Genomic DNA, 56,847 nt, shown 5'->3' with positions numbered 1-56,847 from the left:
CAGGGCGTGTGGATAAAGTCGAAAAAGCGCTGTGGATGAAGGGGCCGCCGGGCCTGCCAGGTGGTGGCGGCAATGCCGTACTCTTCGGTTTCCGGCACATGCTCGCCACGCAACTCCTGCAGCCAGCCCGGTGCCTGGGCAGCCTGGTCGAAGTCGAACAGGCCGGTATCGAGGATGCGCTCCAGCGGTACCCGGCCCATGACCATGGGCACGATCTGTGCCCGGGCATTGAGGCTGCGCAGAATGGCCATGAGTTCTTCGCGCTCGTGCTGGCTGATCAGATCGATCTTGCTCAGCAACAGTACATCGGCGAACTCGACCTGTTCGATCAGCAAGTCACTGATCGAGCGCTCGTCCTCCTCACCCAGGGTTTCGCCGCGGCTGGCCAAGCTGTCTGCTGCCTGGTAATCACGTAGGAAGTTCAGCCCATCGACCACGGTGACCATGGTGTCCAGGCGCGCCATGTCGGACAAGCTGCGGCCCTGTTCGTCCCGGAAGGTGAAGGTCTCGGCCACCGGCAGTGGTTCCGAGATCCCCGTGGACTCGATAAGCAGATAATCAAAGCGCCCTTCTTCGGCCAGCCTCGCGACTTCCTCAAGCAGGTCTTCACGCAGCGTGCAGCAGATGCAGCCATTGCTCATCTCCACCAACTTCTCCTCGGCACGGTTGAGGCTCACGTTGCGCTGCACCTCGCTGGCATCGATGTTGATTTCGCTCATGTCATTGACGATGACCGCAACCCGCAGGTTGTCGCGGTTACGCAGTACATGGTTGAGCAAGGTGCTCTTGCCGGCGCCAAGGAAGCCGGACAGCACGGTGACAGGGAGACGGTTGGACATGGCGAAACCTCTTCAGGCGAGCGCATTCGAAACGATGCATTGCACAATGTTATAAAGTAACAATACAATTTCGCCAAGCCGTTCTCGATGGACGCGTGCTCCTCCTCTGTTTGGAATGCCAAATGACCCAGCTCAAGCTCCCCGACATTGCCGCACAAACCCAGGAATACGCCTTGCCTTTGAACTGGGTGGGCATGTGCGGGATCGCCCAACCTGTGCAATTCGAAGGGCGCACAGCAGCTGCTACTGTCGACGCAGGCGTTAGCCTGGTAGACGGAAGCTCACGCGGCATCCATATGTCACGGCTTTATCTCGCCCTGGAGTCTTTGGAGCACCAACCCCTGTCGCCGCTCACAATACGCAAACTGCTGGCTGACTTCCTGAGCAGCCACGAAGGCCTTTCTTCCGCAGCCTATTTGCGTCTGCGCTTCGAGCATCTGCTGAAAAGACCTGCTTTGATCAGCCCATTGGAAGGTTGGAAAAGCTATGCCGTCGCAGTCGACGCAAAAATCGAAAATGAAATGTTCCACGTGGAACTATCCGTTTCCGTCCCTTACTCCTCGACCTGCCCGTGCTCGGCCGCACTTGCACGTCAGCTGATTCAGCAGCAGTTCCAAGCGCATTTCAGCGCCGAGCTGGTCGATAAATCAGCGGTTCTACAATGGCTTGGCAGCGCCGAAGGCATCGTAGCGACGCCCCATAGCCAACGTAGTTACGCGCAAATTCAGGTAAGGCTGCGCAGCAATCAGCAGGTTCTGCCAATCACCGAGCTGATCGACCGCATAGAAGCAAGCCTTGGGACAGCGGTGCAGACCGCAGTCAAGCGCGCAGACGAACAAGCCTTTGCCTTGGCCAACGGCCAGAACCTGATGTTCTGCGAAGACGCCGCGCGTCGCCTGTACAAGGCGCTACGGCAAATAGAATGGAGCACGGCTTTCAAGCTGCGCGTGGAACATGCAGAAAGCCTGCATGCCCACGACGCTGTCGCGGCCAGCCAGTGGCAATGGGACGTCAGCTGCGCGGCTTGACCGAGCCGCAGTCATTGCCCAACCACACGGCACGGGTGTTCATGCTGCCTTGCTGCTGTACACCCGACGCGTTGAACGTACCGTTGACCTGGGTAGTGAATTCCCGGTCACTGAGGAAAGTCGCCTGACCGCTGCCCTGCGCTTTGGGGCAGCTGAATTGAAACTTCCACACATTGCCGGTGCGATCGGTGATCTTCTGGGTACAGCCTGACTTCGGATCCTGCAGCGGGATATCGTTGGTTGCCACCTGTTCTGGCGTGAGGCACGAGCGCACCCCCTTACCCCCAACAGTCACCCCCTGTTTGGCCAGCACCCCTTCCATCATCGCGCGCTGCTCCGGCGGCAGGTTCTTCAACTGGCCGAGCATGAACTCCATGTCAGGTAACGGCTTGCCATCGACCTGCATGTTGCTGGTGGTCAGCTCCCACAAGCCAGGCTGCAACATCTGAGCATGCACCAGCGGGCTGCTCACACCTAGGGCCAACGCCAACAGTGGCAGACGAATCTTCATGGACGAACGCTCCTGAAAAAAAGCCGGCCAAGCGGGCCGGACTGAGCCTTAGACGCCAAATCAACCTGCAGGTTGCAAGGCGGACCGGGAACGTGTTCTGTTACTCAAGTGTACTCGGCAAGCAGGATGCATATGGACTACCACAGCCCCTACTTCTTCGGTTATCTACTCGGCCTGGTTCACCTGCTGGGTATTGTCGCCGCACTGCACGCATTGTTCACCGTGCGCACAGCCCAAGGCGCCATCGCCTGGGCAATGCCGTTGTTTTTCATCCCCTACCTAACCCTGATCCCTTACCTGATCTTCGGTGCGCGCTCGTTCTATGCCTACATCAAGGCCCGGCGCCAAGCTAACCAGGAAATGCATGTGGCCATGGCCAACCTCAACTGGCGGCCTTGGGTAGAAGAAGCACTTACCGCCCGTGAGTCGGAGAGCTATGCGGCGTTGCGTGCCATGCCCAAGCTCGGGCGCATGCCCTGTCTTGCCAATAACGAGGTGAAGCTGCTGATCGATGGCAGGGCCACATTCGACGCAATATTCGCAGCCATCGAAAAAGCCCGCGAAGTGGTGCTGGTACAGTTCTTCATCATCCATGACGACAGCGTTGGCAAAGCGCTGCAACAACTGCTGCTGCGCAAGGCCGCCGAGGGGGTGCAGGTGTTCGTGCTGTATGATCGCGTCGGCAGCCATGCCTTGCCGGCAAGCTACAGCCAACTGCTGCGCGACGGCGGTGTACAGATTCATGCCTTCGCAACCCGTCGTGGCTGGTTCAACCGCTTCCAGGTGAACTTCCGTAACCACCGCAAGATCGTGGTGGTGGATGGCCTGCTCGGTTTCATCGGCGGGCACAACGTGGGCGATGAGTACCTCGGTGGCCACCCGCAGCTCTCACCCTGGCGCGACACCCATGTGCAGATCAGCGGGCCGGTGCTGGCCTGCCTGCAGGAGTCGTTTGCCGAGGACTGGTACTGGGCCACACGCCAGCTACCGCCCCTGATTCTGCCGGACGCCTACCCGGACAACGGCGTGCTGTGCCAAGCCTTGGCCAGCGGCCCGGCCGACCCACAGGAAACCTGCTCGCTTTTCTTCCTTGAGGCGATCCATTCAGCCACCCGCCGCGTGTGGATCACCAGCCCGTACTTCATCCCCGACGAGGCAGTGTTCGCCGCGTTGCGTTTGGCGGTACTGCGTGGGGTCGATGTGCGAGTGCTGATTCCGTCACGCCCAGACCATCGCATCGTCTATGCCGCGTCCAGCCTTTTCGCCTTCGAAGCGGTACGTGCAGGTGTACGCATGTTCCGCTACCAACCGGGCTTCCTGCATCAGAAAGTGGTTCTGGTGGATGACGATGTCAGCGCGATCGGCAGTGCCAACCTGGACAACCGCTCTTTCCGCCTCAACTTCGAAATTACCCTGCTGACGGTTGACCGCGGCTTTGCAGACCAGGTCGAAAACATGCTGAACAATGACTTTGAACAGGCACGGGAAATTACCGCGGAGGACAGCCGTGATACTCATCGGCTGCAGCAACTGGGGATGCGGATTGCTCGGCTGATTTCGCCGATTCTGTGAAGCGTACGCGACCTCGCAAGATATCGCCGCCCTTGTGAGAGCGGGTTTACCCGCGAAGACGTCAGTAGCTGTACCGACGCATTCGCGGGTAAACCTGCTCCCACAGGGTATGGTGCCGCGCTTGCGCGCTCTTGAGCAATTCAGCGATACAAGTCTTCACGCGTCCAGGGCAGATCATGGTGGCCATCGGCGTAAGGCTTCACGGCCAGAATCTGATGCAGGTTGATCCACCCCTTCTGGAAGGCATAGGCACACCCGGCCAGATACAGGCGCCAGATGCGCAAGGTCTTCTCGGGCACCAGCGCCGCCGCCTTGTGCAACTGGTTCTCCAGGTTCTCGCTCCAGTGGTGCAAGGTCTTGGCGTAGTGCAAACGCAGGCTTTCCACGTCTACCACCTCCAGCCCCGCCTCACAGATGCTGGCACTGATCATCGACAGGTGCGGCAGCTCGCCATGGGGGAACACGTAGCGATCGATGAACTCACCAGCTCCACGCCCGACCGGGCGGCCATCGACGTGCTTGGCGGTGATACCGTGATTCATCACCAGGCCGCCTTCCCTCACGGCACCGAACAGCTTCTGGCTATACAGCGCCAGGTTGGCATGCCCGACATGCTCGAACATGCCGACGCTGACAACCTTGTCGAAGCGGCCATCCTGAGGCAGGTCGCGGTAGTCGAGAATCTGCAGGTCGACCTTCTCAGCCAGCCCCTCGGCCTTAACCCGCTCACGGCCGAGCTTGAGCTGCTCCTTGCTCAAGGTGATACCAAACACCTTGGCGCCATACTCACGAGCAGCGAAACGCGCCAGCCCGCCCCAGCCGCAGCCTACGTCGAGCAGGTATTCACCCGCTTCCAGGCGCAGCTTGCGACACAAATGATCGAATTTGTCCTGCTGTGCCTGATCCAGCGTATTGTCCGGCTCGCGGAAGTAGGCGCAAGAGTAGGCCATGTCCTGATCCAGCCATAGCTGATAGAACGCATTGGAAACATCGTAATGGTAGGAAATGGCTTCGGCGTCGGTGCTCTTGTCATGGGCCAGGCGCTGCGGTGGGGTTTCGTCCTCATCGGTCAGCAGCGCTTCGCTGAGCTCATCGCATACGCGGATGGCTTCACCAATATCGCCCTCCAGCTCCAGCTTGCCCTCGACGAATGCCGTGCCCAGCTGGTCCATGCTCGGGTGGCTCAACTGGCTGATCAGCTGTGGCTCCTTGACCAGGATAGTGACCTGCGGGCTAGGCCCCAGATCGAACTGGTTACCGTCCCACAGTTTCAGCCGCAGCGGCAGGTGCAGGCTCTGCAGTGCCGGTGGAAGTTGCGCAAGCATGAACGACCCTCCTGTCCGTATTTGGCCACGACGCCTGATATTTCGAACGTCGCCGGATCAGAGTAGTTCATTCGTGGGATGTTTCCTCTAAACGAGACCATGGTCTAGAGCCAACTGATCTTATCCCCATATCAGATTGTATACAATTTTTGCATCTCAGCTTAACCTTGTGCCCCCTCTTGTGCTTCTTCATCCTGGAGTTGAACCCATGAAATCCTATGACGTGGTGATCATCGGCGGTGGCCCTGGCGGTTATAACGCAGCCATCCGTGCCGGCCAGCTGGGCCTGAGCGTAGCCTGCGTGGAGGGCCGCTCCACCTTGGGCGGCACCTGCCTTAACGTGGGTTGTATGCCCTCCAAGGCGTTGTTGCATGCTTCCGAGCTGTACGAAGCCGCCATTGGTGACGAGTTCGCCCACCTCGGTATCGAAGTCAAACCTACCCTCAACCTCGCCCAGATGATGAAACAGAAGGACGAGAGCGTGACCGGCCTGACCAAGGGCATCGAGTACCTGTTCCGCAAGAACAAGGTCGACTGGGTCAAGGGCTGGGGTCGCCTGGACGGCGTCGGCAAGGTGGTGGTGAAGGCTGAGGACGGTAGCGAAACCACACTACAAGCCAAGGATGTGGTCATTGCCACCGGCTCCGAACCTACGCCCCTGCCGGGCGTGATCATCGACAACCAGCGCATCATCGACTCGACTGGCGCGTTATCGTTGCCGCAGGTGCCCAAGCATCTGGTCGTCATCGGCGCCGGCGTGATCGGCCTCGAGCTGGGTTCGGTATGGCGCCGCCTGGGCAGCCAGGTCACGGTCATCGAATACCTCGACCGCATCTGCCCGGGCACTGACGAAGAAACCGCCAAGACCCTGCAGAAGGCCTTGGCCAAGCAAGGCATGGTGTTCAAGCTGGGCAGCAAGGTGACACAGGCCAGCGCCGGCGCCGATGGCGTTAGCCTGACCCTGGAGCCGGCCGCCGGCGGCACCGCAGAAACGCTGCAGGCTGACTATGTACTGGTCGCCATCGGCCGCCGCCCCTATACCAAAGGGCTGAACCTGGAAAGCGTGGGCCTGGAGACCGACAAGCGCGGCATGCTCGGCAACAATCACCACCGCACTTCCGTGCCGGGTATCTGGGTGATTGGCGACGTCACCTCCGGCCCGATGCTGGCGCACAAAGCCGAAGACGAAGCGGTTGCCTGCATCGAACGCATCGCCGGCAAGCCTCACGAGGTCAACTACAACCTTATCCCTGGTGTGATCTACACCCGCCCGGAGCTGGCTACCGTGGGCAAGACCGAAGAGCAGCTCAAGGCCGAAGGGCGTGCCTATAAAGTCGGCAAGTTCCCGTTCACGGCCAACAGCCGCGCCAAGATAAACCATGAGACCGAAGGCTTCGCCAAGGTCATCGCCGATGCCGAGACCGATGAAGTGCTGGGTGTGCACCTGGTAGGCCCAAGTGTCAGCGAGATGATCGGCGAGTTCTGCGTAGCCATGGAGTTCTCGGCCTCGGCGGAAGACATCGCCCTTACTTGCCACCCCCACCCGACCCGCTCCGAGGCCTTGCGCCAGGCAGCGATGAATGTGGACGGGATGGCGATGCAGATCTGATGCGAGATAGCCGGGGGCTTCCTTACTGCCCATCGCGACAAGGCCGCTACAGGAAAACGAGATTCCGTAGCGGCCTTTCGCGATGGGGCGCGGAAAGCGCCCCTGGCTTCTGGCTTACTCGACCGTAACCGACTTGGCGAGGTTACGTGGCTGGTCCACGTCGGTGCCCTTGAGCACCGCCACGTAGTAAGACAGCAACTGCAGCGGGATGGTGTACAGGATCGGCGCCAGGGCGTCGGCGATGTGCGGCACCTTGATCACGTGGGTACCTTCGCCATTGGTCATGCCGGCCTGCTCATCGGCAAACACTACCAGCTCGCCACCACGGGCGCGTACTTCCTGCAGGTTGGATTTCAGCTTCTCCAACAGTTCGTTGTTCGGCGCAACGGTTACCACTGGCATGTCGCTGTCCACCAGCGCCAGCGGGCCGTGCTTCAGCTCGCCTGCCGGATAGGCTTCGGCGTGGATGTAGGAGATTTCCTTGAGCTTGAGTGCACCTTCCATCGCCACCGGGTACTGCGCACCACGGCCGAGGAACAGGGTGTGGTGCTTGTCGGCGAACAGTTCGGCGATCTTTTCGACGGTAGCGTCCATGGCCAGGGCTTCGCCCAGGCGGGCCGGCAGACGGCGCAGTTCTTCGACCAATTCGGCCTCTACACCGGCTTCCAGGGTACCGCGCACTTGGCCCAGAGCCAGGGTCAGCAGCATCAACGAAACCAGCTGGGTGGTGAAAGCCTTGGTCGAGGCCACGCCGATTTCCGGGCCGGCCAGGGTCAGCAGGGTCAGGTCCGACTCACGCACCAGCGAGCTGATACCGACGTTGCAGATCGCCAGGCTGCCGAGGAAGCCCAGCTCCTTGGCGTTGCGCAGCGCGGCCAGGGTGTCGGCGGTTTCGCCAGACTGCGAGATGGAGACGAACAGGGTGTCCGGCTGCACTACCACCTTGCGGTAACGGAACTCGCTGGCCACCTCGACCTGGCACGGGATGCCAGCCAGGCTTTCCAGCCAGTAACGGGCGACCATGCCGGCGTGGTAGCTGGTACCGCAGGCAACGATCTGCACGTTGCGCACCTTTGCGAACAGTTCGGCAGCCTGCGGGCCGAAGGCCTGGACCATCACGTTGTCCTTGCCCAGGCGGCCTTCCAGGGTGCGCTGCACCACGCTTGGCTGCTCGTGGATTTCCTTGAGCATGAAGTGGCGGTAGGCACCCTTGTCGGCAGCTTCGGCACCTTCGTGGTACTGCACGGTTTCGCGCTGGACCTTTTGGCCATCCTGGTCCCAGATGGAGACCTGGTCACGGCGAATTTCAGCGATGTCGCCTTCTTCCAGGTACATGAAGCGGTCAGTGACCTGGCGCAGGGCCAGTTGGTCGGACGCCAGGAAGTTCTCGCCCAGGCCCAGGCCGATGACCAGAGGGCTACCACTGCGTGCGGCTACCAGGCGGTCAGGCTGCTTGGCACTGATCAGAGCCAGGCCGTAAGCACCATGCAGGCGCTTTACCGCGGCCTTCAGGGCATCAGCCAAGTCCGGAATGCTTTTCAGGGTGTGGTGGATCAGGTGGACGATGACTTCGGTATCGGTCTGTGAAGTGAAGACATAGCCAAGGCCCTTCAGCTCTTCGCGCAGTTCTTCGTGGTTCTCGATGATGCCATTGTGCACCACGGCCACTTCATTGCCCGAAAAGTGCGGGTGGGCGTTGCCCTCGGTCGGCGCACCGTGGGTGGCCCAGCGGGTGTGGGCAATGCCCAGCTGGCCGGCCAGTGGCTCGGCGGCAACAGCGGCCTCCAGTTCACTGACCTTGCCGATACGACGACGGCGCTGCAGTTCACCGTTCTGGGTGAGGACAGCCAGGCCGGCGCTGTCGTAGCCGCGGTACTCAAGGCGCTTGAGACCTTCGATCAGGATGGCTGTGATGTTGCGCTCGGCGACGGCACCAACGATTCCACACATGGTTTATTGCTCCTGGCTGATCGCGGCGCAGATCAGGTTGATGCCGCGGGCTTGAATTTGTTCGCGTGCCGCTGCGGGCAGGCGTTCGTCAGTAATGAGAGTGTGTACGCTGCCCCAGGGCAGCTCGAGGTTGGGGATTTTGCGCCCTACCTTGTCCGATTCGACCATCACGATCACTTCACGAGCGACTTCGGCCATGACCCGGCTCAACCCAAGGAGTTCGTTGAAGGTGGTGGTACCGCGGCCGAGGTCGATGCCGTCGGCACCGATGAACAGTTGGTCGAAATCGTAGGAGCGCAACACCTGCTCGGCCACCTGGCCCTGGAACGACTCGGAATGCGGGTCCCAGGTGCCACCGGTCATCAGCAGCACCGGCTCGTGTTCGAGGTCGCAGATGGCGCGGGCCACGTTCATCGAATTGGTCATCACCACCAGACCAGGGTGGCGCCCCAGTTCGGGGATCATGGCTGCCGTGGTGCTGCCACTGTCGATGATGATGCGCGCATGTTCGCGGATACGTGCCACCGCAGCGCGGGCGATAGCCTTTTTATAGGAAGACACCGGTTGGGCAGGTTCACCGAGCAGCTCTTGTGGCACCGGGACCGCGCCACCGTAGCGCCGTAGCAACAGGCCGTTGGTTTCGAGGGCAGCAAGGTCCTTGCGGATGGTGACTTCCGAGGTAGCGAAACGCTTGGCCAACGCGTCCACACTGACCTCGCCCTGCTCGCTGAGCAAAGCCAGGATGTTGTGCCGCCGCTGTGGGGTGTTTCGTTTCGACATGAGCGCTTAAGTTTCGATTCGAAAGATAATGATGGCAATCAAAACCTAAGATGAGCGATTCGTCAAGTTGTGGATAAACCCCAACGGAAAATGGGCACCCTGTGGGAGCGGGTTCACCCGCGAAGAAACCAACGCAATGATATGGCACCGGCTTCGCCGGTGTTCGCGGCTGAAGCCGCTCCCGCAGAGATCGTGCCAGCCCTTAGAGACGATTCGCCAAAAAAAGCCGACTTATTCACATAAGTCGGCTTTCGATCGAAACAGCTGTGTATAACTCAGCTCTTCTTTATCTTTTCCGGCCGCTTCCAGCCCGAGATGTTGCGCTGGCGCGCACGAGCCACTGCGAGGTCGCCTGCTTCCACAGTCTGGGTAATGGTCGAACCGGCAGCAGTGGTCGCACCAGCCTTGATTTCCACAGGCGCTACCAATGAGTTGTTCGAGCCGATGAAGACGTCCTCGCCCATCACTGTCTTGAACTTGTTGGCGCCATCGTAGTTGCAGGTGATGGTGCCGGCGCCGATGTTGGTCCGTGCACCGATTTCGGCATCGCCCAGGTAGGTCAGGTGACCGGCCTTGGCGCCTTCCCCGAGGTGGGCGTTTTTCAGTTCGACGAAATTACCCACATGGGCCTTGGCGTCCAGCACACTGCCCGGGCGCAGGCGGGCGAACGGGCCGGCATCGCTGCCCTCGCCCATCACGGCGCCTTCGAGGTGGCTGTTGGCCTTGACCACTGCGCCTTTGCGCAGGGTGGTGTTCTTGATCACGCAGTTAGGGCCGATCTGCACATCGTCCTCGATGACCACCTTGCCTTCGAGAATCACGTTGATGTCGATCAGCACGTCGCGGCCAACGGTCACTTCACCGCGGAGATCGAAGCGCGCCGGGTCGCGCAGGGTCACACCCAGGGCCATCAGGCGACGGCCTTCGCGCATCTGGTAGTGGCGCTCCAGTTCGGACAGCTGGCGACGGTCGTTGGCGCCTTGCACTTCCATCGGGTCGTGCGGCTGTTCGGTAGCCACCACCAGGCCATCGGCCACAGCCATGGCGATGACGTCGGTCAGGTAATACTCGCCCTGGGCGTTGTTGTTCGACAGGCGGCCCATCCAGTCGGCCAGGCGCGCGGCTGGCAGTGCCAGGATACCGGTGTTGCCTTCCTTGATCGCTCTCTGCGCATCGTCGGCGTCCTTGTGCTCAACGATGGCCGTCACCTTGCCCTGCTCATCACGCACGATGCGGCCATAGCCGGTCGGGTCGTCGAGGGTCACCGTGAGCAGGCCCAGCTGCTGCTCGTTGGCCTTGGCCAGCAGACGCTGCAGGGTTTCCACTTCGATCAACGGAACATCACCGTACAGCACCAGTACGGTTTCGGCGGTCAAGGCCGGTAGTGCCTGGGCAACAGCATGGCCGGTACCCAGCTGCCTGTCCTGCATGACAAAGTTCAGGTCGTCGGCGGCCAGGCGCTCGCGAACCAGCTCGGCACCATGGCCAATGACCACATGAATACCTTGCGGCTGCAGCTGGCGCGCGCTGTGGATAACATGGCCGAGCATGGAGTTGCCGGCCACCGGGTGCAGCACCTTGGGCAGCGCCGAGCGCATTCGGGTGCCTTGGCCGGCGGCGAGAATAACGATATCGAGTGACATTACTGGCTACCAATCCTGGGTGGTCAGTGAAATGACCGGGAGGGAGAAATCAGAAAAAGAAAAAGGGTAGCCGAGGCTACCCTTTTACTCAATCGCAACAGAAGTTATCAGCCGAGGGCCGATTACTTGCCTCTGCGCATTTGCTGGACGGTACGCAGCTGAGCTGCGGCTTCGGCCAGACGTGCGGCGGCGGCGCCGTAGTCGAAGTCCGCGCCTTTCAGATTCAGGGCGTTCTCGGCAGCCTTGAGGGCTTCCTGAGCCTGAGCTTCATCCAGGTCTGCAGCACGTTGCACGGTATCGGCAAGCACCTTGACCATGTTCGGCTGAACCTCGAGGAAACCACCAGAGATGTAGAACACCTCTTGGGCGCCACCCTGCTTGGTCAGCGTGATCGGACCAGGCTTGAGATTGGTGATCAGCGGCGCGTGGCCCGGAGCGATACCAAGATCACCCAGGTTACCGTGCGCAACTACCATCTCGACCAGGCCGGAGAAGATCTCTCCTTCCGCGCTGACGATATCGCAATGGACTGTCATAGCCATCTGCTTGCCTCAACCTGATAGCGCCCCTCGCGGGGCGCAGGAATTACAGTTTCTTGGCTTTCTCGATCGCTTCGTCGATGCTGCCGACCATGTAGAACGCTTGTTCTGGCAGGTGGTCGTAGTCACCTTTGAGGATGCCGCTGAAGCCAGCGATGGTGTCTTTCAGGGAAACGTACTTGCCTGGCGAACCGGTGAAGACTTCGGCCACGAAGAACGGCTGCGACAGGAAGCGCTGGATCTTACGAGCACGGGCTACCAGTTGCTTGTCGGCTTCGGACAGTTCGTCCATACCCAGGATCGCGATGATGTCCTTCAGCTCTTTGTAGCGCTGCAGAACATACTGAACCTGACGGGCAGTTTCGTAGTGTTCGTTGCCGATCACGTTCGGGTCCAGCTGGCGCGAAGTCGAGTCCAGTGGATCGACCGCTGGGTAGATACCCAGGGAGGCGATGTCACGGGACAGAACGACGGTGGCGTCCAAGTGGGCGAAGGTAGTGGCTGGCGACGGGTCGGTCAGGTCGTCCGCAGGTACGTATACGGCCTGGATCGAGGTGATCGAACCTTCTTTGGTCGAAGTAATACGCTCTTGCAGAACGCCCATCTCTTCGGCCAGGGTTGGCTGGTAGCCTACTGCGGAAGGCATACGGCCCAGCAGTGCGGATACTTCGGTACCGGCCAGGGTGTAACGATAGATGTTGTCGACGAACAGCAGAACGTCGTTACCTTCGTCACGGAACTTCTCAGCCATGGTCAGGCCGGTCAGCGCTACGCGCAGACGGTTTCCTGGTGGCTCGTTCATCTGACCGTAGACCAGCGCTACCTTGTCGAGAACGTTGGAGTCCTTCATCTCGTGGTAGAAGTCGTTACCCTCACGAGTACGCTCACCCACACCGGCGAACACGGAGTAACCGCTGTGCTCGATGGCGATGTTACGGATCAGTTCCATCATGTTAACGGTCTTGCCAACGCCGGCACCACCGAACAGACCAACCTTACCACCCTTGGCGAACGGGCAAACCAGGTCGATAACCTTGATGCCGGTTTCCAGCAGGTCGTTGCCGCCTGCCTGGTCAGCGAAGGAAGGAGCCTTCTGGTGGATACCACGACGCTCTTCTTCGCCGATCGGGCCAGCTTCGTCGATCGGGTTGCCCAGAACGTCCATGATACGGCCCAGAGTGGCCTTACCAACAGGAACGGAAATGGCAGCGCCGGTGTCGACGACATCCAGACCGCGCTTCAGGCCTTCGGTAGAGCCCATCGCAATGGTACGAACCACGCCGTCGCCCAGCTGCTGCTGAACTTCCAGGGTGGTTTCCGCGCCTTGTACTTTCAGCGCGTTGTAAACACTCGGCACGACGTCGCGTGGGAATTCCACGTCGATGACGGCGCCGATGATTTGAACGATACGTCCGCTACTCATAGCTGGATCCTCTGAATTTTTGAACCGTTAAACCGCGGCAGCGCCGCCGACGATTTCCGAGATCTCCTGGGTGATCGCAGCCTGACGCGCCTTGTTGTAGATCAGCTGGAGTTCGCTGATCAAATCACCGGCGTTGTCTGTGGCGTTCTTCATGGCGATCATCCGGGCCGCTTGTTCAGCAGCGTTGTTCTCGACCACCGCCTGGTACACCTGCGACTCCACGTAACGCACCATCAAGCCGTCCAGCAGCTCTTTTGCGTCGGGTTCGTACAGGTAGTCCCAGTGATGCTTGAGATCCTGATCCGGGGTTGCCACCAACGGTACCAATTGCTCGACCGTCGGTTTTTGGGTCATGGTGTTGATGAACTTGTTCGAAACCACCGAGAGGCGATCGATGCGGCCATCCAGGTAGGCGTCCAGCATCACTTTGACGGAGCCGATCAGATCGTTGATCGATGGCTCTTCGCCCAGGTGGCTGATCGCGGCTACGACGTTGCCGCCAAAGATGCGGAAGAAAGTCGCACCCTTGCTGCCGATCACGCACAGGTCGATTTCCACGCCCTGTTCGCGGTTTTCGTTCATGTCCTTGACCAGGGCCTTGAACAGGTTGGTGTTCAAGCCACCGCACAGACCACGGTCACTGCTCACCACGATATAACCGGCGCGCTTTACAGGGCGCTCGATCATGAACGGGTGGCGGTATTCCGGGTTGGCGTTGGCCAGATGACCGATCACCTGGCGGATACGCTCCGCGTAAGGACGGCTAGCAGCCATGCGCAGTTGTGCCTTGCGCATCTTGCTGACCGCCACTTTCTCCATGGCGCTGGTAATTTTTTGCGTGCTTTTGATGCTCGCAATCTTACTGCGAATCTCTTTTGCGCCTGCCATGTATCACCTATCAGGTTAGCAAGCGGGGGCCGCAGCCCCCGCTGCGGCTTACCAGGTCTGGGTGGCCTTGAACTTCTCGATACCGGCTTTCATGCCAGCGTCGATTTCGTCGTTGAAGTCACCCTTCACGTTGATCTTCGCCATCAGTTCGGCGTGATCACGGTTGAAGTAGGCGATCAGAGCTTGCTCGAAGCTACCGACCTTGTTGACTTCTACGTCGGTCAGGAAACCACGCTCAGCGGCGTACAGCGACAGAGCCATGTCCGCGATGGACATTGGCGCGTACTGCTTCTGCTTCATCAGCTCGGTAACGCGCTGACCATGCTCCAACTGCTTGCGGGTCGCTTCGTCCAGATCGGAAGCGAACTGGGCGAATGCAGCCAGTTCACGGTACTGAGCCAGAGCGGTACGGATACCACCGGACAGCTTCTTGATGATCTTGGTCTGAGCGGCACCACCTACGCGGGATACCGAAACACCGGCGTTCACTGCAGGGCGGATGCCCGAGTTGAACATGGCCGATTCCAGGAAGATCTGACCGTCGGTGATGGAAATCACGTTGGTCGGAACGAACGCGGAAACGTCGCCAGCCTGGGTTTCGATGATCGGCAGGGCGGTCAGGGAACCGGTCTTGCCAGTGACTGCGCCGTTGGTGAACTTCTCGACGTACTCTTCCGAAACGCGCGATGCACGCTCCAGCAGACGGGAGTGGAGATAGAACACGTCACCTGGGTACGCTTCGCGTCCTGGTGGACGACGCAGCAGCAGGGAGATCTGACGGTAGGCAACGGCCTGCTTGGACAGGTCATCGTAAACGATCAGGGCGTCTTCGCCGCGGTCACGGAAGTACTCGCCCATGGTGCAGCCGGCATAAGGAGCCAGGAACTGCAGCGCGGCCGATTCCGAGGCGCTGGCAGCAACAACGATGGTGTTGGCCAGGGCGCCGGCTTCTTCCAGCTTGCGCACAACGTTGGCGATGGTCGACTGCTTCTGGCCTACGGCCACGTATACGCAGAAGATACCGCTGTTTTTCTGGTTGATGATCGCGTCGACCGCCATGGCGGTCTTACCGATCTGACGGTCACCGATGATCAGCTCGCGCTGGCCACGGCCAACCGGGATCATGGCGTCAACCGACTTGTAGCCAGTCTGTACAGGCTGGTCTACCGATTTACGCCAGATAACACCCGGAGCGACCTTTTCGACCGCGTCGGTTTCGGTGGTGGCCAGAGGACCTTTGCCATCGATCGGGTTACCCAGAGCGTCGACGACGCGGCCCAGCAGGCCTTTGCCGACCGGAACTTCCAGGATGCGACCGGTGCACTTGGCGCTCATGCCCTCGGCGAGGGAGGTGTACGCACCCAGTACCACCGCACCTACGGAGTCTTGCTCCAGGTTCAGTGCCATACCGTATACGCCGCCCGGGAACTCGATCATTTCGCCGTACATAGCGTCGGCCAGACCGTGGATCCGTACGATACCGTCGGAAACGCTTACGACGGTACCTTCGTTACGGGCTTGGGAGCCGACATCGAGCTTCTCGATGCGACCCTTGATGATTTCACTAATTTCGGAAGGATTGAGTTGCTGCATTGCTCTGCTGCCCCTTCAAACTCAAGATTTCAATGCTTCGGCCAGTTTCGCGATCTTGCCGCGAACCGAGCCATCGATTACCAGGTCGCCGGCGCGGATGACGACGCCGCCGATCAGGCTGGCATCCTCCGACGCGTGCAGGCGCACTTCCCGGCTGAGCCGTGCACTGAGAACCTTGGCGAGTTTGTCTTGCTGTTCTTGGTTCAACGCAAAAGCACTGGTGACTTCCACGTCCACGGATTTCTCTTGCTCGGCCTTGTACAGGTCGAACAGGGCGGCAATCTCCGGCAGAAGCAGGAGACGGTCGTTTTCCGCGGCAACATGAATGAAATTCTGTGCCTGTGCATCGAACTTGTCACCGCACACTTCAATGAATGCGGCGGCCTTTTCTGCGCTTGTCAGTCGCGGGGCCTTGAGCAGGCGCTGCATGGTGTCGTCTTCCGACACCGCAGCAGCCAGGCCGAGCATGGCTGACCAATTGGCCAGTTGCTGATGGGCCTGGGCATGCTCAAAGGCAGCCTTAGCGTAAGGTCGGGCCAACGTGGTCAGTTCTGCCATGATCGCCCTCGCTTAAATTTCAGCGGCCAGTTTGTTAACCAGCTCCGCATGCGCGTTTTGATCGATTGTGGCGCCAAGGATCTTTTCAGCACCGCCAACAGCCAGGGCACCCACTTGGGCACGCAGGGCGTCTTTGACGCTGTTCAGTTCCTGTTCGATCTCGGCTTGAGCCTGAGCCTTCACACGGTCAGCTTCGACGCGAGCCTGTTCACGGGCTTCCTCGACAAGCTGAGCAGCGCGTTTCTTGCTTTGCTCAATGATTTCGGCTGCCTGTGCCTTCGCTTCACGCAGTTGCTGACCCGCTTTCTCTTGGGCCAGCTCCAGGTCGCGAGCTGCGCGGTTGGCAGCGTCCAAGCCGTCGGCAATCTTCTTTTGGCGCTCTTGCAGGGCAGTGATGACCGGAGGCCATACATACTTCATGCAGAAGAGTACAAAAATCAGAAAAGCAACGGATTGGCCAATCAGGGTTGCATTAATGTTCACGCCAACACCTCGCTCGGTCTTTGTCCATCACACCAATCAACTCGTAGAAACGAGTGATTAGCCGGCGATCTGACCAACGAAGGGGTTCGCGAAGGTGAAGAACAGAGCGATACCAACACCGATCATGGTTACGGCGTCGAGCAGACCGGCAACGATGAACATTTTGACCTGCAGCATCGGAACCATCTCAGGCTGACGAGCAGCGCCTTCCAGGAACTTGCCGCCCAGCAGGCCGAAGCCAATGGCGGTACCCAGAGCACCCAGGCCGATCAGCAGAGCAACAGCGATAGCGGTCAGACCAACTACAGTTTCCATCTTTCCTCCCGACTTTTACGTCGTATTGGTTAGGTTTTTAGTTTGAAGCGGTAAAACAAATCGTTTGGTACAGCATGCCCTTGCGGACTTTTTAAGCCCTCCCCCCAAACGAGCGGGGAAGGCTATCAGACACGCCAGGCGGTCTTAATGGTTATCTTCGTGAGCCATCGACAGGTAGACGATGGTAAGCATCATGAAGATGAAGGCTTGCAGGGTGATGATCAGGATGTGGAACACAGCCCACGCCCACTGCAGCACCACACCCAGGCCGCTGAGCCAGAGGATACCGGCGCCGAACATCACGGCGATCAGGATGAACACCAGCTCGCCGGCGTACATGTTGCCGAACAGACGCAGTGCCAGCGAGATCGGCTTGGCGATCAGGGTGACGAATTCCAGCAGGAAGTTGACCGGGATCAGCAGGATCTGAACGAAGATGTTCTTGCTGCCGAACGGGTGCAGGGTCAGCTCGCCGATGAAGCCGCCCAGGCCCTTGACCTTGATGCTGTAGAAGATGATCAGGGCGAACACACAGAAGGCCATGGCCAGGGTCGCGTTCGGGTCGGTGGTAGACACGGCGCGGAACGGAATGTGCGGATCACCGGAGATCAGGATGGCCAGCTGAGGAATCCAGTCGACCGGTACCAGGTCGATGGCGTTCATCAGGAACACCCAGACGAAAATGGTCAGCGCCAGCGGAGCGATTACCGGGCTACGGCCGTGGAAGGAGTCCTTCACGCTGCCGTTGACGAAGTCTACCAGCACTTCAACGAAGTTCTGCAGGCCGCCAGGTTGGCCCGAAGTCGCCTTCTTGGCCGCCATGCGGAAGATGAACAGGAAGATCAGACCCAGCGCGACGGACCAACCCAGGGTGTCCAGGTGGAACGCCCAGAAGCCCATTGCCTTGGCTTCTGCAGCCGAATGGGCGAAGCCCCAGCTGCCGTCTGGTAGTTGACCGTAGGTCAGGTTCTGCAAGTGGTGCTGGATATAGCCCGAAGCGGTTTCTGCTGCCATGGTTGCCTCAAACGCCCTAAGGTCTCGAAAGTCTTTTATTCATCAGCAGGGGCGCGAACCAGCTGACCAAAAGGGTCAACACGAAGACGCCGAATACTGCTAACGGCGCCAGTGGCTTCACTCCTGCGAAGGTCAGTGCAAAAAGCACTGCCGTCAAAATCATCTTGCCTGCCTCGCCAGCGTAGAACGACTTGACGATGGCTTGTGCCGCCCGGGCCCCGCTGAAGCGAAAAGCCTTCCAGGCGAAATACACATTGGGTAGCCAGGCAATCAAACCTCCGCAAAGGCCTGAATATCCACTGACCGCCCCTTTCCACTGCCACAACACCAACGTTGCCAGCAGCAGTACGACGAATTGAGCCAGCAGTACCGGGAAAACCGCCCAGCGATGGAAAGGCAGGCGGTTTGGCGTGCGGATTTCCATCACAACTGCTCCTCGGAAGTCGACCAGCAAGTCAGTTATGACTTGGCATAATTTGTGCCGACAAAATGCGCGCAGAGTATAGGGGTGGATTAACCCCTATTCAACTATTCGGTAGTGATTTCCGACTGCGCGCTACAACGGGAATTGTTTCAGCGGATGTGAGCAAGCACGCCTTGCAACTCGTCAAGCGAGTTGTAGCGAATAACCAATTGGCCTTTGCCCTTGTTGCCATGGCGGATCTGCACGGCCGAGCCCAGGCGCTCTGCGAGCCGCTGTTCAAGGCGTGCGATATCCGGATCAGGTTTGCTCGGTTCGACCGGATCAGGTTTGTCGCTGAGCCATTGACGAACCAGTGCCTCGGTTTGGCGCACGGTGAGGCCACGTGCGACAACATGACGCGCCCCCTCTTCCTGACGGTGTTCTTCCAGCCCGAGCAGTGCACGGGCATGGCCCATCTCCAGGTCACCATGGGCGAGCATGGTCTTGATCGCATCGGGCAGGGTGATCAGGCGCAGCAGGTTCGCCACGGTCACCCGCGACTTGCCGACGGCATCGGCCACCTGTTGCTGGGTGAGCTCGAACTCTTGCTGCAGGCGCTGCAAGGCCAGCGCCTCTTCCAGCGGGTTGAGGTCTTCGCGCTGGATGTTCTCGATCAGCGCCATGGCTATGGCGGCTTCGTCGGGCACTTCGCGGACCATCGCCGGGATCTTGTCCAGGCCAGCCTGCTGGGTGGCGCGCCAGCGGCGCTCACCGGCGATGATCTCGTAGCGGTTGCCGTCGATCGGGCGCACCACGATCGGTTGCATCACGCCATGGTTGCGAATCGAGTGCGCGAGCTCTTCCAGCGCCTCCGGGTCCATGTCCCGGCGCGGCTGGTACTTGCCACGCTGGATCACATCGACCGGCAGGTGTTGCAGTTCTTTCTGGTCGATCTTCACAGCCTGCTCTTCGAGCGCGCTGACGGAAGGACCACTGAGCAGTGCATCCAACCCACGTCCGAGACCCCGTTTCTTGACGGCCATACGGATTCCTTAAGTTGTTTGTGCAGTGCGGGATTGACGGCGTTGACGGCGTACCAGTTCCCCGGCCAGGGCCAGATAAGCCAGCGCGCCTCGCGATTGCTTGTCGTAGGCCAGGGCCGGCATGCCGAAGCTCGGGGCCTCGGCCAGGCGAATGTTGCGCGGAATGACCGTGTCGTACAGCTGCGGACCAAAGTGCTCCTTCAACTGCGCCGATACGTCGTTGTTCAGGCTCAGGCGCGGATCGTACATGGTCCGCAGCAGGCCCTCGATCTTCAGCTCCGGGTTAAGCCGGGCGGCGATGCGTTTGATGTTATCCACAAGGTCGCTGAGACCTTCCAGTGCGTAGTACTCACACTGCATCGGGATGATCACCCCATCGGAGGCGACCAGGGCATTGAGCGTGAGCATCGACAAAGACGGAGGGCAGTCGATGAGGATGTAGTCGTAGTTCTCGCGGATCGGCGCCAGGGCGTTGCGCAGGCGGCTCTCCTTGACCTGCATTTCCAGCAGCACCACTTCGGCGGCGGTCAGGTCACGGTTGGCTGGCAGCAACTGGAAACCCCCGTGCTCGGAGTAATGCATGGCCTGAGCCAGGTCGCATTCCCCGATCAACAGGTCGTAGACCGAGTGCTCGAGCTCGTGCTTGTCCACACCGCTGCCCATGGTGGCGTTGCCCTGCGGATCGAGGTCGATCAGCAGCACACGACGCTTGGTCGCGGCCAGCGAAGCAGCGAGATTGATACAGGTGGTTGTCTTGCCCACACCACCTTTCTGGTTCGCGATTGCGAATACCTTAGCCATTGTTGCGTGTGTTCCCAGTCATGCCTTGCGGCGCAGTATCAGCAGATGACGCTGGCCCTGGCAACCTGGAACGGTCAGGGCCTGCTCGCTTTCCACTGTGAAGTCTGCGGGCAATGCTACCAGTTCATCGGCAGGATGCAGCCCCTTCATTGCAAGCCATTGCGTCCCGGTGTCGCCAAGGTGGCGGGTCCAGTTGGTGAAGTTCTCCATGCTGCTGAAGGCGCGGGAGATGATTCCGCTGAACGGTTGTGTAGGCTGGAAGGCTTCGACCCGGCTGTGGATAACCGTGAGGTTGTCCAGCTTGAGTTCCATTTTCACCTGGGTCAGGAAACGGGTCTTCTTGCCATTGGCGTCCAGCACCGTCACGCGCTTGTGAGGATGCAGGATAGCCAACGGGATACCGGGCATGCCACCGCCACTTCCGACATCCAGCCAGTTGTCACGCTCGCTGTGGATAAACGGCATGACACTGAGGCTGTCGAGCAGGTGACGCGACACCATCTCGTCGGGGTCGCGCACGGCAGTGAGGTTGTAGGCTTTGTTCCATTTGATCAACAGGGCCAGGTAGCCGAGCAGCTTTTCATGATGCTCGGCGTTCAGCTCGACACCGAGCTGGCGCGCACCTGTGGACAACTCTTCAGCGTGTTGCGGGGTGACCAGGGAACTCAAGCGCTTTGCTCCAATTCGCGGCCAGCGCCGCGTTTTTTCAAGTGAATCAGCAACAAGGAAATCGCTGCCGGGGTCACGCCCGGGATGCGCGAAGCCTGGCCCAGAGTTTCCGGACGGGTCTGGCCCAGCTTGCCCTGGATTTCCTTGGACAGGCCGGAAATCGTCGAGTAATCGATATCCACAGGCAGGCGAGTGTCTTCACTGGCGCGCAGACGTGCGATTTCATCCTGCTGGCGGTCGATGTAACCGGCGTACTTGGTGCGGATCTCGACCTGCTCGGCGACCTGTGGATCGATCGCTTCGCCACCGGTTGCCTCGATCAGCCCGGCGTAGTCGATTTCCGGGCGGGCAAGCAGGTTCAGCAGGCTGTACTCGTGGCTGAGCGGGGTACCGAACTTATCCACAATGGCCTGACCTTGCTCGGTGTTCGGGCGTACCCAGGTCGACTTCAGGCGCTGCTCCTCGCGTTCGATGCCGTCGCGCTTGGCGCAATAGGCAGACCAACGCTGGTCGTCGATCAGGCCGAGCTCGCGGCCCTTTTCGGTCAGGCGCAGATCGGCGTTGTCTTCGCGCAGGATCAGGCGGTACTCGGCACGCGAAGTGAACATGCGGTACGGCTCCTGGGTACCCAGGGTAATCAGGTCGTCGACCAGTACGCCGATGTACGCCTCGTCGCGGCGCGGGCACCAGCTGTCTCGGCCCAGCGCCCGCAGGGCTGCGTTGGTCCCGGCCAGCAAACCCTGAGCGCCGGCTTCTTCGTAACCGGTGGTGCCGTTGATCTGGCCGGCGAAGAACAGGCCGCCGATGACTTTGGTCTCGAGGCTGTACTTGAGGTCACGCGGGTCGAAGTAGTCGTATTCGATGGCATAGCCCGGGCGAACGATGTGGGCGTTCTCCATGCCGCGGATCGACCGTACCAACTCCAGCTGCACGTCGAACGGTAGCGAAGTGGAAATACCGTTGGGGTACAGCTCATGGGTGGTCAGGCCTTCCGGCTCGATGAACACCTGGTGGCTTTCCTTGTCGGCGAAGCGGTGGATCTTGTCCTCGATCGACGGGCAGTAGCGCGGGCCGACACCTTCGATCACACCCGAGTACATCGGCGAACGGTCGAGGTTCGAGGCGATGATCTCGTGGGTGCGCGCATTTGTGTGGGTAATCCAGCAGCTCACCTGGCGCGGGTGCATCTGGGCATTGCCCATGAAGGACATCACAGGAATCGGCGTATCGCCTGGCTGCTCGGTCATCACCGAGAAGTCCACCGAACGGCCGTCGATACGCGGCGGAGTACCGGTTTTCAGGCGGCCGACGCGCAACGGCAATTCACGCATGCGGTGGGCCAGGGCGATCGAAGGTGGATCGCCGGCGCGACCGCCGGAATGGTTTTGCAGACCAATGTGGATAAGGCCGCCGAGGAAGGTACCGGTGGTCAGTACCACCGATTCGGCGAAGAAACGCAGGCCCATCTGGGTCACCACGCCTTTGACCTGGTCCTGCTCGACGATCAGGTCGTCGCAGGACTGCTGGAATATCCACAGGTTCGGCTGGTTTTCCAGGATTTCACGCACCACTGCCTTGTAGATAGCGCGGTCGGCCTGTGCACGGGTGGCGCGTACGGCCGGGCCCTTGCGGTTGTTCAAAACGCGGAACTGGATGCCGCTCTTGTCGGTGGCCAGCGCCATGGCGCCGCCGAGGGCATCGATCTCTTTGACCAGATGGCTTTTGCCAATACCGCCAATGGCGGGGTTGCAGCTCATGTGACCGAGGGTTTCCACGTTATGGGTCAGCAGCAGGGTTTTCACACCCATGCGTGCAGACGCAAGCGCAGCCTCGGTACCGGCATGGCCGCCGCCGATGACGATCACTTCAAAACGGGAAGGGAAATCCACCACGCACCTCGTGCCTGTTTTTGCGAATAGAGAAGGTAAGCGGACAAGTATAGGGACTTCACACCCTTTAAAGAAACCGTCTGAGCAAATTTTGACCAGTCTGTGGATGAGTGGCAGCCAACAGAAATCAAAAAGGAGAAATTTAAAAAAGCTTTGTTTTTATGTTTATTCTTATGCACAAGCTTTTCTGTGGATAAGCTCGTGCAGGCCTTTACCCATGCTGTGTAGAGCAAAATTAAACCCTGTGGCTGGAGTACCATGAGGGCTCTGGATAAGACGATTTAGCCTGTGGATTAAATGGCTTGTTACCCACAGGCGGGTTTGTCCTCAGAAAAAAAGCCTGCTTATCAACGGAGCTGAAGGCGAGTTTTCCACAGGGCTCCTGAGAGAAGATTGGGGTAGGTGAATGAAAAAATGTGAACCTGCACCGGCCTCTTCGCGGGTGAACCCGCTCCCACAGGGTTCTGCACAGCCTTCAGGTGCGGCGCGATTTCCGTAGAAGCTGCGAAATTTGAGGTAAAAAAAAGCCGCTCACGAAGGAGCGGCTCTTGGTTTTGCCTGGCTGTGAATTACTTACCAATGCAGAAGCTGGAGAAAATCCGCCCCAGCAGGTCGTCAGAGCTGAATGCCCCGGTAATCTCCCCCAGGGCCTGCTGCGCCTGGCGCAGGTCTTCCGCCAACAGCTCACCCGCGCCAGCCAAGGTCAGTTGTGCACGGCCATGTTCCAGGTGCTCACTGGCCTGGCGCAGGGCATCCAGATGGCGCCGGCGAGCGCTGAAACCACTCTCGGCCGTCTGTTCATAACCCATGCAGGCTTTCAGGTGGTCACGCAACAACTGCAGCCCTGCATCGTCCCCTTTGGCACTGAGGGTGATCGTTACATGGCCGTCATCGCACTGTTCCAGCGCTACCTGCTCACCACTAAGATCGGCCTTGTTCCGAATCAGCGTCACCTTGGCCGGGTCTGGCCGCTGGTCGAGAAATTCTGGCCACAGGGCGAACGGGTCGCTGGCCTCGGGCGCGGTGGAATCCACCACCAACAACACCCGGTCTGCCTCGCCAATGGCCTTCAGCGCACGTTCCACGCCAATCTTTTCCACATGGTCATCGGTGTCGCGCAAACCGGCAGTATCGACCACGTGCAGCGGCATGCCGTCGATGTGGATATGTTCGCGCAGGATGTCCCGCGTGGTGCCGGCAATATCGGTTACGATGGCCGCTTCCCGCCCAGCCAGCTGGTTCAGCAGGCTCGACTTGCCAGCATTCGGCCGACCGGCGATGACCACGGTCATGCCGTCACGCAGCAAAGCGCCCTGCCCGGCTTCCCGCTGCACTGTGGACAACTCGCCGCGAACGTTATCGAGCATCGAAAGTACATGGCCATCAGCGAGGAAGTCGATTTCTTCCTCGGGGAAGTCGATCGCCGCCTCGACGTAGATGCGCAGGGCTATCAGTGCTTCGGTCAGGCTGTGCACACGCTTGGAGAACTCGCCCTGCAGCGAACGCAGTGCGTTGCGCGCAGCCTGGCTGGAACTGGCTTCGATCAGGTCGGCAATGGCTTCGGCCTGGGCCAGGTCGAGCTTGTCATTGAGGAATGCACGTTCGCTGAACTCACCCGGGCGAGCCAGCCGGCAACCAACCTGTACACAGCGCTGCAGAAGCATATCCAGCACCACCGGGCCACCGTGGCCCTGCAGTTCCAGCACGTCCTCGCCGGTGAACGAATTCGGCCCGGGGAAGAACAGCGCGATCCCTTCGTCCAGCACCAGGCCTTCCTCGTCGCGGAACGGGCCGTAATGGGCGTGGCGCGGGGTAAGCGTACGGCCGGTGATCAACTGGCCGGCCTTGGCAGCCAGAGGGCCGGACAACCTGACAATACCCACACCGCCGCGGCCTTGGGCGGTGGCGATGGCGGCGATGGTTTCACGCACAGTGTTCATGCTCGAAAGCCTCTACGACAAAAACGACAGATAGCAAAAACGCCCCACTAGGGGGCGTTTTTTATTCACAGGCTAGCGCAGTAGCCTGTCAAGCAGCAGCTTTTTTGCTGGCTGCTTCGATGCTGCGGGTGATGTACCACTGCTGTGCGATCGACAGGCAGTTGTTCACAACCCAGTACAGCACCAGACCAGCCGGGAACCACAGGAAGAAGAAGGTGAAGATGATCGGCATCATTTTCATCACCTTGGCCTGCATTGGATCCGGCGGCGTCGGGTTCAGGCGCTGCTGGATGAACATGGTGGCGCCCATGATGATCGGCAGGATGAAGAACGGATCCTTGATCGACAGGTCGGTAATCCACAGCATCCATGGAGCCTGGCGCATTTCCACGCTTTCCAGCAGTACCCAGTACAGGGCCAGGAACACTGGCATCTGCACCAGGATCGGCAGGCAGCCGCCCAGCGGGTTGATCTTCTCCTTCTTGTACAGCTCCATCATCGCCTGGGACATCTTCTGGCGATCGTCACCGAAGCGTTCCTTCAGTGCAGCGAGCTTCGGCGCAACGGCACGCATGCGCGCCATCGAACGGTAGCTGGCAGCCGACAGCGGGAAGAACAGGCCTTTGATCAGCATGGTCAGCACGATGATCGACCAGCCCCAGTTACCCAGCAGGCTGTGGATATGTTGCAGCAGCCAGAAGATCGGCTGGGCGATGAACCACAGGAAGCCATAGTCGACGGTCAGTTCCAGGCCTGGGGACAACTCTTTCAGCTTGGACTGGATTTTCGGGCCGGCGTACAGCATGGCGCTGGTTTCGACCTTGCCGCCAGCAGGCACGCTGATGGCCGGGCCGGTGTAGCCGATGATGTAGTTGCCCTGGCTGTCCTTGCGGGTCTGGACAACGTTGTTGTCCGACTTGGCCGGAATCCAGGCGGTCACGAAGTAGTGCTGCAGCCAGGCAACCCAGCCGCCGGACACATTTTCTTTCAAACTACCTTTGTCGATGTCCTTCATCGAGACCTTTTTGTAAGGCTCGGAAGCAGTCCACAGGGCAGCGCCCAGGTAGGTGGCGGTACCGGTGGCGGTGCTCGAAGACGGATCGGAGCTGGCGTCACGCTTGAGCTGGGCAAACATGTTGCCGCTCCAAGCCTGGCCGCTCTGGTTGTCGATCAGGTAGCTGACGGTCAGGTCATATTCGCCGCGCTTAAAGGTGAAGCGCTTGATGTAGTTGACGCCGTTGTCGCTGAACTTCAGGTCGACCACCAGTTGTTCCTGGCCATCGGCCAGCTGGTAACCCTTCTTGTCGGTAGCGTATAGAGGGCGACCGGCAGGACGGGCATCCGGACCGTTTACGCCGGTCAGGCCGCTTTGTGCCAGGTAGACACGCTCGCCACCGTTGTCGAACAGCTGGAACGGAATGTCCGGGTGATCCTGGCGACGTGGGTATTGTGGCAGGTTCAGCTGGATGATGTCACCGCCAACCGGATCGATAGCCAGCTCCAGGACATCGGTCTTGACCCGGATCAGGTCCTTGCTGACCGCAACCGGTGCCAGTTCGGCTGCGCTGGTTTCGGCGTTGGCGCTTGGCACATCGGCGCTGGCGCCGGCATTACCGGCCGGTACGCCATCCGGCAAACCCGGGGCAACGGTGCTGGCAGCAGTATTCTGAGTCGGCAGGGCAGCCTGGCCGTAGTCCTGGTTCCACTTGAGGACCATGACGTAGGACACGATTGCCAGGGCGACGATCAGGATCGTGCGTTTAATATCCATGATTACTCGGCTATCGAAGAAGTTCGGGAGGAAGGAGCGGGAGGAACGGGATCGAAACCGCCGTCGTTCCACGGATGACAACGCCCCAGGCGACGAACGGCTAGCCACCCACCACGCCAGAGGCCGTGGTTTTCGATGGCTTCATAGGCATAACAGGAGCAACTGGGGAAGAAACGACAGTGGTTGGCCATCAGAGGACTAATGGCGTAACGGTAAAACTGGATCGGAACGAGCGCCAGTTTACGCATCTTGGCTGTCTACCCCTGCGGAATTGGCGGTCACTGCTGGAGTGGGCCGGCTGCGCGCCAGGCGTTTCCAGAGTTTGCCAAAGTGTTGGTGCAATTCCGGGTTTTCTATCTCACCCAATCCCTTGCGCGCGACGATCACAATGTCCAAACCGGCAAGCAAATGCTGGTTCAGGCGAAAGGAATCGCGCATCAAGCGCTTGAGGCGGTTGCGTTGAACGGCGAGCTTGACGCTCTTCTTGCCGATCACCAGGCCGAGGCGTGGGTGATCGAGGCCGTTCTCGCGAGCAAGGATCAGCAGGTTTTTCCCTGGAACCTTGCCGGTTGGGGAGTCGAAGACCGCTTTGAAATGTCGGGGTGTAAGCAGTCGCTTTTCCCGACTGAAGTCCTGACTCACCACCTGTGCCGAAAAATCAAATGGCCAGACGCTTACGGCCTTTGGCACGACGACGCGACAGAACAGCGCGGCCGTTCTTGGTAGCCATACGGGCACGGAAGCCGTGGGTGCGCGCGCGCTTGATGGTGCTTGGTTGGAAAGTACGTTTCATGGCGTGTTACCTGGTTTGTCGACGACGGGCCGGGATGGCCCCCTTTTTAAGAGACCGGCGATTCTAGAGAAAGCAAGCCCGTAGGTCAATTTCCAACCAGACTTTCCATATAGAGCACGTGATGGACGGTGCGTGCCTGCCCTCCCCCAGGGGGTGCTTGATCGGACACACGAATTGGGGACAACATGAAAAAAAAGAAGAGACATATAAAAAGCTTTTCTGAAGAATCTATAAATCTTAAGTGGATAACCTTCTGTGGATAACCTGATTTAGGCCAGAAAATACGGGCTGTACAGAGTTTTACAACTGTGTTCTCAACCGGTGCTGCGCTTGTTTTCTTCGTGGGCAGAAGCTGTGGATTAAAAGGCTACTTACCCACAGGTGAGTTATCAACAGGCCTGACCTCAGGGTTGTGCATAGCGCTCATGACTACTTATCCACAGAGCTTATTCACAGTGCGATGAAGCTGTTTTGGTCGATAAATGGCTGTTTTGTCATGGTTCCTAACGTGTCCACATGTGGATAACTGAACGCTCGACCGGTACAATGGCGGTTTGTTTTTGCCTCATCCGGCTTTCAAACTCAGGGGATATCCGTGTCAGTGGAACTTTGGCAGCAGTGCGTGGAGCTTCTGCGCGATGAACTGCCTGCCCAGCAATTCAACACCTGGATCCGTCCGCTACAGGTCGAAGCCGAAGGCGACGAGTTGCGCGTCTATGCGCCTAACCGTTTCGTTCTCGATTGGGTCAATGAAAAGTACCTTGGTCGTTTGCTCGAGCTGTTGGGCGAAAACGGCAGCGGCATTGCGCCTGCCCTTTCCTTGTTGATCGGCAGCCGTCGCAGCTCTGCGCCACGTGCCGCACCCAACGCGCCAGTAAGTGCTGCGGTGGCCGCCTCGCTGGCCCAGAGCCAGACACCGAAGGCAGTGCCGGCAGCGGTCGAACCCGTCGCCGTCGCGGCGGCCGAGCCTGTGCTTGTCGATGAACTGGCCGAGCCATCCTCGCGTGATAGCTTCGATGCCATGGCCGAACCGGCTTCTGCGTCGGCTGGTAGTGCACGGACCGAACAGCGCACCGTGCAGGTTGAAGGTGCGCTCAAGCACACCAGTTACCTGAACCGCACCTTCACGTTCGATACCTTCGTCGAAGGTAAGTCGAACCAGCTGGCGCGCGCGGCTGCCTGGCAGGTGGCAGACAACCCCAAGCATGGCTATAACCCGCTCTTCCTTTATGGTGGTGTGGGCCTGGGTAAAACCCACCTCATGCATGCTGTGGGTAACCACCTGCTGAAGAAGAACCCGAATGCCAAGGTCGTGTACCTGCATTCGGAGCGCTTCGTCGCGGACATGGTCAAGGCGCTGCAACTCAATGCCATCAACGAATTCAAGCGTTTCTACCGCTCGGTGGATGCGCTGCTGATCGACGACATCCAGTTCTTTGCCCGTAAAGAGCGCTCGCAGGAAGAGTTTTTCCACACCTTCAACGCCCTGCTCGAGGGTGGCCAGCAGGTGATCCTTACCTCTGATCGCTACCCAAAGGAAATCGAAGGCCTGGAAGAGCGCTTGAAGTCGCGCTTTGGTTGGGGTCTGACGGTGGCCGTCGAGCCGCCAGAACTGGAAACCCGCGTGGCTATCCTCATGAAGAAGGCCGACCAAGCCAAGGTCGAACTACCGCATGACGCGGCCTTCTTCATTGCCCAGCGTATCCGCTCCAACGTCCGTGAACTGGAAGGTGCATTGAAGCGGGTGATCGCTCACTCGCACTTCATGGGCCGCGACATCACTATCGAACTGATTCGTGAGTCGCTCAAGGATCTGCTGGCGCTGCAGGACAAGCTGGTTAGTGTGGATAACATTCAGCGTACCGTCGCCGAGTACTACAAGATCAAGATCTCCGATCTGTTGTCCAAGCGTCGTTCGCGTTCCGTGGCGCGTCCACGACAGGTGGCCATGGCCCTGTCCAAGGAACTGACCAACCACAGTCTGCCGGAAATCGGCGACATGTTCGGTGGTCGGGACCATACGACCGTGCTACACGCCTGCCGCAAGATCAACGAACTGAAGGAATCCGACGCGGACATCCGCGAGGACTACAAGAACCTGCTGCGGACGCTGACGACCTGATGGCCGTCTGCGCAGCTAATTGAAGGCAAGGGACTAGACCATGCATTTCACCATTCAACGCGAAGCCCTGTTGAAACCCCTGCAACTGGTCGCCGGTGTCGTCGAGCGCCGCCAGACCTTGCCGGTCCTGTCCAACGTATTGCTGGTCGTGCAAGGCCAGCAACTGTCGTTGACTGGTACCGACCTGGAAGTCGAACTGGTAGGCCGCGTGCAACTGGAAGAGCCGGCCGAGCCTGGCGAAATCACTGTTCCGGCACGCAAGCTGATGGACATTTGCAAAAGCCTGCCGAACGACGCCCTGATCGATATCAAGGTCGACGAGCAGAAACTGTTGGTCAAGGCCGGCCGCAGCCGTTTTACCCTGTCGACCCTGCCAGCCAATGACTTCCCGACAGTGGAAGAAGGCCCGGGCTCGCTGACCTGTAACCTGGAGCAAAGCAAGCTGCGCCGCCTGATCGAGCGGACCAGTTTCGCCATGGCCCAGCAGGATGTGCGCTACTACCTCAACGGCATGCTGCTGGAGGTTTCCCGCAACACCCTGCGAGCTGTGTCCACTGACGGTCACCGTCTGGCGCTGTGCTCCATGAGCGCACCGATCGAGCAGGATGATCGCCACCAGGTCATCGTGCCACGCAAAGGTATCCTTGAACTGGCACGCCTGCTGACCGACCCGGAAGGCATGGTCAGCATCGTTCTGGGCCAGCACCACATTCGCGCCACCACCGGTGAATTCACCTTCACTTCCAAGCTGGTCGACGGTAAGTTCCCGGACTACGAGCGCGTACTGCCCAAGGGCGGTGACAAGCTGGTGGTCGGCGACCGTCAGGCGTTGCGTGAAGCTTTTAGCCGTACTGCGATTCTTTCCAACGAAAAGTACCGCGGTATCCGCCTGCAACTGGCCGCTGGCCAACTGAAGATCCAGGCCAACAACCCTGAGCAGGAAGAAGCTGAAGAAGAAATCAGCGTGGACTACGAAGGTAGCTCACTGGAAATCGGCTTCAACGTCAGCTACCTGCTGGACGTCCTGGGCGTAATGACTACCGAGCAAGTTCGTCTGATCCTGTCCGACTCCAACAGCAGTGCCCTGCTGCAGGAAGCTGGCAATGACGATTCTTCCTACGTTGTCATGCCGATGCGTCTGTAACCCGTAGCAGGCGAAATGTCTCTTCGACGTATCATGGTCACCGCGGTGCGCAATTTGCACCCGGTGACACTCTCACCGTCCCCCCGCATCAACATCCTTTACGGCGCCAACGGCAGCGGCAAAACCAGCGTGCTTGAGGCCGTGCACCTGCTCGGGCTGGCGCGCTCGTTCCGCAGCACCCGCCTGAACCCGGTTATCCAGTATGAACAACCGGCCTGTACCGTGTTCGGTGAAGTGCAATTGGCCGAGGGTGGCAGCAGTAACCTGGGGGTTTCCCGGGAGCGGCAGGGAGAATTCACTATTCGCATCGATGGGCAGAATGCGCGGAGTGCGGCGCAACTGGCTGAGTTGCTACCGCTTCAGCTCATCAATCCGGACAGTTTCCGCTTGTTGGAAGGCGCTCCGAAAATACGCCGCCAGTTTCTAGATTGGGGAGTGTTCCACGTGGAACCTCGTTTTCTGCCAGCCTGGCAACGGCTACAGAAGGCACTGCGGCAGCGGAACTCATGGTTGCGGCATGGTACACTTGACCCAGCTTCGCAAGCCGCCTGGGACCGGGAATTGTGCCTGGCCAGTGCGGAAATAGATGAATACCGTCGCAACTACATCAAGGCCTTGAAGCCCGTCTTCGAGCGAACCCTGAGCGAACTGGTCGAGCTGGACGGGTTGACCCTTAGCTACTACCGAGGCTGGGACAAGGACCGGGAACTGCAAGAAGTACTTGGTTCCTCTCTCCTTCGCGATCAGCAGATGGGCCACACCCAGGCCGGTCCGCAGCGTGCTGATCTGCGTCTTCGTCTGGCTGCCAACAACGCAGCCGACATCCTGTCGCGTGGTCAGCAAAAGCTGGTGGTGTGCGCATTGCGCATTGCCCAAGGCCATCTCGTTAGTCAGGCTCGCCGCGGTCACTGTATTTATCTCGTGGATGACTTGCCGTCCGAACTGGACGACCAGCATCGCCGCGCGCTGTGTCGCTTGCTTGAAGAATTACGCTGCCAGGTGTTCATCACCTGTGTAGATCACGAATTACTGAGGGAAGGCTGGCAGACGGAAACGCCAGTTGCTTTGTTCCACGTGGAACAAGGCCGTATCACCCAGACCCACGACCATCGGGAGTGAATGCATGAGCGAAAATCAAACGTACGACTCCTCCAGCATCAAAGTGCTGAAAGGTTTGGATGCCGTGCGCAAGCGCCCCGGCATGTACATTGGCGACACCGATGATGGTAGCGGCCTGCACCACATGGTCTTCGAGGTGGTCGACAACTCGATCGACGAAGCCCTCGCCGGTCACTGCGATGACATCACCGTCATCATCCACCCGGACGAGTCCATCAGTGTGCGCGACAACGGTCGCGGCATTCCGGTCGACGTGCATAAAGAAGAAGGCGTTTCCGCAGCAGAGGTCATCATGACTGTGCTGCACGCTGGCGGTAAGTTCGACGACAACTCCTACAAGGTATCCGGCGGGCTGCACGGCGTAGGTGTCTCTGTTGTAAACGCCCTGTCAGAAAAACTGGTACTGACCGTTCGCCGTAGCGGCAAAATCTGGGAACAGACCTACGTTCACGGTGTTCCACAGGCGCCGATGGCGGTTGTCGGTGACAGCGAAACCACCGGTACCCACATCCACTTCAAGCCTTCGGCTGAAACCTTCAAGAACATTCACTTCAGCTGGGACATCCTGGCCAAGCGTATCCGAGAGCTGTCGTTCCTCAACTCCGGCGTTGGCATTCTGCTGAAGGATGAACGTAGTGGTAAGGAAGAGTTCTTCAAGTACGAAGGCGGCCTGCGCGCGTTCGTCGAATACCTGAACACCAACAAGACCCCGGTCAACTCCCAGGTATTCCACTTCAACGTCCAGCGTGACGATGGCGTGGGTGTTGAAGTCGCCCTGCAGTGGAACGACAGCTTCAACGAAAACCTGTTGTGTTTCACCAACAACATTCCGCAGCGTGATGGCGGTACTCACTTGGTGGGCTTCCGTTCCTCGTTGACCCGTAGCCTGAACAGCTACATCGAACAGGAAGGCCTGGCCAAGAAGAACAAAGTGGCGACCACTGGCGACGACGCCCGCGAAGGCCTGACCGCGATTATCTCGGTGAAAGTACCGGACCCTAAGTTCAGCTCGCAGACCAAGGACAAGCTGGTCTCCTCGGAGGTGAAAACCGCCGTGGAGCAGGAGATGAACAAGTACTTCGCCGACTTCCTGCTGGAGAACCCGAACGAGGCCAAGGCCGTCGTTGGCAAGATGATCGACGCTGCCCGAGCCCGTGAAGCGGCACGTAAAGCTCGTGAAATGACTCGCCGTAAAGGCGCGCTGGATATTGCCGGCCTGCCAGGAAAACTGGCCGACTGCCAGGAAAAGGACCCTGCCCTTTCCGAACTGTACCTGGTGGAGGGCGACTCCGCGGGTGGCTCGGCGAAGCAAGGCCGCAACCGTCGTACCCAGGCAATCCTGCCGTTGAAGGGTAAAATCCTCAACGTCGAGAAAGCGCGCTTCGACAAGATGATCTCTTCCCAGGAAGTGGGCACGCTGATCACTGCACTGGGCTGCGGTATCGGCCGTGAAGAGTACAACATCGACAAGCTGCGTTATCACAACATCATCATCATGACCGATGCTGACGTTGACGGTTCGCACATCCGTACCCTGCTGCTGACCTTCTTCTTCCGGCAGCTGCCGGAGCTGGTCGAGCGCGGCTACATCTACATTGCCCAGCCACCGCTGTACAAGGTGAAGAAAGGCAAGCAGGAGCAGTACATCAAGGACGACGAGGCCATGGAAGAGTACATGACCCAGTCGGCCCTGGAAGATGCCAGCCTGCACCTGGACGAGTCGGCACCAGCGGTTTCCGGCGTGCAGCTGGAAGCATTGGTGAATGAATTCCGTAGTGTCATGAAGACCCTCAAGCGTCTGTCGCGCTTGTATCCAGAAGAGCTGACCGAGCATTTCATCTACCTGCCGGAGGTGAGCCTGGAACAGCTGGGTGACCACGCTGTGATGCAAGCCTGGCTGGCCCAGTTCCAGGAACGTCTGAACAACAGCCAGAAGTCCGGCCTGGTTTATAAAGCCAGCCTGCGCGAAGACAAAGAACGCAACGTATGGTTGCCAGAAGTGGAGATCACTTCCCATGGCCTGGCCAGCTACGTCACCTTCAACCGGGACTTCTTCGGCAGCAATGACTACCGTACCGTAGTCAACATTGGTGCCAAGCTGTCCAGCTTGTTGGGCGAAGGTGCTTACGTACAGCGCGGTGAGCGACGCAAGGCAATCGTCGAGTTCAAGGAAGGCCTGGATTGGCTGATGAACGAGACCACCAAGCGGCACACCATCCAGCGATACAAAGGGTTGGGTGAGATGAACCCGGACCAGCTGTGGGAAACCACCATGGACCCGACCGTCCGCCGTATGCTCAAGGTCACTATCGAGGATGCGATCGCTGCCGACCAGATCTTCAACACCCTGATGGGTGATGCGGTCGAGCCGCGTCGTGACTTCATCGAAAGCAACGCGCTGTCGGTATCGAACCTGGACTTCTGATTCGCCTAGATCTACAGGCACTAAAAAGCCCGCGAAAGCGGGCTTTTTAGTGCCTGTAGAAAATCAGTAACCGCTGATGACGTTGACGATCACACCACTGGCAATAGCAACCAGCACATAGTCTCCGTTCACATACAACCAGCGGTGATCACGGGGTGGTGCATACAGGTGGCGTGCTTTCCAGTCGGTCACCCAGTAACGGTCGCCACGGTAATGCGGGTCAACCACATGACCGCGATGCCACTGTTGATGCGGAACAGGCATGTCCGGTTGTGGGCGGAAGTTCGGGTCGCGGTAGGCGGGACCGTGGTCATTGTCATGGCGGCCTTGGTGCTGCGGCTGCCCATGCGGTGGGTTGCCCTGGTGCGATGGACCGCCATCATGCCGGTCAGGTGGGCCTGGCTGCGCGAAACTGGCCAAAGGGGCGCTGAGCATGAGCGCGGCGCAGATCACGGTCAGGGTTTTCTTCATTTTGCGGTCCTCTGGATGTTGATGCCTGGCGAGAGCTGACGGGCTGCCAGGTTCGGTTAACTAATCAGACCACAATCATTCCCGCTTAATGTCAGGACAGAGGTAAAGGTCCGGTAAAGGTCTGAGGAGGCGCGGTGGATGGCACCGGCTTTGCCGGTGTTCGCGGGTGAACCCGCTCCCACAGGATGTGTGTTGCCGTCGGGTATACGCGGGCCCTTCTAGACCGCGTTAACCGAACGCCTCAATTCAGGCCAAGCTCCTTCAACCGGCGATATAGGGTTCGCTCGCTCAGGCCAAGGTGACGGGCCAGTTCACTGCGCGAGCCCTTGAACTGTTCCAGTGCCTGCGCCAGCTCACCCAGGTGATTGCGCCGGCCACCAGTCTTGATCGCCCCCGCTGGTCCAATATCCTCCGGCAAATGCTCGGGCCGGATCAGCCCGTCATCGGCAAACAAGCGCGCCCTTTCCAGAATGTTGCGCAGTTCGCGAATGTTGCCCGGGAATGGATGCAACCCAAGCTGCTGCAAGGCATCGTCGCTCAGCCTGGGTGTCGGCTTGCCTGCCATGCGCTGCAGCAGGCTCTGGGCGAGCAAGGGAAGGTCTTCTACCCGCTCGCGCAATGCCGGCAGACGGATCGGGAAGCCGCTGATGCGGTAGTACAGGTCTTCGCGGAAGGTACCGTCCGCGACCATTTGCCTGAGGGGTTTATGGGTTGCCGACACCAGGCGAAAATCCGAATGCACCGTGCGCAGGCTACCCACCGGGCGGAAGCTGCCGGACTCGATCAGGCGCAGCAGCTTCACCTGCATCGCCAGCGGTACCTCCCCAATTTCATCGAGGAACAGGGTGCCGCCATGCGCCGCTTCAGCCAGGCCGATCTTGCGCTGGTTGGCGCCAGTGAACGCACCCTTCTCGTAGCCGAACAACTCGCTCTCGAACAGCGACTCGGTCAGGCCGGTACAGTCGACCACCACCAACGGGCCGTTAGCCCTGGGGCTTCCCATGTGCAGCGCACGGGCGAACAGTTCCTTGCCAGTACCTGACTCACCCTGTAGCAAAACCGGGATCTGCGCCGGTGCCGCACGTTGCAGGCTGGCCAGGGCCGCCTTGAACGCTGGCGCCCGGCCGACCAGCCCCTGTTCCTGAGGCTGCGCCGACGCGAGGGTAATGCTGGTCAGGCGCTCGACAAAGGCCACCACCCTGTCCTGTTCATCCAGGATCGGCCGCAGCTCGACATCCACATGCTCGGGGCCGCGTGGCGTGTGATGAATGTGCAACACCCGCTCCGGAACCTTGCTTTGCCACGCTTTGCGCATCGGGCAATGCTCGCCGGCCTGGTCGCAAGGCACGGCGTAGTGGTGCGAGACCTTGTGGCATTTCTCACCGAGCGGCGCTTGCTCATGGCGACCAAACTGGCGGCGATAGGCAGCGTTGGCCGCCAGGATGTTGTAGTCGGTATCCAGCACGATGGTTGGCAGGGCATCGTGCTCAAGATAGGAAACCAAAGCTAGGATGAGGGGATGGGCTTCAGGCATGACGGCACCGATTGGATGACCGGCGCAGGGTAACAAGGACTGCCAAACACTGCCATTGGCTGACAGTCGACTGCCATCTGCGCTGTCACTGTCATCGGCAACTGAGAGCAACGGGCCGGTTTCATTGGCCCAGGCGCAGGAAAATGCCTGGCATGCATCTTGATAAACCTCCTGGCACTGCCTACGCGCGTACAAGGCTGGGCGGATAAATTGGAGAACGCGATGATCATCGGCAACAACCTGCACGTGGACGCCTTTTACGATAAGGCGACCTCGACCATCAGCTACCTGGTCATGGACTGCGAAACCCGCAAATGCGCATTGATCGACAGTGTGCTGGATTACGACCCCAAGTCCGGGTGCACTTGCACGGCATCGGCGGACCGCCTGGTCCAGCGCGTGACCGAGCTTGAAGCCAGCGTGCAGTGGGTGCTGGAAACCCATGTGCATGCAGACCATCTTTCGGCAGCGGCCTATTTGAAGGAAAAGCTCGGCGGCCATACCGCCATCGGCGCACACATCACCCAGGTACAGAAAGTTTTTGGTGCCTTGTTCAACGCCGAACCTGGCTTCGCCCGCGATGGCAGCCAGTTCGATGTGCTGTTCGAGGACGAGGAAGGTTTCCGCATTGGCAATCTGCATGCCCGCGCGTTGCACACCCCGGGGCACACGCCTGCGTGCATGAGCTTCATGATCGAGGACGCCGGCGAGACCGCGGTGTTCGTCGGCGACACCCTGTTCATGCCCGACTACGGTACCGCCCGTTGCGACTTCCCAGGGGCCGATGCCCGCACCTTGTACCGCTCGATCCGTCGCCTGTTGGCCTTCCCCGACCAGACCCGGCTCTTCATGTGCCACGACTACCTGCCGGGTGGCCGTGACATGCAGTACGTCACCACCGTGGCCGAGCAGCGCGCCAACAATATTCATATCCACCAGGGCATCGATGAGGACAGCTTCGTCGCCATGCGTGAAGCTCGCGACAAGACCCTCGAGATGCCCGTGCTGATCCTGCCTTCGGTGCAGGTAAACATGCGCAGCGGCCAGTTCCCCGCGCCGGAAGATAACGGTGTGAGCTACCTGAAGATTCCGCTGAACAAGCTGTGACCGCCCTGCCCCATAACCAGATTTACAGGATTTACCTCCATGCCTGCCTTGTTGTCCCCCGCCAATACCGACCACCACAAAGTGGTCATCGTCGGTGCTGGCGCCGCCGGAATCGCCACCGCTTCCAGCCTGATCAGCCGTGACCCGTCGCTGGACGTTACCTTGATCGACCCCGCCGACGTGCATTACTACCAGCCCGGCTGGACCATGGTCGGTGCGGGTGTGTTCAAGGCGCCAAGCACTGCTCGCACCATGGCCTCGACCATTCCGCGCGGCGTGCGCTGGATAAAGGCACGGGTGCAGAGGTTCGACCCGCTGGGCCAACTGGTCCTGCTCGAGGGCGGCCGCGCCATCAGTTATGAACAGCTGGTGGTCTGCCCGGGCCTCAAGCTGGATTGGGCAGCCATAGATGGCCTCAGCGAGACCTTGGGCCGCAACGGCGTCACCTCCAACTACCGCTACGATCTGGCACCCTACACCTGGGATCTGGTGCAGCAGCTCAAGCAAGGCCGAGCCCTGTTTTGCCAGCCGCCCATGCCGATCAAGTGCGCAGGCGCGCCGCAGAAGGCGTTGTACCTGTCTTGCGACCACTGGCTGCGGCACGGTCATCTGGGGGCTGTGAAAGCCAGCTTCTTCAATGCCGGCGCAGTGTTGTTCGGAGTGGCGGACTACGTGCCTGCACTGATGAAGTACATCGACAAGTACGCCGTGGACCTCAATTTTTCCCACCGCCTGGTCGCCGTGGACGGCCCGAACAAGCGCGCCACCTTCGTGCGCACCTTGGCCGATGGCAGCAGCGAAACCCGTATCGAGGCCTTCGACATGCTGCACGTGGTACCGCCGCAGGTGGCACCGGACTTCATTCGTGAAAGTCCGCTGGCCGATTGCGCCGGCTGGGTCGATGTCGACCCGCACACCCTGCGCCATCGCCACTTCACCAATGTCCATGCCCTTGGGGACGTGATCAACACCAGCAATGCCAAGACCGCCGCCGCTGCACGCAAGCAGGCTCCGGTCGTGGCCAACAACGTGCTGGTGGCCCTGGGAAGGTTGCCTACCCTCGCCCAGTACGATGGTTATGGCTCGTGCCCGCTCACCGTCGAGCGCGGCAAGATCGTCCTGGCTGAATTCACCTATGGCGGCAAGCTGGCTCCAAGTTTCCCCAACTGGTTGCTGGATGGTCGCAAGCCGACACGTCTGGCCTGGTTGCTCAAGGCGCAGGTGCTGCCACCCCTGTACTGGAAAGGCATGCTCAAGGGCCGCGAGTGGCTGGCACGGCCACAGCCGTTGGTAGCCGAGGGTCGGCAGTGATCGAACATCAATTACTGGGAGCGGGTCTGGGCGCGCTCATCGGTGCCGTGCTGGCGTTGACCGGTGCCGGCGGTGGCATTCTCGCAGTGCCTTTGCTGGTGTTCGGCCTGGGGTTGTCGATGGTCGAGGCAGCACCGGTCGGCCTGCTGGCAGTAGGCATGGCGGCGGCGGTGGGAGCAATGCTGGGCTTGCGGCAGGGCCTGGTGCGCTACCGGGCAGCGCTGTTCATCGCATTGATCGGTGTGGCAGCGGCGCCATTCGGGCTGATGCTGGCGCACCGCTTGCCGAACACGCCACTGCAGTTGGTGTTCGCTGTGGTGTTGGTGTATGCCTGCCTGCGTATCTGGCGCAAAGCGGCCAAGGAACTGCGCGGCGAAGCCAATGATGCCCATCGCTACATCGAACCCTGCGTGCTGAACCCGCTGCAGGGCCGTTTGCGCTGGACCCTGCCGTGCGCGCGCGCCCTGGCCTTCACGGGCGCATTGTCCGGGCTGCTGTCCGGCCTGCTCGGCGTGGGCGGTGGCTTTGTCATCATTCCGGCCCTTAACCGCTACACCAACCTGCGGATGGCCAGCATCGTCTCCACCTCGCTGGCGGTGATCGCGCTGGTGTCCACAGGCAGCGTGGTCAGCGCCAGCCTGGCAGGGGTCATGCACTGGCAGGTTGGCGCCCCGTTCGCTGTCGGCGCAGTGCTTGGCCTGCTGCTGGCGCGGCCGTTGGCGAACAGGCTGGCCGGGCCGCGCTTGCAGCAGATGTTTGCCGTGGCCGGTTGGGCCGCGGCTCTGCTGCTGGCCGGCAAGGCGCTATTGGGCTAGCAGCTCGCTCTGTTCCGCCGCGCACAGCGCCAGCAGGTAGTCCCACACCACCCGCAGTCGCACCGACTTGTGCAGTTCGCGGCGGGTGCAGATCCAGTAGCTGCGCTGGATGGTTTCGCCAGGTAGCACGCGCACTAGCGTCGGGTCGTGGCGGGCCATGTAGTTGGGCAGCACGGCGATGCCCAGCCCGGCGCGGGCGGCGGTTTGCTGGGCGATCACGCTGGTGCTGCGAAACACTACGCTGGGGGCCCGGCAGAAGCTGTTGAGAAACAGCAGCTCCTGGCTGAACAGCAAGTCGTCGACATAACCAATCCAGCTGTGCCGGGCCAGGTCCTCGCGGTTGCGCAGCGGGGGCGCACGGTCCAGGTAGTCCTGGCTGGCATACAGGGCCAGGCGGTAGTCGGTGAGCTTGCGGGTGATCAGCAGGTCGGCGCTGGGCCGTTCCAGGTGGATGCTGATCTCTGCCTCACGATTGAGGATGCTGACGAAGCGCGGCACCGCCACCAGTTCCACTTCCAGGCCGGGGTAGCGCTCGAACAGCGCATTCATGCGCGGTGTGAAGAACATGATGCCGATGCCTTCGGTCACCCCCAGGCGAATCTTGCCGAGCGGCGTGATGGCTTGGGTGATTTCTTCCTGTGCCAGCAGGGCGACGTTTTCCATGGCTTCTGCGTGCTTGAGAAGAGCTTGGCCCGAGGGCGTCAGTTCATAGCCCTGGGCATGCTGCACGAACAGTGCGGTACCCAGGCTTTGCTCGATGCTCTCGATGTGCCGGGCAACGGTGCTGTGAGTGGTGTTGAGGCGCTTGGCGGCGGTAAGCAGGCGCCCGCTGCGCTGCAACTCGAGGAAAAAACGCAGATCGTTCCAGTCGAACATGCTGATCCTTTTTGGCAGTTCGTTCCGGCCTCTTCGCGGACATGCCCGCGAAGAGGCCGTTACAGACTTGCCACTGTGCTAAAACGCACAGCGGCTGCGCGAAATCTCGTGTTTCCTCCACGAAATTACTCACTAAGATGGATCGGGACAAGAATAATAATCAGGCCCGAGGTTGCACATGCCATCAGCCGATTCTGTCTTCGACTACGTGGTCGTGGGGGCCGGGCCCGCCGGTTGCCTGCTGGCCAATCGTTTGTCCGCCGACCCTTCCTGCCGCGTGCTGCTGCTGGAGGCGGGTGGCCGCGACAACTATCCCTGGATCCATATCCCCGTCGGTTACCTCTATTGCATCGGCAACCCACGCACCGATTGGTGCTTCAAGACCGAGGCGCAGCCCGGCCTGGGCGGTCGCGCGCTGGGCTATCCACGCGGCAAGGTTTTGGGTGGCTGCTCCTCGATCAACGGCATGATCTACATGCGCGGCCAGGCCGCCGACTACGACCTTTGGGCCGAGCAAGGCAACGACGGCTGGGCCTGGAAGGACGTACTTCCGCTGTTCAAGGCCAGCGAAAGCCACTATGCCGGCGCCAGCGAGCACCACGGTGGTGATGGCGAATGGCGGGTCGAGCGACAGCGCTACAGCTGGCCGATCCTCGATGCCTTCCGTGATGCCGCCGAGCAGAGCGGCATCGGCAAGGTCGATGACTTCAATACCGGCGACAACCAGGGGTGTGGATATTTCCAGGTCAACCAGCGCAGCGGTGTGCGCTGGAACGCTTCCAAGGCTTTCCTGCGGCCGATCAAGGACCGCCCAAACCTCACCGTGCTGACTGGCGTTCAGGTTGACCAGGTGCTGCTCAACAACACCCGTGCGCGGGCGGTAAAGGCATTCTGGCAGGGTGCCTGGCACGAGTTTGCGGCACGTCGCGAGATCATCCTCTGCGCGGGCGCTGTGGGCTCTCCCGGTATCCTGCAACGCTCCGGCATCGGTCCACGGCAGCTACTGGAAAGTCTGGGTATTGGCGTGCGTCATGACATGCCAGGCGTTGGCGGCAACCTGCAGGATCACCTGCAGCTGCGCCTGATCTACCAGATCCGCAATACCCGTACCCTGAACCAGATGGCCAACAGCCTGTGGGGCAAGATGGGCATGGGCTTGCGCTACCTCTATGATCGCAGTGGCCCGCTGGCCATGGCGCCGAGTCAGTTGGGCGCATTCGTGCGTTCAAGCTCGGAGCAGGCCACCGCCAACCTGCAGTACCACGTGCAGCCGCTGTCACTTGAGCGCTTCGGCGAGCCGCTGCACAGGTTCCCGGCCTTTACCGCCTCGGTATGCAACCTGCGCCCGGCCAGCCGCGGGCGTATCGATATCCGCAGCAGCGACATGAACAGCACTCCGCTGATCGACCCCAACTATCTCAGCGACCCCCAGGACCTACGCGTCGCCGCCGACTCCATTCGCCTTACCCGACGTATCGTCCAGGCCCCTGCCCTCGCTGCGTTCGACCCGAAGGAATACCTGCCGGGCCCAGCCCTGCAAACCGAAGAAGAGCTGTTCGAAGCCGCCGGCAAGATCGGCACCACCATCTTCCACCCGGTAGGCACCTGCCGCATGGGCAATGGCGAACTGGACGTTGTGGATAACCAGTTGCGCGTACACGGCATCCCTGGCCTGCGCGTGGCGGACGCATCGATCATGCCGCAGATCACCTCTGGCAATACCTGTTCACCCACCCTGATGATCGCCGAGAAGGCGGCGCAACTGATTCTCAAAGGAGCTGCGACCCAGACCTATCTGAACGAAGACGCGATACCGACGCCCTGAACGAGGGTGCGTGCAGTACCGGCAGCTGGCGGTCAGAAGCTGCCGACAGTGGAACAACAAGAATAATCACTGTGGCCTGCGGGCCGAGGACAGCAACGATGTCGGATTACATCCAAGAGCAGGGTGCGGCGGCCAGCAGCTCCAACCGTCGTGAAGAACGCAAGATCATTTTCGCGTCATCCCTCGGGACAGTTTTCGAGTGGTATGACTTTTTTCTCTATGGGGCGCTGGCAGCGGTCATCAGCAAGCAGTTCTTCGCTGGCGTGAACGACACCACTGCCTTCATCTTTGCCCTCATGGCCTTTGCCGCTGGCTTCCTGGTGCGGCCGTTTGGTGCGCTGGTGTTCGGCCGCCTGGGCGACATGATCGGGCGCAAGTACACTTTTCTGGTCACTATCGTGCTGATGGGCCTATCCACCTTTGCGGTGGGGCTGTTGCCCACCTATGCCAGCATTGGCATCGCGGCACCGATCATCCTGGTGGTCCTGCGCATGCTGCAAGGGCTGGCGCTGGGCGGTGAATACGGCGGTGCGGCCACCTATGTTGCCGAGCATGCGCCACCCGGCAAACGCGGCTTCCACACTGGTTTCATCCAGTCCACCGCTACCCTCGGTCTGTTGTTGTCGCTGGTGGTGGTGCTGGGCAGCCGTTATGTAAGCGGCGACCAATTCGAAACCTGGGGCTGGCGCCTGCCGTTCCTGCTGTCGATCGTGCTGCTGGCGATATCTACCTGGATCCGCATGAGCATGCATGAGTCGCCGGCGTTCGTGAAAATGAAGGCCCAAGGCAAGGTCAGCAAGTCGCCGATCCGGGAGTCGTTCACGTCCTGGCCGAACCTGAAAGTGGTGCTCACCGCGCTGTTCAGCATCAACGCCGGGCAGGCCGTGACCTTTTACACGGCGCAATTCTATGTGCTGTTCTTCATGACCCAGATGCTGAAGATGGACCCGGCGCAGGCCAACACCCTGCTGATCATCAGCGTGGTGATTGGTGCGCCGTTCTTCGTGTTCTTTGGCTGGTTGTCCGACCGTATTGGTCGCAAGCCGATCCTGATGCTCGGCCTGCTGCTGGCCACGGTGCTTTATTTCCCGATGTTCAAAGCGCTGAGCCACTACGCCAACCCACAGATCGACGCGGCCAGCCGCCAGGCGCCGATCGTGGTCACTGCCGACCCGCAAGGCTGCACCTTCCAGTTCGACCCGGTGGGCAAGGCGCGTTTCGACAGCCCGTGCGACAGGGTCAAGACCTTCCTGGTCAAGCAGGGCCTGCCTTACAGCTCGGTCGATGTGGCCGGCAGCGATGTAGTGGTGAACATCGGCGACAAGACCATCAACGGCTTCGACGAAGCGGCCATGCGTGCGGCGGTGGAACAGGCTGGCTACCCGGCCAAGGCCGACCCTGGGCAGGTCAATCAAGTGATGGTGGTGGTGTTGATCGTGGCGATGATACTGATCGCGACCATGACCTATGGGCCGCTGGCGGCGGTGATGGTCGAGCTGTTCCCGACTCGTATCCGCTACACCTCGATGTCACTGCCCTATCACATTGGCAACGGCTGGTTCGGTGGCTTCCTGCCAACGGTGTCGTTCGCGCTGGTGGTGTATACCGGGGATATCTTCTACGGGCTGTGGTACCCGGTGCTGGTGACCGGGGTCAGCCTGGTGGTGGGGATCTTCTGCCTGAAAGAAACCAAGGATGTGGATATCGACAAGATCTGACGGTTGGCACGGGCTTCTTGTAGGAGCGGCCTTGTGTCGCGAAAGGGCCGCAAAGCGGCCCCGGGGCATCAGCAGTGATGCACAAATTGCTGGGGCTGCCTTGCAGCCCTTTCGCGACACAAGGCCGCTCCTACACCGATCACCAACACCCGCATGAGCCCATAAAAAAACCGGCTGTAAAAGCCGGTTTTCTTATGCCCAGAAAAAACTTATGCACGATTTTCAGAAAAATGTCATACGCAGAAATAAATAGCTAATTCAAAGACTTAGCGATCACTTCAGGGTTTTAATCCAAAAACAGTTCACAAGTTATCCACAGATGATCAAGCCATCTGCTCCTGGGGCTTTTCCTCTGCCGGCGGCAGTGAACCCATGGCCCGCTGGGTCGCTTCGTTCCACGCCGCGGCGCGGTCGTTGAGCTCGGCGATGGCCCGTGGTCCGGTACCGTTGGCGTACATCGGTTCGCCAATCACCACCTCGATCGTGCCAGCGCGCTTGCCCCAGCCGGTCTTCGGCCAGAACTTGCCGGCATTATGGGCAATCGGCAGCACCGGCAACCCGGCATTCACTGCCAGCGCGGTACCGCCACGCGAGAACTTGCCCATGGTGCCAAATGGCACGCGGGTGCCTTCCGGGAAGATCAACACCCAGGTCTTCTGCTTGAGCAGCTCGTCACCCTTGCTGGCTACCTGGCGCAGGGCTTCCTTGGGGTTATCGCGGTTGATCGCGATAGGCCGCAGCATGGCCATGGCCCAACCGAAGAACGGCACGTACAGCAACTCGCGCTTGAGCACCTGGCTTAGCGGCGAGAAATACTGGGAAATGAAGAAGGTCTCCCAGGTGCTCTGGTGGTTGGACAGAATCACGCAAGGTTCAGCAGGCACGTTCTCGGCGCCAGTGATCCTGTAGTCGATACCCAGGATGGTGCGCACAAGGAACAACGCGCAACGGCACCAGTACACGTTGATGAACTTGTAGCGCTTGGGGAATGACAGGAAAGGCGCGACGAAGAAGCTCAGCGAGCACCACAGTAGCGAACTGGTGCCCAGCAGCAGGTAAAAAAGAAAGATTCTGATCGCCTGCAGGATCGACATAGTGGCTTGTACCATTGCGGGGCATGCCCGCCTGAGAAAAATGCGCCCGAAGGCGCACTGTTTAAATTAGTTCTCTGGCGATAGCTGCCAGATCGTCGAAAATCAGTGTAGTTTCCGGGACGCCTTTTTCCAGGGTCCGCTCGCCCTTGCCGGTTTTTACCAGCACGGGTTGTGCACCGACGGCCAGGGCGGCCTCCAGGTCACCTTTGCTGTCGCCAACGAACCAGACGCCTTCCAGGCCGACCTGGTAATGCTCGGCAATCGCCCGCAGCATGCCAGGCTTGGGCTTGCGGCAATCGCAGCCTTCGTCCGGCCCGTGCGGGCAATACACGATGTGGCCAACTTCGCCACCCTGCTCGGCCACCAGCGCGCGCAGGCGCGCGTGCATGGCCTCGAGGGTGGCCAGCGCATAGTAGCCACGGGCAATGCCGGACTGGTTGGTGGCTACGGCCACCGTCCAGCCCGCCTTGCTCAACTGCGCGATCGCTTCGACCGAGCCAGGGATCGGCACCCACTCGTCCAGCGTCTTGATGTAGGCGTCGGAGTCATGGTTGATTACTCCGTCACGGTCGAGAATCAGCAGTTTCAAGGCTTACCCCAGCAGCGAAATATCGGCCACGCCCAGGAACAGGCCGCGCAGGCGGCTGAGCAGGGCATAACGGTTGGCGCGTACCTTGGCATCCTCGGCGTTGACCATTACCGCCTCGAAGAAGGCGTCGACCGGGTCACGCAGGGCCGCCAGGCGGGCCAGCGACTCGCTGTACTGGCGTGCAGCAGCCATGGGTTGCACGGCCTGGTCGGCCTGCTGGATGGCCGAGTACAGGGAGAACTCGTTGGCGTTGTCGAAGTATTTCGGCTCGACATGATCGGCGATGGCGCCTTCGGCCTTGCTCAGCAGGTTCGACACGCGCTTGTTCACTGCGGCCAGAGCCTCGGCTTCCGGCAGCTTGCGGAAGGCTTGTACAGCCTGCACGCGCTGGTCGAAGTCCAGGGCAGAACCTGGCTGCAGGGCACGTACCGACAGGTAGGTGGCCACATCGATGCCTTCGTCTTCGTAACGCGCACGCAGGCGGTCGAAGATGAACTCCAGCACCTGTTCGGCCAGGCCGGCGGCCTTGACCTTGGCGCCGAACTGCTTGACCGCGAACTCGACCGCACCGGTCAGGTCCAGGTCCAGCTGCTTCTCGATCAAGATACGCAGCACGCCCAGTGCGGCACGGCGCAGGGCGTACGGGTCTTTGCTGCCGGTAGGCAGCATGCCGATGCCGAAGATGCCGACCAAGGTGTCGAGCTTGTCGGCGATGGCCACGGCAGCACCGGTGAGGGTCTGCGGCAGCTCGGCGCCAGCACCGCGCGGCATGTACTGCTCGTTCAGGGCAAGGGCAACGTCTTCCGGCTCACCGTCGTTGAGCGCGTAGTAGTAACCGGCAACACCCTGCATTTCAGGGAATTCGCCGACCATCTCGGTGGCCAGGTCGCACTTCGACAGCAGGCCCGCACGGCCTGCGCGCTGGGCGTCGCCGCCGATCAGCGGGGCGATGAAGGCGGCCAGCCTGGAAACGCGCTCGGCCTTGTCGTACACGGTACCCAGTTGAGCCTGGAACACCACGTTCTTCAGGCGCTCGTTGAAGGTTTCCAGCGGCTGCTTCTTGTCCTGCTTGAAGAAGAACTCGGCATCGGTCAGGCGTGGGCGCACGACCTTCTCGTTGCCTTGCACGATCTGCTTCGGGTCGCGGCTCTCGACGTTGGCCACGGTGATGAAGCGCGGCAGCAGCTTGCCTTCGCTGTCCAGCAGGCAGAAGTACTTCTGGTTGTCCTGCATGGTGGTGATTAGGGCTTCCTGTGGCACTTCGAGGAAACGCTCCTCGAACGAGCACACCAGCGGCACCGGCCATTCGACCAGGGCGGTCACTTCGTCCAGCAGCGCCGGCGGCACGATGGCGCTGCCTTCCTGCTGCATGGCCAGTTCGGCGGTACGCTTGCTGATCAGCTCGCGGCGCTCTGCGAAGTCGGCCAGCACGTAGGCTTTGCGCAGGTCTTCGACGTAGTTGGCCGGGGTGGTGATGACCACGTTTTCCGGGTGGTGGAAGCGGTGGCCACGGGATTCACGGCCGGCCTTCTGCGACAGGATGGTGCAGTCGACCACCTGGTCGCCCAGCAGCATCACCAGCCATTGGGTCGGGCGCACGAACTCTTCACGGCTGGCCGCCCAGCGCATGCGCTTGGGGATCGGCAGGTCGTTGAGCGAATCTTCGACGATGGTCGGCAGCAGGCCAGCGGTGGCCTTGCCCGGGATGTGCTGGGAGAAGCGCAGCTTGGGGCCGCTCTGGTCGATTTCCGACAGCTCCACACCGCATTTCTTGGCAAAGCCCAAGGCAGCCTGGGTCGGCTCGCCGTCTTTGAAAGCAGCCTGCAGGGGCGGGCCGTCGATGTTGATGCTGCGATCAGGCTGCTGCACGTCCAGCTGGCGAATCAGCACGGCCAGGCGACGCGGCGCGGCGTAAACTTGCTTGCCGGTGTAGTTCAGGCCAGCGGCCTGCAGGCCTTTCTCGATACCAGCCAGGAAGGCTTCGCCGAGGCTGGCGAGGGCCTTCGGTGGCAGCTCTTCGGTGCCCAGTTCTACCAGGAAATCTTGAGCACTCATTGTGCAGCCTCCAGCTTAGCCAACACTTCGTCACGCAGTTCAGGGGTGGCCATCGGGAAGCCCAGGCGTGCGCGGGCTTGCAGATAGCTTTGCGCCACGTCCCGGGCCAGGGTACGTACACGCAGGATGTAGCGCTGGCGCTCGGTTACCGAGATGGCACGGCGGGCGTCCAGCAGGTTGAAGGTGTGCGAGGCCTTCAGCACCATTTCATAGGTCGGCAGCGGCAGCTCAAGCTTGATCAGGCGGTTGGCTTCGCTTTCGTAGAAGTCGAACAGCTCGAACAGCTTCTCGACGTTGGCGTGCTCGAAGTTGTAGGTCGACTGCTCCACCTCGTTCTGGTGGAACACGTCGCCATAGGTGACCTTGCCGAACGGGCCGTCGGCCCACACCAGGTCGTACACCGAGTCGACACCCTGGATGTACATGGCCAGGCGCTCCAGGCCGTAGGTGATTTCACCGGTAACCGGGTAGCACTCGATGCCGCCTACCTGCTGGAAGTAGGTGAACTGAGTGACTTCCATGCCGTTGAGCCAGATTTCCCAGCCCAGGCCCCAGGCGCCGAGGGTCGGCGATTCCCAGTTGTCTTCGACGAAGCGAATGTCGTGGACCAGCGGGTCCAGGCCGATGGCTTTCAGCGAGCCGAGGTACAGCTCCTGGAAGTTGGCCGGGTTGGGCTTCAGTACCACCTGGAACTGGTAGTAGTGCTGCAGGCGGTTGGGGTTTTCGCCATACCGCCCGTCGGCAGGGCGACGGCTAGGCTGCACATAGGCGGCGTTCCAGGTTTCTGGACCCACGGCGCGCAGGAATGTAGCGGTGTGGAAAGTGCCGGCGCCTACTTCCATATCGTAGGGCTGAAGCACCACACAACCTTGCTCGGCCCAGTAGTTCTGCAGGGCGAGGATCAGGTCTTGGAAGGTACGCACGGCTGGCGTAGGCTGGCTCACGAAATTCACCTGTATCTGGGGATGCGGATGTAAAGAGCGGGAGTATAACCTGATTCGCCTCGCCCTCTACTCATTGGAGCCTTATGCCACGCTGCTTTTGGTGTACCGACGATCCGTTGTACCAGGCCTACCATGACCAGGAATGGGGAACGCCCCAGCGTGACCCGGCGTTGCTGTTCGAGATGCTTTTGCTCGAAGGGTTCCAGGCAGGGCTGTCGTGGATCACCGTATTGCGTAAACGCGAGCGTTATCGCGAGGTGATGCACGGCTTCGATCCGGTGAAACTCGCCGTCATGAGTGACGAACGCATCGAGGAGCTGATGCAGGATGCCGGCATCATCCGCAACCGCCTCAAGCTCAAGGCTGCCAGGCGCAATGCTCAGGCGTGGCTGGCTGTGGACAACCCGGCCGACTGGCTCTGGTCATTCGTCGGTGGTGCGCCGAAGATCAACCACTTCAGGGGCCGCGGCGAGGTGCCAGCGGTTACCGATGAAGCCAAGGCGATGAGCAAAGCCCTGCAGAAAGCCGGCTTCACGTTCGTTGGCCCGACCATCTGCTATGCCTTCATGCAGGCGACCGGCATGGTCATGGACCACACCACCGATTGCGATCGCTACGCCGCCTTGTTGCGCTGAGGGGTTACAATGCGCGCCTTGTTGAAATAAGGAATTCGCCTGTGGAAAAGTTCAAGGGCGCCCTGATGGTCGGGGTGCTGCGTCTGTTTGCCAAGCTGCCCTGGGGCGCTGTGCAGCGCGTTGGCGCCGGTATCGGCTGGCTGATGTGGAAGATCCCCAACGGCTCGCGCAATGTCGTGCGCATCAACCTGGCCAAGTGCTTCCCGGAGATGAACCCTGCCGAGCGCGAGCAGCTGGTTGGCCGCGCGTTGAAGGATATCGGTAAATCCTTCGTCGAAAGTGCCTGTGCCTGGATCTGGCCGCCGCAGCGCTCGCTGGAGCTGGTCAAGGAAGTGCACGGCCTGGAAGTGCTGGAGCAGGCCTTGGCCTCGGGCAAGGGCGTGGTCGGCATCACCAGCCACCTGGGCAACTGGGAAGTGCTGAACCACTTCTACTGCAACCAGTGCAAACCGATCATCTTCTACCGCCCGCCGAAGCTGAAGGCGGTGGATGACCTGCTGCGCGAGCAGCGGGTGCAGATGGGCAACCGCGTGGCGCCTTCGACCAAGGAAGGCATCCTCAGTGTGATCAAGGAAGTGCGCCGTGGTGGCCAGGTGGGTATTCCAGCCGACCCGGAGCCGGCGGAGTCGGCGGGGGTATTCGTGCCGTTCCTGGGAACCCAGGCGCTGACCAGCAAGTTCGTGCCGAACATGCTGGCAGGGGGCAAAGCGGTGGGGGTGTTCCTGCATGCCCTGCGGCTGCCGGATGGCTCGGGCTTCAAGGTGTTTCTGGAGGCGGCGCCGGAAGAGATGTACAGCACCGACGTGACCGTGTCGGCAGCGGCGATGAGCAAAGTGGTCGAGCGCTATGTGCGCGAGTACCCGAGCCAGTACATGTGGAGCATGAAGCGCTTCAAGAAGCGCCCGGCTGGCGAGGCGCGCTGGTACTGAGTTATCCACTGCTCTTCCAGTAGGCTGAATGCACTTCTGCCTGTGGTAGCAAGGACCTTGTGGGAGCGCGTTACCCGCGAATGCAATGTTGGCTTCACCGACGCATTCGCGGGTGAACCCGCTCCCACAGAGACCGCGTCAGCTTGAGATTTTGTCGAGCTTCTTCAGAAACACGGTCATCTCTTTTTCGGCCTGCTTGTCCCCATGGGCTTGCGCCGCCACGATCCCCTCCTCCCAGGCCTTGCGCGCCGCCGCCAGGTCCCCCTGCAACTGATGCGCCTTGCCCAGCAGCTTCCACGCTGCCGAGTACTTCGGGTCCTGTTCCACGCAGCGTGCCAGATGCACCGCCGCTTCAGCGCCATTGCCTTCGTCCAGCCAGGCCTTGCCCAGCCCGAACCTCAGCAGCGGGTTATCCACACCCTTGGCCAGCATCTTCTCCAGCGATTCGCGCATGCCTCGTGCTCCTAGAAGAAACTCAAGCCAACGTGGAACAGCTTCTCCACATCCCGAATATGCTTTTTATCCACAACGAACAGGATCACATGGTCGCCCGATTCGATCATGGTGTCGTCGTGGGCAATCATCACCTCTTCGTCACGAATGATCGCACCGATGGTAGTACCCGGCGGCAAGGCGATGTCTTCGATCGCCTTGCCGACCACCTTGCTCGACTTCGAATCCCCGTGCGCCACTGCTTCGATAGCTTCGGCAGCGCCACGGCGCAGCGAGTGCACGCTGACGATATCGCCTCGGCGCACGTGCGCCAGCAGGGTACCGATGGTGGCCAGCTGCGGGCTGATGGCGATGTCGATATCGCCACCCTGCACCAGGTCGACATAGGCTGGGTTGTTGATGATGGTCATCACCTTGCGCGCACCCAGGCGCTTGGCCAGCAGCGACGACATGATGTTGGCCTCGTCGTCGTTGGTCAGGGCCAGGAAGATATCGGCGTCGGCGATGTTCTCCTCCAGCATCAGGTCCTTGTCCGAGGCGCTGCCCTGCAGCACCACGGTGCTTTCCAGGGTGTCGGAGAGATGCCGGCAACGGGCCGGGCTCATCTCGATGATCTTCACCTGGTAGCGGCTTTCGATGGCCTCGGCCAGGCGTTCACCGATCTGCCCGCCACCGGCGATGACCACACGCTTGTTGGTTTCGTCGATACGGCGCAGCTCACCCATAACCGCGCGGATGTCCTTCTTCGCGGCGATGAAGAACACTTCGTCGTCTGCTTCGATAACCGTGTCGCCCCGCGGGGTGATCGGGCGGTCGCGGCGGAAGATGGCCGCAACACGGGTGTCGACGTTGGGCATATGCGCGCGGATCTGGCGCAGTTGCTGGCCTACCAGCGGGCCGCCGTAGTACGCCTTCACTGCCACCAGCTGGGCCTTTCCTTCAGCGAAGTCGATCACCTGCAGGGAGCCTGGGTGCTCGATCAGGCGCTTGATGTAGTTGGTCACCACCTGCTCGGGGCTGATCAACACATCGACCGGGATATGGTCGTTATCGAACAGCTCTTCGCGGGTCAGGTAGGCCGACTCGCGCACCCGGGCGATCTTGGTCGGGGTGTGGAACAGCGAATATGCCACCTGGCAGGCGACCATGTTGGTTTCGTCACTGTTGGTTACCGCCACCAGCATGTCGGCGTCGTCGGCACCGGCCTGGCGCAGCACCGTAGGCAGCGAGCCGCGGCCTTGCACGGTGCGGATGTCCAGGCGGTCGCCCAGGTCGCGCAGGCGGTCGCCGTCAGTGTCGACCACGGTGATGTCGTTGGCTTCGCTGGCCAGGTGCTCCGCCAGCGTACCGCCTACCTGGCCTGCGCCGAGGATGATGATCTTCATCCGCTACTCCCTACCCTTTGTTCTTATCCGCGCGAGGCGGCGATCTTGATCAGCTTGGCATAGTAGAAACCGTCGTGGCCGCCCTCCTGGGCCAGCAACTGGCGGCCGTGGGGCTGGCGCAGGCCGGCTTCGGTGGCCAGATCCAGCTCACGGGCACCTGGGGTGCGGGCGAGGAAGGCATCGATCACTTCGGTGTTCTCGGTCGGCAGGCTGGAGCAGGTGGCGTACAGCAGCATGCCGCCCACTTCCAGGGTCGGCCACAGGGCATCGAGCAGCTCGCCTTGCAGCGTGGCCAGGGCCGGGATGTCGTCGGCCTGACGGGTCAGCTTGATGTCCGGGTGTCGGCGGATCACGCCGGTGGCCGAGCACGGTGCGTCGAGCAGGATGCGCTGGAACGGCTTGCCGTCCCACCAGCTGGCGGTGTCGCGGGCATCGCAGGCGATCAGCTCGGCGTCCAGTTGCAGGCGGTCGAGGTTCTCGCGCACGCGGGTCAGGCGCTTGGCTTCGAGGTCGATGGCCACAACGTGAGCCAGGCCGGCTTCGGCTTCCAGCAGGTGGCAGGTCTTGCCGCCTGGTGCGCAGCAGGCGTCGAGCACGCGCTGGCCGGGGGCCAGCTCCAGCAGGTCGGCGGACAGCTGCGCGGCTTCGTCCTGCACGCTCACCCAGCCTTCGGCAAAGCCTGGCAGGCCGCGCACATCGCAGGCTTCGGCCAACACGATACCGTCACGGCTGTACTGGCAGGCGCTGGCGCCAATGCCCGCCTCGGCCAGCAGCGCCAGATAGGCATCGCGGCTGTGGTGGCGTCGGTTGACCCGCAGGATCATCGGCGGGTGGGCATTGTTGGCGGCACAGATGGCTTCCCACTGCTCCGGCCAGAAGGCCTTCAGCGACTTCTGCAGCCAGCGCGGGTGGGCGGTGCGTACCACTGGGTCGCGCTCCATGCCAGCCAGCAGTTCCTCGCCTTCGCGTTGAGCGCGGCGCAACACGGCATTGAGCAGGCCTTTTGCCCACGGCTTCTTCAGCTTGTCGGCACAGCCGACAGTCTCGCCGATGGCTGCGTGGGCCGGGATTCGGCTGTAGAACAGCTGGTACAGGCCGACCAGTAGCAGCGCCTGCACATCGGCATCGGCGGCCTTGAACGGCTTCTGCAGCAGCTGCGCGGCCAGCAGGTCGAGGCGTGGCTGCCAGCGCGCGGTGCCGAACGCCAGGTCCTGGGTCAGGCCGCGGTCGCGTTCATCGACCTTGTCCAGTTGCGCCGGCAGCGAGCTGTTCAGCGAGGCCTTGCCACTGAGCACAGCGGCAAGGGCGCGGGCGGCGGCGAGGCGTGGATTCATTGGCCCAGCACCTTGCCGCTGGCGAATTTCTCGCGACGGCTGTTGAACAGGTCGCTGAAGTTCAGCGGCTTGCCGCCGGGCAGTTGCAGGCGGGTCAGGCTCAGCGCCCCTTCACCGCAGGCGACTACAAGACCGTCCTTGCTGGCAGAGAGGATCTCGCCGGGGGTACCTGTCGCATTGGACAAGTTGGCGGCCAGCACTTTAACGCTTTCGCCATCGAGGGTGCTGTGGCAAACCGGCCACGGGTTGAAGGCACGGATCAGGCGCTCCAACTCGACGGCCGGGCGGCTCCAGTCGATACGCGCTTCGTCCTTGTTCAGCTTGTGCGCGTAGGTGGCCAGGGCATCGTCCTGAACTTCACCTTGCAGCGAACCATCGGCCAGGCCGGCGATGGCCTGGACGACTGCGGGCGGGCCCATCTCGGCCAAGCGATCGTGCAGGCTGCCGCCAGTGTCTTTGGCACTGATCGGGGTGACCACCTTGAGCAGCATCGGGCCGGTGTCCAGGCCTGCTTCCATACGCATCACAGTCACACCGCTCTCGGCGTCGCCGGCTTCCACGGCGCGCTGGATCGGTGCGGCACCGCGCCAGCGTGGCAGCAGGGAGGCATGGCTATTGATGCAGCCCAGGCGCGGGATATCCAGCACCACCTGCGGCAGGATCAGGCCATAGGCGACCACCACCATCAGGTCCGGCTTCAGCGCGGCCAGTTCGGCCTGGGCTTCGGCGTTGCGCAGCGTCGGCGGCTGAAACACAGGGATGTCATGGGCCACAGCCAATTGCTTCACCGCGCTCGGCATCAGTTTCTGGCCGCGCCCGGCCGGGCGGTCGGGCTGGGTGTAGACGGCCACGATCTCGTAGGGGCTGTCGAGCAAGGCCTTGAGGTGTTCGGCGGCAAACTCTGGAGTGCCTGCAAAGACGATGCGCATGGAGTTCTCGCTTCAAAAAAGAAAAAGGCTTGCCGGAGCAAGCCTTCTGGAAGGTGGGGATCAGGCTTGCTGGCGGTGCTGCTTTTCCAGCTTTTTCTTGATCCGGTCGCGCTTGAGCTGCGACAGGTAGTCGACGAACAGCTTGCCGTTGAGGTGATCGAATTCGTGCTGCACGCATACCGCCAGCAGGCCTTCGCACTCCAGCTCGTAAGGCTTGCCGTCACGGTCCTGGGCCTTGACCCGCACACGCAGCGGGCGGTCGACGTTCTCGTAGAAGCCAGGTACCGACAGGCAGCCTTCCTGGTACTGGCCCATGTCATGGGTCAGCTCTTCGACCGTGGGGTTGATGAAGACGCGCGGCTCGCTGCGGTCTTCACTGAGGTCCATGACCACGACTTGCTGGTGCACGTTGACCTGGGTGGCGGCCAGGCCAATGCCAGGGGCTTCGTACATGGTTTCAAACATGTCGTCGATCAGCTGACGCAGGGCGTCGTCGAACACCGTCACCGGCTTGGCGATGGTGCGCAGGCGCGGGTCCGGGAATTCGAGAATGTTCAAGATGGCCATAAGGTCAGGCAGTCACTGTGCGTTCGGTTGAAAACTGAGCACACATAATAAAGGGAAACGTGGATTTCAGCACCTGGCAAAGCTCGGCTAGGGTTTTCAAAAGCCGCTTATAGCCCATTCGATGGACAGGTTGTCAAAGCGTTATCAACAAAGTTATCCACAGTTTGTGCCACGTCGATGGCCCCGATTAGATCAAGGATGATCCTCATGCATACCTACCATTCGTCGCCTCTTCCACCTGCCGAGCTGGAGGCGAGATTACGCCTTCACCGGCTGCCGGAGACGGGATTGCGTCGCTTTAACACCTTGCTGGAGGCCTTTGGCAGTGCTTCATCGGCACTGTGCGCACCGGCCGGCGCGTGGCGCGCATTGGGCATACCACAGGCCACCATCGATGCACGGCGCAGTGCCGAAGTACGGGAAGGCGCACTGGCCGCAATGGCCTGGTTAGAGCGCCCGGGCCAGCATTTACTGATGTGGGACGGCCCTGGCTACCCGCCACTATTGGCGGAAATCGACGATGCCCCTCCACTGCTCTTCGTCGCTGGCAACCCGGCCTTGCTCGAGCGCCCACAGCTGGCAATTGTGGGCAGCAGGCGTGCTTCACCCCCGGCGCTCGACACCGCTGCGGCATTTTCCCGCTACTTGGCGCAGGCCGGTTTTACCATTACCAGCGGCTTGGCTGTGGGCATCGACGGTGCCGCTCATCGGGCCGCATTACAGGCCAATGGGGGCACGATTGGCGTGCTCGGTACAGGGTTGCAAAAACTTTATCCACAGCGCCACAAGTCGCTTGCGCAAGCGATGATAGACAACGGTAGCGCGCTGGTTTCCGAGTACCCGCTGGATGCCGGGCCGCTGCCCGGCAACTTCCCTCGGCGCAATCGCATCATCAGCGGCCTGTCGCTGGGCGTGCTGGTGGTCGAGGCCAGCCTGGCCAGTGGTTCTCTGATTACCGCACGCCTGGCTGCCGAGCAAGGCCGCGAGGTGTATGCCATACCGGGCTCCATTCACCACCCCGGGGCAAAGGGCTGCCACCAGTTGATCCGTGACGGCGCGCTGCTGGTGGAGAGCGTGGAGCAAATATTGGAAAGCCTGCAGGGCTGGCAGAACCTGCCGCCTGCGGTTGTGGATAAATTTGACCATCCCCTGCTCGCCCTGCTGCATGCTGCGCCACAAACCAGCGAAAGTCTGGCCCACTGCAGCGAGCTGCCGCTGGCCGACGTGCTGGCGCAGCTGACCGAACTGGAGCTGGAAGGCCGGGTCAGCAATGAAGCCGGGCGTTGGTTTGCCCGCGCGGGCTAAGTACACTGCTCACAAGCAAGGTATATAGGCGGAGTAACAGAAATGGTGAGCAGTTTTCGTGTGCAACAAGCCGCACGTGAGATCCGGGCGGGCGCAGTGATCGCCTATCCGACGGAAGCGGTCTGGGGCCTGGGCTGTGACCCGTGGAATGAGGACGCGGTGTATCGCCTGCTGGCGCTGAAGTCGCGGCCTGTGGATAAAGGCCTGATCCTGGTTGCCGACAACATCCGCCAGTTCGACTTCTTGTTCGAGGATTTCCCCGAAGACTGGATCGACCGCATGGGCAGTACCTGGCCGGGGCCGAACACCTGGCTGGTACCGCATCAGAACCTGTTGCCCGAGTGGGTGACCGGGGAGCATGACACCGTGGCGCTGCGTGTCAGCGACCACCCGTTGGTGCGCGAGCTTTGTGCGTTGGTGGGACCGTTGATTTCCACTTCGTGCAACCCGGGCGGGCGCCCGGCGGCGAAGACCCGGTTGCGGGTGGAGCAGTACTTCCATGGGCAGCTGGATCTGGTACTGGGCGGGGCATTGGGTGGAAGGAAGAACCCGAGTGTGATTCGTGACCTGGTGACTGGCGAAGTCGTTCGCCCGGGCTGATACCGCTGGCAAGGGCTTCGCCCTCGATCGCCGGCAAGCCAGCTTGTGTCTTGAGAGGGGATTAGAATCTGAAGTGAGAGCGGTGAATGGCAAGCTGAATGCCAGAGGTGCCTTGAGCACGTGTGGGAGCACAAGCTGCCATTCACCGTTCCACTTTGGCGAGAGCCCGAACAGTTGGATGA

General features: G+C 60.7%; 52 protein-coding genes (1 of these 52 only partly in view). 16 read left to right on the top strand and 36 right to left on the bottom strand.

Going from position 1 to position 56,847, the window contains the following annotated elements; genetic code table 11:
- Positions 1 to 839, bottom strand: the 5' portion of a protein-coding gene (gene zigA, locus CAF92_RS13105; protein WP_085601073.1) for a zinc metallochaperone GTPase ZigA. 370 nt of this gene lie to the left of the window's left edge; only the first 839 of its 1,209 coding nucleotides appear in the window; it begins with the start codon at positions 837 to 839; its stop codon lies off the left edge, out of view.
- A gap of 122 nt (positions 840 to 961) precedes the next feature.
- Between zigA and folE2 the strand changes: the two genes are divergently transcribed.
- Complete coding sequence (gene folE2 / locus CAF92_RS13100; protein WP_085601072.1) at positions 962 to 1,867, top strand: GTP cyclohydrolase FolE2; 906 nt, start codon at positions 962 to 964, stop codon at positions 1,865 to 1,867.
- Here folE2 and CAF92_RS13095 read toward each other — a convergent pair.
- Positions 1,851 to 2,378, bottom strand: a complete 528-nt coding sequence (locus CAF92_RS13095) for a DUF3617 domain-containing protein (protein WP_015272374.1) — start codon at positions 2,376 to 2,378, stop codon at positions 1,851 to 1,853. The two genes, folE2 and CAF92_RS13095, sit on opposite strands and share 17 nt — an antisense overlap.
- Before the next feature lie 132 nt (positions 2,379 to 2,510).
- Here CAF92_RS13095 and cls point away from each other — a divergent pair, with 132 nt between their 5' ends.
- Complete coding sequence (gene cls / locus CAF92_RS13090) at positions 2,511 to 3,950, top strand: cardiolipin synthase (RefSeq protein WP_046615337.1); 1,440 nt, start codon at positions 2,511 to 2,513, stop codon at positions 3,948 to 3,950.
- 140 nt (positions 3,951 to 4,090) lie between these two features.
- Here the strand turns inward: cls and cfaB are convergent, their stop codons facing one another.
- Positions 4,091 to 5,275, bottom strand: coding sequence for a C17 cyclopropane fatty acid synthase CfaB (gene cfaB, locus CAF92_RS13085; protein WP_085601071.1), 1,185 nt, complete (start codon positions 5,273 to 5,275; stop codon positions 4,091 to 4,093).
- Between the two features lie 208 nt (positions 5,276 to 5,483).
- On the opposite strand from cfaB, the gene lpdA reads away from it, so the two are divergent.
- Complete coding sequence (gene lpdA, locus CAF92_RS13080) at positions 5,484 to 6,884, top strand: dihydrolipoyl dehydrogenase (RefSeq protein ID WP_085601070.1); 1,401 nt, start codon at positions 5,484 to 5,486, stop codon at positions 6,882 to 6,884.
- Positions 6,885 to 6,998: 114 nt separating this feature from the next.
- Here lpdA and glmS read toward each other — a convergent pair whose 3' ends face one another.
- The 21 genes from glmS to rpmH all read right to left on the bottom strand — a co-directional run bounded on the left by glmS (position 6,999) and on the right by rpmH (position 27,379).
- Positions 6,999 to 8,834, bottom strand: a complete 1,836-nt coding sequence (glmS, locus tag CAF92_RS13075) for a glutamine--fructose-6-phosphate transaminase (isomerizing) (protein WP_085601069.1) — start codon at positions 8,832 to 8,834, stop codon at positions 6,999 to 7,001.
- 3 nt (positions 8,835 to 8,837) lie between these two features.
- Positions 8,838 to 9,614 (bottom strand): DeoR/GlpR family DNA-binding transcription regulator, encoded by a 777-nt coding sequence (locus tag CAF92_RS13070; protein ID WP_015268400.1) that lies wholly within the window; start codon positions 9,612 to 9,614, stop codon positions 8,838 to 8,840.
- A 275-nt stretch (positions 9,615 to 9,889) separates the two neighbouring features.
- A complete protein-coding gene (gene glmU / locus CAF92_RS13065) occupies positions 9,890 to 11,257 on the bottom strand; it encodes a bifunctional UDP-N-acetylglucosamine diphosphorylase/glucosamine-1-phosphate N-acetyltransferase GlmU (protein ID WP_085601068.1) in 1,368 nt (455 codons plus the stop codon).
- Positions 11,258 to 11,379: 122 nt separating this feature from the next.
- Entirely contained in the window at positions 11,380 to 11,799 is a 420-nt protein-coding gene (locus CAF92_RS13060) for a F0F1 ATP synthase subunit epsilon (RefSeq protein ID WP_003260039.1), read from the bottom strand.
- Positions 11,800 to 11,842: 43 nt separating this feature from the next.
- The gene (gene atpD / locus CAF92_RS13055; RefSeq protein ID WP_023383132.1) at positions 11,843 to 13,219 is read right to left on the bottom strand and encodes a F0F1 ATP synthase subunit beta; all 1,377 of its coding nucleotides are present in this window, start codon (positions 13,217 to 13,219) and stop codon (positions 11,843 to 11,845) included.
- 27 nt (positions 13,220 to 13,246) lie between these two features.
- Positions 13,247 to 14,107, bottom strand: coding sequence for a F0F1 ATP synthase subunit gamma (atpG, locus tag CAF92_RS13050; RefSeq protein WP_023383133.1), 861 nt, complete (start codon positions 14,105 to 14,107; stop codon positions 13,247 to 13,249).
- Positions 14,108 to 14,155: 48 nt separating this feature from the next.
- Complete coding sequence (gene atpA, locus CAF92_RS13045; protein ID WP_046615332.1) at positions 14,156 to 15,700, bottom strand: F0F1 ATP synthase subunit alpha; 1,545 nt, start codon at positions 15,698 to 15,700, stop codon at positions 14,156 to 14,158.
- 21 nt (positions 15,701 to 15,721) lie between these two features.
- Complete coding sequence (locus CAF92_RS13040; protein ID WP_043214190.1) at positions 15,722 to 16,258, bottom strand: F0F1 ATP synthase subunit delta; 537 nt, start codon at positions 16,256 to 16,258, stop codon at positions 15,722 to 15,724.
- A gap of 12 nt (positions 16,259 to 16,270) precedes the next feature.
- Complete coding sequence (locus CAF92_RS13035; protein WP_023383136.1) at positions 16,271 to 16,741, bottom strand: F0F1 ATP synthase subunit B; 471 nt, start codon at positions 16,739 to 16,741, stop codon at positions 16,271 to 16,273.
- Positions 16,742 to 16,798: 57 nt separating this feature from the next.
- Positions 16,799 to 17,056: a F0F1 ATP synthase subunit C gene (atpE, locus tag CAF92_RS13030; protein ID WP_003097235.1), complete on the bottom strand. Its 258-nt coding sequence runs from the start codon at positions 17,054 to 17,056 to the stop codon at positions 16,799 to 16,801.
- Between the two features lie 144 nt (positions 17,057 to 17,200).
- A complete protein-coding gene (atpB, locus tag CAF92_RS13025; RefSeq protein ID WP_023383137.1) occupies positions 17,201 to 18,070 on the bottom strand; it encodes a F0F1 ATP synthase subunit A in 870 nt (289 codons plus the stop codon).
- A gap of 16 nt (positions 18,071 to 18,086) precedes the next feature.
- Complete coding sequence (locus CAF92_RS13020) at positions 18,087 to 18,494, bottom strand: F0F1 ATP synthase subunit I (RefSeq protein ID WP_008092225.1); 408 nt, start codon at positions 18,492 to 18,494, stop codon at positions 18,087 to 18,089.
- A 149-nt stretch (positions 18,495 to 18,643) separates the two neighbouring features.
- Positions 18,644 to 19,516, bottom strand: a complete 873-nt coding sequence (locus CAF92_RS13015) for a ParB/RepB/Spo0J family partition protein (protein WP_085601067.1) — start codon at positions 19,514 to 19,516, stop codon at positions 18,644 to 18,646.
- A 9-nt stretch (positions 19,517 to 19,525) separates the two neighbouring features.
- Positions 19,526 to 20,317, bottom strand: coding sequence for a ParA family protein (locus tag CAF92_RS13010; protein WP_012274913.1), 792 nt, complete (start codon positions 20,315 to 20,317; stop codon positions 19,526 to 19,528).
- A gap of 18 nt (positions 20,318 to 20,335) precedes the next feature.
- Entirely contained in the window at positions 20,336 to 20,986 is a 651-nt protein-coding gene (rsmG, locus tag CAF92_RS13005) for a 16S rRNA (guanine(527)-N(7))-methyltransferase RsmG (RefSeq protein WP_046615330.1), read from the bottom strand.
- A complete protein-coding gene (mnmG, locus tag CAF92_RS13000) occupies positions 20,983 to 22,875 on the bottom strand; it encodes a tRNA uridine-5-carboxymethylaminomethyl(34) synthesis enzyme MnmG (protein ID WP_046615329.1) in 1,893 nt (630 codons plus the stop codon). The genes rsmG and mnmG overlap by 4 nt, the downstream gene beginning before the upstream one ends.
- A gap of 569 nt (positions 22,876 to 23,444) precedes the next feature.
- Positions 23,445 to 24,815: a tRNA uridine-5-carboxymethylaminomethyl(34) synthesis GTPase MnmE gene (gene mnmE, locus CAF92_RS12995; RefSeq protein WP_085601066.1), complete on the bottom strand. Its 1,371-nt coding sequence runs from the start codon at positions 24,813 to 24,815 to the stop codon at positions 23,445 to 23,447.
- Between the two features lie 88 nt (positions 24,816 to 24,903).
- Positions 24,904 to 26,586 (bottom strand): membrane protein insertase YidC, encoded by a 1,683-nt coding sequence (gene yidC / locus CAF92_RS12990; protein ID WP_085601065.1) that lies wholly within the window; start codon positions 26,584 to 26,586, stop codon positions 24,904 to 24,906.
- 2 nt (positions 26,587 to 26,588) lie between these two features.
- Positions 26,589 to 26,834, bottom strand: a complete 246-nt coding sequence (gene yidD / locus CAF92_RS12985) for a membrane protein insertion efficiency factor YidD (protein ID WP_015268406.1) — start codon at positions 26,832 to 26,834, stop codon at positions 26,589 to 26,591.
- Positions 26,827 to 27,231 (bottom strand): ribonuclease P protein component, encoded by a 405-nt coding sequence (gene rnpA / locus CAF92_RS12980; RefSeq protein ID WP_085601064.1) that lies wholly within the window; start codon positions 27,229 to 27,231, stop codon positions 26,827 to 26,829. The genes yidD and rnpA overlap by 8 nt, the downstream gene beginning before the upstream one ends.
- Positions 27,232 to 27,244: 13 nt before the next feature.
- On the bottom strand, positions 27,245 to 27,379 hold the full coding sequence (rpmH, locus tag CAF92_RS12975; protein ID WP_003253163.1) for a 50S ribosomal protein L34: 135 nt from the start codon (positions 27,377 to 27,379) through the stop codon (positions 27,245 to 27,247).
- Between the two features lie 595 nt (positions 27,380 to 27,974).
- Between rpmH and dnaA the strand changes: the two genes are divergently transcribed.
- Genes dnaA through gyrB form a run of 4 tightly spaced genes read left to right on the top strand, consistent with a single transcriptional unit; the run spans position 27,975 to position 34,189 of the window.
- A complete protein-coding gene (dnaA, locus tag CAF92_RS12970) occupies positions 27,975 to 29,501 on the top strand; it encodes a chromosomal replication initiator protein DnaA (RefSeq protein ID WP_046615324.1) in 1,527 nt (508 codons plus the stop codon).
- 40 nt (positions 29,502 to 29,541) lie between these two features.
- Positions 29,542 to 30,645 carry a DNA polymerase III subunit beta gene (gene dnaN / locus CAF92_RS12965; RefSeq protein WP_003260019.1) on the top strand — a complete coding sequence of 368 codons (1,104 nt, stop codon included), beginning with the start codon at positions 29,542 to 29,544 and terminating at the stop codon, positions 30,643 to 30,645.
- Between the two features lie 15 nt (positions 30,646 to 30,660).
- Positions 30,661 to 31,764 carry a DNA replication/repair protein RecF gene (recF, locus tag CAF92_RS12960; protein ID WP_046615323.1) on the top strand — a complete coding sequence of 368 codons (1,104 nt, stop codon included), beginning with the start codon at positions 30,661 to 30,663 and terminating at the stop codon, positions 31,762 to 31,764.
- Between the two features lie 4 nt (positions 31,765 to 31,768).
- A complete protein-coding gene (gyrB, locus tag CAF92_RS12955) occupies positions 31,769 to 34,189 on the top strand; it encodes a DNA topoisomerase (ATP-hydrolyzing) subunit B (protein WP_046615322.1) in 2,421 nt (806 codons plus the stop codon).
- 63 nt (positions 34,190 to 34,252) lie between these two features.
- On the opposite strand, the gene CAF92_RS12950 is transcribed toward gyrB, so the two are convergent.
- Complete coding sequence (locus CAF92_RS12950) at positions 34,253 to 34,660, bottom strand: RcnB family protein (protein ID WP_085601063.1); 408 nt, start codon at positions 34,658 to 34,660, stop codon at positions 34,253 to 34,255.
- Positions 34,661 to 34,901: 241 nt separating this feature from the next.
- Entirely contained in the window at positions 34,902 to 36,194 is a 1,293-nt protein-coding gene (locus CAF92_RS12945; RefSeq protein WP_085601062.1) for a sigma-54-dependent Fis family transcriptional regulator, read from the bottom strand.
- Positions 36,195 to 36,416: 222 nt separating this feature from the next.
- On the opposite strand from CAF92_RS12945, the gene CAF92_RS12940 reads away from it, so the two are divergent.
- The 3 genes from CAF92_RS12940 to CAF92_RS12930 are packed head-to-tail and all read left to right on the top strand — an operon-like array spanning position 36,417 to position 39,427.
- Positions 36,417 to 37,301, top strand: a complete 885-nt coding sequence (locus CAF92_RS12940) for an MBL fold metallo-hydrolase (RefSeq protein WP_085601061.1) — start codon at positions 36,417 to 36,419, stop codon at positions 37,299 to 37,301.
- Between the two features lie 39 nt (positions 37,302 to 37,340).
- Positions 37,341 to 38,612: an FAD/NAD(P)-binding oxidoreductase gene (locus tag CAF92_RS12935; protein WP_046615318.1), complete on the top strand. Its 1,272-nt coding sequence runs from the start codon at positions 37,341 to 37,343 to the stop codon at positions 38,610 to 38,612.
- Positions 38,609 to 39,427, top strand: coding sequence for a sulfite exporter TauE/SafE family protein (locus CAF92_RS12930; RefSeq protein WP_085601060.1), 819 nt, complete (start codon positions 38,609 to 38,611; stop codon positions 39,425 to 39,427). The genes CAF92_RS12935 and CAF92_RS12930 overlap by 4 nt, the downstream gene beginning before the upstream one ends.
- Here the strand turns inward: CAF92_RS12930 and CAF92_RS12925 are convergent.
- Complete coding sequence (locus CAF92_RS12925; RefSeq protein ID WP_046615316.1) at positions 39,416 to 40,303, bottom strand: LysR family transcriptional regulator; 888 nt, start codon at positions 40,301 to 40,303, stop codon at positions 39,416 to 39,418. The genes CAF92_RS12930 and CAF92_RS12925 overlap by 12 nt on opposite strands.
- Positions 40,304 to 40,481: 178 nt before the next feature.
- On the opposite strand from CAF92_RS12925, the gene CAF92_RS12920 reads away from it, so the two are divergent.
- Positions 40,482 to 42,128, top strand: a complete 1,647-nt coding sequence (locus tag CAF92_RS12920; RefSeq protein WP_085601059.1) for a GMC family oxidoreductase — start codon at positions 40,482 to 40,484, stop codon at positions 42,126 to 42,128.
- A 98-nt stretch (positions 42,129 to 42,226) separates the two neighbouring features.
- Positions 42,227 to 43,846, top strand: a complete 1,620-nt coding sequence (locus CAF92_RS12915) for an MFS transporter (protein ID WP_085601058.1) — start codon at positions 42,227 to 42,229, stop codon at positions 43,844 to 43,846.
- 323 nt (positions 43,847 to 44,169) lie between these two features.
- On the opposite strand, the gene CAF92_RS12905 is transcribed toward CAF92_RS12915, so the two are convergent.
- Genes CAF92_RS12905 through glyQ form a run of 4 tightly spaced genes read right to left on the bottom strand, consistent with a single transcriptional unit; the run spans position 44,170 to position 48,528 of the window.
- On the bottom strand, positions 44,170 to 44,955 hold the full coding sequence (locus CAF92_RS12905) for a 1-acyl-sn-glycerol-3-phosphate acyltransferase (protein ID WP_046615313.1): 786 nt from the start codon (positions 44,953 to 44,955) through the stop codon (positions 44,170 to 44,172).
- Between the two features lie 46 nt (positions 44,956 to 45,001).
- Positions 45,002 to 45,529 carry a D-glycero-beta-D-manno-heptose 1,7-bisphosphate 7-phosphatase gene (gene gmhB / locus CAF92_RS12900; protein WP_085601056.1) on the bottom strand — a complete coding sequence of 176 codons (528 nt, stop codon included), beginning with the start codon at positions 45,527 to 45,529 and terminating at the stop codon, positions 45,002 to 45,004.
- Positions 45,530 to 45,532: 3 nt separating this feature from the next.
- Positions 45,533 to 47,584 carry a glycine--tRNA ligase subunit beta gene (gene glyS / locus CAF92_RS12895; protein WP_085601055.1) on the bottom strand — a complete coding sequence of 684 codons (2,052 nt, stop codon included), beginning with the start codon at positions 47,582 to 47,584 and terminating at the stop codon, positions 45,533 to 45,535.
- A complete protein-coding gene (glyQ, locus tag CAF92_RS12890) occupies positions 47,581 to 48,528 on the bottom strand; it encodes a glycine--tRNA ligase subunit alpha (RefSeq protein WP_023377955.1) in 948 nt (315 codons plus the stop codon). The genes glyS and glyQ overlap by 4 nt, the downstream gene beginning before the upstream one ends.
- Before the next feature lie 83 nt (positions 48,529 to 48,611).
- Here glyQ and CAF92_RS12885 point away from each other — a divergent pair, with 83 nt between their 5' ends.
- Positions 48,612 to 49,163 carry a DNA-3-methyladenine glycosylase I gene (locus CAF92_RS12885; RefSeq protein ID WP_085601054.1) on the top strand — a complete coding sequence of 184 codons (552 nt, stop codon included), beginning with the start codon at positions 48,612 to 48,614 and terminating at the stop codon, positions 49,161 to 49,163.
- A 41-nt stretch (positions 49,164 to 49,204) separates the two neighbouring features.
- Positions 49,205 to 50,092, top strand: a complete 888-nt coding sequence (locus CAF92_RS12880; RefSeq protein WP_046615309.1) for a lysophospholipid acyltransferase — start codon at positions 49,205 to 49,207, stop codon at positions 50,090 to 50,092.
- 138 nt (positions 50,093 to 50,230) lie between these two features.
- Here CAF92_RS12880 and CAF92_RS12875 read toward each other — a convergent pair whose 3' ends face one another.
- From CAF92_RS12875 to def, 5 genes are read right to left on the bottom strand one after another with little or no spacing between them, the layout of a single operon-like run.
- Positions 50,231 to 50,545: a tetratricopeptide repeat protein gene (locus CAF92_RS12875; protein ID WP_046615308.1), complete on the bottom strand. Its 315-nt coding sequence runs from the start codon at positions 50,543 to 50,545 to the stop codon at positions 50,231 to 50,233.
- An 11-nt stretch (positions 50,546 to 50,556) separates the two neighbouring features.
- Complete coding sequence (trkA, locus tag CAF92_RS12870) at positions 50,557 to 51,930, bottom strand: Trk system potassium transporter TrkA (protein WP_013970264.1); 1,374 nt, start codon at positions 51,928 to 51,930, stop codon at positions 50,557 to 50,559.
- A gap of 23 nt (positions 51,931 to 51,953) precedes the next feature.
- Positions 51,954 to 53,264: a 16S rRNA (cytosine(967)-C(5))-methyltransferase RsmB gene (gene rsmB, locus CAF92_RS12865; protein WP_025337185.1), complete on the bottom strand. Its 1,311-nt coding sequence runs from the start codon at positions 53,262 to 53,264 to the stop codon at positions 51,954 to 51,956.
- Positions 53,261 to 54,193, bottom strand: coding sequence for a methionyl-tRNA formyltransferase (gene fmt, locus CAF92_RS12860; protein WP_085601053.1), 933 nt, complete (start codon positions 54,191 to 54,193; stop codon positions 53,261 to 53,263). Before fmt ends, rsmB begins: the two co-directional genes overlap by 4 nt.
- Before the next feature lie 60 nt (positions 54,194 to 54,253).
- On the bottom strand, positions 54,254 to 54,760 hold the full coding sequence (gene def, locus CAF92_RS12855; RefSeq protein WP_003260000.1) for a peptide deformylase: 507 nt from the start codon (positions 54,758 to 54,760) through the stop codon (positions 54,254 to 54,256).
- A gap of 207 nt (positions 54,761 to 54,967) precedes the next feature.
- Between def and dprA the strand changes: the two genes are divergently transcribed.
- Together dprA and CAF92_RS12845 are read left to right on the top strand one after the other, a co-directional pair.
- Positions 54,968 to 56,065 (top strand): DNA-processing protein DprA, encoded by a 1,098-nt coding sequence (gene dprA / locus CAF92_RS12850; protein ID WP_085601052.1) that lies wholly within the window; start codon positions 54,968 to 54,970, stop codon positions 56,063 to 56,065.
- A gap of 42 nt (positions 56,066 to 56,107) precedes the next feature.
- Positions 56,108 to 56,665, top strand: a complete 558-nt coding sequence (locus CAF92_RS12845; protein ID WP_025337188.1) for an L-threonylcarbamoyladenylate synthase — start codon at positions 56,108 to 56,110, stop codon at positions 56,663 to 56,665.
- Positions 56,666 to 56,847: the final 182 nt, after the last annotated feature.

The sequence above is a fragment of the Pseudomonas sp. B10(2017) genome, from assembly GCF_002113295.1.
GTDB classification, from domain to species: Bacteria; Pseudomonadota; Gammaproteobacteria; order Pseudomonadales; family Pseudomonadaceae; genus Aquipseudomonas; species Aquipseudomonas pudica.
This window is presented reverse-complemented; position numbering and strand designations above follow the sequence as displayed.

What these genes read in the sequence shown, in the direction of transcription:
- mnmE (WP_085601066.1), bottom strand. Translation starts at nt 24,815, where the DNA reads ATGAACACTGTGCGTGAAACCATCGCCGCCATCGCCACCGCCCAAGGC.
- CAF92_RS12940 (WP_085601061.1), top strand. Translation starts at nt 36,417, where the DNA reads ATGATCATCGGCAACAACCTGCACGTGGACGCCTTTTACGATAAGGCG.
- recF (WP_046615323.1), top strand. Translation starts at nt 30,661, where the DNA reads ATGTCTCTTCGACGTATCATGGTCACCGCGGTGCGCAATTTGCACCCG.
- yidD (WP_015268406.1), bottom strand. Translation starts at nt 26,834, where the DNA reads ATGCGTAAACTGGCGCTCGTTCCGATCCAGTTTTACCGTTACGCCATT.
- CAF92_RS13060 (WP_003260039.1), bottom strand. Translation starts at nt 11,799, where the DNA reads ATGGCTATGACAGTCCATTGCGATATCGTCAGCGCGGAAGGAGAGATC.
- yidC (WP_085601065.1), bottom strand. Translation starts at nt 26,586, where the DNA reads ATGGATATTAAACGCACGATCCTGATCGTCGCCCTGGCAATCGTGTCC.
- CAF92_RS12905 (WP_046615313.1), bottom strand. Translation starts at nt 44,955, where the DNA reads ATGGTACAAGCCACTATGTCGATCCTGCAGGCGATCAGAATCTTTCTT.
- CAF92_RS13070 (WP_015268400.1), bottom strand. Translation starts at nt 9,614, where the DNA reads ATGTCGAAACGAAACACCCCACAGCGGCGGCACAACATCCTGGCTTTG.
- CAF92_RS12845 (WP_025337188.1), top strand. Translation starts at nt 56,108, where the DNA reads ATGGTGAGCAGTTTTCGTGTGCAACAAGCCGCACGTGAGATCCGGGCG.
- CAF92_RS12945 (WP_085601062.1), bottom strand. Translation starts at nt 36,194, where the DNA reads ATGCCTGAAGCCCATCCCCTCATCCTAGCTTTGGTTTCCTATCTTGAG.
- CAF92_RS13010 (WP_012274913.1), bottom strand. Translation starts at nt 20,317, where the DNA reads ATGGCTAAGGTATTCGCAATCGCGAACCAGAAAGGTGGTGTGGGCAAG.
- folE2 (WP_085601072.1), top strand. Translation starts at nt 962, where the DNA reads ATGACCCAGCTCAAGCTCCCCGACATTGCCGCACAAACCCAGGAATAC.
- atpE (WP_003097235.1), bottom strand. Translation starts at nt 17,056, where the DNA reads ATGGAAACTGTAGTTGGTCTGACCGCTATCGCTGTTGCTCTGCTGATC.
- CAF92_RS13020 (WP_008092225.1), bottom strand. Translation starts at nt 18,494, where the DNA reads ATGGAAATCCGCACGCCAAACCGCCTGCCTTTCCATCGCTGGGCGGTT.
- fmt (WP_085601053.1), bottom strand. Translation starts at nt 54,193, where the DNA reads ATGCGCATCGTCTTTGCAGGCACTCCAGAGTTTGCCGCCGAACACCTC.
- CAF92_RS12950 (WP_085601063.1), bottom strand. Translation starts at nt 34,660, where the DNA reads ATGAAGAAAACCCTGACCGTGATCTGCGCCGCGCTCATGCTCAGCGCC.
- trkA (WP_013970264.1), bottom strand. Translation starts at nt 51,930, where the DNA reads ATGAAGATCATCATCCTCGGCGCAGGCCAGGTAGGCGGTACGCTGGCG.
- cfaB (WP_085601071.1), bottom strand. Translation starts at nt 5,275, where the DNA reads ATGCTTGCGCAACTTCCACCGGCACTGCAGAGCCTGCACCTGCCGCTG.
- atpD (WP_023383132.1), bottom strand. Translation starts at nt 13,219, where the DNA reads ATGAGTAGCGGACGTATCGTTCAAATCATCGGCGCCGTCATCGACGTG.
- def (WP_003260000.1), bottom strand. Translation starts at nt 54,760, where the DNA reads ATGGCCATCTTGAACATTCTCGAATTCCCGGACCCGCGCCTGCGCACC.
- CAF92_RS13015 (WP_085601067.1), bottom strand. Translation starts at nt 19,516, where the DNA reads ATGGCCGTCAAGAAACGGGGTCTCGGACGTGGGTTGGATGCACTGCTC.
- CAF92_RS12915 (WP_085601058.1), top strand. Translation starts at nt 42,227, where the DNA reads ATGTCGGATTACATCCAAGAGCAGGGTGCGGCGGCCAGCAGCTCCAAC.
- CAF92_RS12925 (WP_046615316.1), bottom strand. Translation starts at nt 40,303, where the DNA reads ATGTTCGACTGGAACGATCTGCGTTTTTTCCTCGAGTTGCAGCGCAGC.
- atpG (WP_023383133.1), bottom strand. Translation starts at nt 14,107, where the DNA reads ATGGCAGGCGCAAAAGAGATTCGCAGTAAGATTGCGAGCATCAAAAGC.
- atpA (WP_046615332.1), bottom strand. Translation starts at nt 15,700, where the DNA reads ATGCAGCAACTCAATCCTTCCGAAATTAGTGAAATCATCAAGGGTCGC.
- rpmH (WP_003253163.1), bottom strand. Translation starts at nt 27,379, where the DNA reads ATGAAACGTACTTTCCAACCAAGCACCATCAAGCGCGCGCGCACCCAC.
- lpdA (WP_085601070.1), top strand. Translation starts at nt 5,484, where the DNA reads ATGAAATCCTATGACGTGGTGATCATCGGCGGTGGCCCTGGCGGTTAT.
- CAF92_RS13040 (WP_043214190.1), bottom strand. Translation starts at nt 16,258, where the DNA reads ATGGCAGAACTGACCACGTTGGCCCGACCTTACGCTAAGGCTGCCTTT.
- glmU (WP_085601068.1), bottom strand. Translation starts at nt 11,257, where the DNA reads ATGTCACTCGATATCGTTATTCTCGCCGCCGGCCAAGGCACCCGAATG.
- atpB (WP_023383137.1), bottom strand. Translation starts at nt 18,070, where the DNA reads ATGGCAGCAGAAACCGCTTCGGGCTATATCCAGCACCACTTGCAGAAC.
- CAF92_RS12885 (WP_085601054.1), top strand. Translation starts at nt 48,612, where the DNA reads ATGCCACGCTGCTTTTGGTGTACCGACGATCCGTTGTACCAGGCCTAC.
- glyS (WP_085601055.1), bottom strand. Translation starts at nt 47,584, where the DNA reads ATGAGTGCTCAAGATTTCCTGGTAGAACTGGGCACCGAAGAGCTGCCA.
- gyrB (WP_046615322.1), top strand. Translation starts at nt 31,769, where the DNA reads ATGAGCGAAAATCAAACGTACGACTCCTCCAGCATCAAAGTGCTGAAA.
- CAF92_RS12935 (WP_046615318.1), top strand. Translation starts at nt 37,341, where the DNA reads ATGCCTGCCTTGTTGTCCCCCGCCAATACCGACCACCACAAAGTGGTC.
- CAF92_RS12920 (WP_085601059.1), top strand. Translation starts at nt 40,482, where the DNA reads ATGCCATCAGCCGATTCTGTCTTCGACTACGTGGTCGTGGGGGCCGGG.
- dprA (WP_085601052.1), top strand. Translation starts at nt 54,968, where the DNA reads ATGCATACCTACCATTCGTCGCCTCTTCCACCTGCCGAGCTGGAGGCG.
- cls (WP_046615337.1), top strand. Translation starts at nt 2,511, where the DNA reads ATGGACTACCACAGCCCCTACTTCTTCGGTTATCTACTCGGCCTGGTT.
- CAF92_RS12875 (WP_046615308.1), bottom strand. Translation starts at nt 50,545, where the DNA reads ATGCGCGAATCGCTGGAGAAGATGCTGGCCAAGGGTGTGGATAACCCG.
- rsmB (WP_025337185.1), bottom strand. Translation starts at nt 53,264, where the DNA reads ATGAATCCACGCCTCGCCGCCGCCCGCGCCCTTGCCGCTGTGCTCAGT.
- dnaN (WP_003260019.1), top strand. Translation starts at nt 29,542, where the DNA reads ATGCATTTCACCATTCAACGCGAAGCCCTGTTGAAACCCCTGCAACTG.
- CAF92_RS13095 (WP_015272374.1), bottom strand. Translation starts at nt 2,378, where the DNA reads ATGAAGATTCGTCTGCCACTGTTGGCGTTGGCCCTAGGTGTGAGCAGC.
- glmS (WP_085601069.1), bottom strand. Translation starts at nt 8,834, where the DNA reads ATGTGTGGAATCGTTGGTGCCGTCGCCGAGCGCAACATCACAGCCATC.